The sequence below is a fragment of the Streptomyces sp. NPDC058001 genome, from assembly GCF_042886315.1.
In the GTDB taxonomy this organism is placed as follows: domain Bacteria; phylum Actinomycetota; class Actinomycetes; order Streptomycetales; family Streptomycetaceae; genus Streptomyces.
The window spans coordinates 1-56,098 of sequence record NZ_JBHVQT010000009.1 but is presented as its reverse complement, the minus strand read 5'-3'; the positions used below and the strand labels follow the sequence as shown (position 1 = coordinate 56,098).

Genomic DNA, 56,098 nt, shown 5'->3' with positions numbered 1-56,098 from the left:
GCAGCGAACAGCCACCACTGGACCGCGTACGCCATGTGCGGGCCGATACCGCTGTGGTCGGGGTCGCCGATCAGCTCCGGGGTGCCGTCGCGCGGCTCGGGCGCCGTCTGCTCGATGAAGCCGCCGAGCACCGGCTTGCCGAGGGTCGTCGCCATCTGGGCGCTGCCGATCAGCATGATCTGCCGGTCCGGCAGCCCCTTGAGGTCCTTGATGCCGCTCGCCGCGGTCGTCTCGTCCGCCATCAGCCGCCCGGTCACCGTGACCTCACCGGGCGCGGGCGCGGGGATCTTCGGGAACGCGGTCTGCGCGCCGTCCGCCGGGATCCAGCCCCGGTTGACCAGCAGCACCTTGCCGTCCGTGAGCACCAGCGGGGTCAGGACGTGGAAGCCGACCTCGTCGGCCGCGTTGGTGCGGCGCCGCACGACGACCTCGTGCGCGGTGTCGTACGTGCCCTTCGCGGTCACCCGGCGGTAGCGCTCGGAGTCGGACACGCTGTGCCCCGGGGACGTCAGCTCCTCGGCCGGGACCGGCGGGGCGGCCAGCGCGTCGGAGACCAGCTTGTTGTGCGCGACGCGGTGCTCGTGCCGGTGCAGCTGCCAGAAGCCCAGTTCGACCATCACCGGGATGAGGACGAGGGTGAGGAGGGTGAGGATCACCCACTGCCGGGACAACAGGAAGCGGTACACCCCACGACGGTACAACCGGCACATCGGGAGCCGTCCGCCAGGGGTGACCTCCGGACCTCCGGTCCCTGATGTCCGGTCCCTCACCTCCGGACCTGGTCCCTGACCTCCGGTTCCGTCACACCTGGTCGACGATGCCCACCCGCCCCTCTGCGCGGGAGCAGTGCGCCCCGCAGTACCAGTGCCCCGCCACCTCGACGCCCTGGCCGATGATGCGGCACCGGCAGTGCTCGCAGATGGGCGCCATGCGGTGGATGGCGCAGGAGAAGCAGTCGAAGACATGCACGGCGCCCTGCGCGTGCACTTCGAAGGACATCCCGTAATCGTTTCCGCAGACCTCGCAACGTGCCATGCGCCACAGGGTGGGACGTCAGGACCCGTCAGGCGAGCGGGCAGGCTGAGGCCCGCCCGACAATCACCCGTCCGCCGGGGCGACGTCCCGCAACAGCTGTCCGAAGGCCGCCTCGTCGATCACCGGCGTGCCGTACTCCTTGGCCTTCGCGGTCTTGGAGGTGCCCGAGTCCGGGTCGTTCGTGACGAGGAGGCTGGTCCGCCGGGACAGGCTCGTCGCGATGTGCAGTCCCGCCTCGGTCGCCCGGTCCTCCAGGAGGTCCCGCTCGACGGAGGTGTCCCCGGAGAACGCGACCCGCATGCCCTGCCGCAACGGCTTGCCCGCCTCGTACAGCCCCGGGTTCGGATACGGGCACGGGGGGCGCTTGCGCGACGGGCGCCAACTGCCGGGCCGGTACGACGACTGGCGGCCGATCCTCGGGGTCGCCGGGCTGTCCGACCACTCCGTCAGCGGCCGGCACTCCAGGAGCGGCAGCCGCACCCCGCTCCGGGCCGCCGCCCGCAGGCTGGGCCGGAACGCCTCGGCGAGCACGCGCGCGTCGTCCAGCGCGTGGTGCGCGCGCTGCTGGACGACCCCGAAGTGCGCGGCCAGGGTCTCCAGCTTGTGGTTGGGCAGCGGCAACCCCAGCTCCTTGGAGAGGGCGATGGTGCACAGCCGCTGACGGACCGGCGGGGTACGGCTCGCGCGCGCGTACTCACGGGCGATCATCGACCAGTCGAAGACCGCGTTGTGCGCGACCAGGACGCGGTCCGCGAGCCGGGCGGCGAACTCCTCGGCGATGTCCGCGAAGAGGGGCGCACCCGACAGCACGTCACGTGTGAGGCCGTGGATCCACACGGGACCCGGGTCACGCTCCGGGTCGACCAGCGTGTACCAGTGGTCCTCGACCTCGCCGCGCGCGTCCAGCCGATACACCGCCGCGGACACGATCCGGTCGTCCCGGGCCAGCCCTGTCGTCTCGACGTCGACAACCGCGTACCCCTGGGGATACGCGGTCGGCCACTCGGCCGGGGAAGCTGCGGTCGTACGGTCGTCGAGCATGGTCACTGAGGATACGGCCCGGCACTGACACTCCGTCCGCCACCACCCTCACGCGCGGGCTCGCGCGGAGTGACCTCCCCCGGCGCTCAGTTGACGGTGCCTCGGCCGGGCGGTGCCGGGCCGTCCCCGGGCAGCAGCGAATCCACGAGCGCCCGGACCGACGTCAGGAACAGCCGCTCCGGGTCGATCGGGCGGCCCAGGGCGCGGGCCAGCGCGGGGTCGTCGTCCGCCGTGCCGGCGGTCCACAGGTCCTCGTCGGCGGGGCGCTGTACGGGAGCGCGCTCGCGGTTGCGTTCGACCAGCACGAAGCCGACGACCTGGACCTGCACGGCCCGCACCACATCGGCGGCCCGCGCGCCCCGCAGCCCCGCCGCGTGCACCTCATGGATGAGCGCGCGGCGGGCGGGCAGGAACATGCGCTCCGTCAGGCCGCGTTCGTGGACCATCGCGATCAGGTGCGGATGGTCGCGCAGCCGGCGGCGCAGCGCGCGGGCGACGGAGACCACCCGCGCGGCCGGGGTGCGGCCCCGGGGGCGGATCTCGCCCAGCTCGGCGACCGTGCGCTCGACCAGGGCGTCGAGCAGGGACTCACGGTTGCCGACGTGCCAGTAGATCGAGGTGACCGCCGTGCCCAGTTCGGCGGCGAGCTTCCGCATCGTCAGCGCCTGCGGTCCGTGCTGCTTCACCAGGGCCGTGGCGGCGTCCAGGACCTCGTCACGGGTGAGCGCCGCTCTTGTCATGCCCGCACTTCCTCCGTGCCTCGCCGCTGCCGTCGGTCCCGAACTCTCCTCCGTGCACGCCTCTTTACCCTTCATCGCCCTCGGTGTAACTGTGTTACAGACGCTTCGACCTATGAAGGGCGGTACGTCATGGCACGCGTACGGTACGGCGCGCGCGGTGCGGCGGAGATCGCGGCGGCGCGCACCACGAGCGGCACCCTTCCCGACATCTGGTCCACCGGTGTCGTCGCGGTGTGGGAGAGCGACCCGGACGTGGTCGCCGCGGTCCTTCCGCCGCCACTGAAGCCCGCGCCGCGCCCCCTGGTGCGGGTCACCATCAGCAAGGTCGACCTGCCCGGGTACCCGCTGGGCGCGGGCTCGTTCGCGGTCGCCGCGGCGCACGGCGGGGTCGAGGGCTGGTATCCGCTGGTGATGCCGATGACGCACGAACGGGCCCTGACCGGCGGCCGGGAGGTGTTCGGTGAGCCGAAGAAGCTCGGCGAGGTGACCGTCGAGCGGGACGGTCTGGTCGTCCGGGCGTCGCTGGCCCGGCACGGCATCGCGTTCGTGGAGGTGCGCGGCGCCGTGAGCGGACCGCTGCCGCTGCCGGAGCCGGAGCGCAGGACGGACTTCTACTTCAAGTTCCTGCCCGCCGTGGACGGTTCGGGCTTCGACGGGGACCCCGTCCTCGTGCACTGCGAGCGCCGGGAGCGGGTGCGCGCACTGGAGCGGATCACCGGGGACGTGGTGCTGCGCGAGTCGATGTACGACCCGGTCGCCGATCTGCCGGTGCGCAGGCTGGTCGGGATCACGTTCGGCGAGAAGACCACCGACCAGCGGGGCAGGGTGGTCGAGCGGGTCAGCGCCGAGGCCCTGCTGCCGTACGCGCACCAGCGTTACGACGATCCCCTCCAGATCCACGACGGGCCGCCCGGGACCGCGCGGGGGAGTGCCTGATGGAGCTGCGGCAGGGACAGGTCGCCGTGGTCACCGGCGCGGCGAGCGGTATCGGGCTCGCCCTGGCCCGGCGGTTCGCCGCCGACGGCCTCAAGGTGGTGCTCGCCGATGTCGAGGAGGCCGCCCTGGAGAAGGCGGCGGAAGGGCTGCGCGCGGACGGGACGCAGGTCCTCGCGCGCGTGGTCGACGTCGGGGAACGCGCCGAGGTGCTCGCCCTGGCCGACGCGGCGTACGACGCGTTCGGCGCCGTCCATGTGCTGTGCAACAACGCGGGCGTCGGCTCCGGCGCCGAGGGCCGGATGTGGGAGCACGACCCGAACGACTGGAAGTGGGCCTTCGCGGTCAACGTGTGGGGCGTCTTCCACGGCATCCAGGCGTTCGCCCCCCGCATGATCGCCTCCGGCGCGCCCGGCCATGTCGTCAACACCTCGTCCGGCGACGGCGGTATCGCCCCGCTGCCCACGGCGTCCGTGTACGCCGTCACCAAGGCCGCCGTCGTCACACTCACCGAGTCCCTGTACGCGCATCTGAGGGCGGAGCACGCGCGCGTGGGCGCCTCCGTACTCTTCCCCGGACCCCACATGCTGCGCACCGGACTGTGGGAGTCCCATCGCAACCGGCCCGAGAAGTACGCCAAGTCCCGCCCCCGTAAGACCCCTTACCGCAGCCTCGGCCAGTGGGAGGCGGCGATGCGCGACGCGGGGCAGGAGGTCGCGTTCACGCCCGTCGAGGACGTCGCGGACCTTGTCGCGGACGGGATCGCCGCCGACCGTTTCTGGCTGCTGCCCGAGAGCGAGCACAGCGACCGGCAGATCCGCGCCAGGTCCCGATCGATGCTGGAGCGCGCCAACCCGTCGTATCTGGAGAGCTTCATCCTGGACTGACCGAGGGAGCCGGCATGACAGCCGACGAACAGCCCGAGCGGCCCGAACAGCCCGACCGGCCCGACCGGTTCGAAGAGCCTGAACAGCCTTATCTGATCGTCTCGTCCGACTGCCACGCCGGGCTGCCCACCGAGGAGTACCGGCCCTATCTGGACCGCCGTTTCCACCGCGCCTTCGACGAGTTCCTCGGACAGCGCGACGCCCGCCGCGCGGAGGCGACCCGGCTCGGTATCCGTAACGACGCCTTCGCCGAGCGGTGGTTCCAGGAGCACGAGGAGGGCCTGCGCGGCGGCTGGGACAGCGCGCAGCGCGTCAAGGAACTCGACGGCGACGGGGTGGCCGCCGAGGTCGTCTTCCCCGACGCGGACGCCGTCGACAGCCGTACGGCGGCGCCCTTCGGGGTCGGGCTCGGACTCTCGGGGGACCAGGACCCCGATCTCGGCATGGCGGGCGCGCAGGCGCACAACCGGTGGCTCGCCGAATTCGTCGGCGAGCACCCCGAACGCCACTGCGGGGTCGCGCTGCTGCCCGTCACCGCCGACACCGCACGGGTCGTCGCCGAGATCCGCCGCGCGAAGGAGTCCGGGCTCGGCGCCCTGATGATCCCGTCGATGTGGGTCGACAAGGAGCCCTACCACGACCGGCGTTACGACCCCGTATGGGCCGCCGCGGCCGAGTGCGGGATGCCCGTCGTCACCCACTCGGGGGCCGCACCGCGCCACGAGTACGGCGACCACCTCGGGATCTATGTCTCCGAGGTCATCTGGTGGCCCGCGCGCCCGCTCTGGTTCCTGCTCTGGTCCGGTGTCTTCGAACGGCACCCCGGGCTGCGGTTCGGGATCGCCGAGTCGGGCTGCTGGTGGCTGCCGAACCTGCTGTGGTTCATGGACCGGCTCTACCTGGGCGCCCACGGCGGCAAGAAACTCTCCCCGTTCGCCGAACTGAAGCGGCCCCCGCACGCGTACCTGGACCGGCAGGTGTTCATCTGCGCCACCAACACCAAGCGCCGTGAACTCGCCCAGCGTTACGAGATCGGCGTCGACAACATCCTCTGGGGCAGCGACTTCCCGCACCCGGAGGGGACCTGGCCCGACACGCGCGCGTGGCTGCGGAAGACCTTCCACGACATCCCCGTCACGGAGACCCGCCGGATGCTCGGCCTGGCCGCCGCCGAGGTGTTCGGCTTCGACACCGGGCGACTAGCGCCGCTGGCCGCCCGTATCGGCCCCACCCCGGCCGAACTCGGCCAGAGCGCCGACCAGTCGGCCGTCGAGGCGTCCTGGGCGCGCTCACGCGAGGTGGGCCGCCACTGGCTGACGGACCACGACTTCCCCGCCCTGGGGGTGACCCCGTGACCGACAGCGCGACCGACTCGCCCAACACGTCCGACTCACCCAACACGTCGGACACATCCGACCGCTACACGGTGATCTCCGCCGACTGTCACGCCGGCGCCGATCTCCTCGACTACCGGCCCTACCTGGAGCGGCGCCACCACGACGCCTTCGACGTGTGGGCGGCCGACTACGTCAATCCGTACGCGGATCTCCTCGCGGACACCGCCGACCGCAACTGGAACTCCGCCCGCCGGATCGCCGAGTTGGAGGCCGACGGCATCGTCGCCGAGGTCGTCTTCCCGAACACCGTGCCGCCGTTCTTCCCGTCCGCGTCCCTGATGGCACCGGCGCCCACGCGCGCGGAGTTCGACCGGCGCTGGGCCGGGTTGCGCGCGCACAACCGCTGGCTCGCCGACTTCTGCGCCGAGGCTCCAGGGCGCCGCGCGGGCGTCTTCCAGATCTTCCTCAACGACGTCGAGGAGGCCGTCCGGGAGATCCGGTGGGCCGTCGGCGCGGGCCTCACGGGCGGTCTGCTGCTGCCGGGCACCCCACCGGGCTCAGGGCTGCCCGAGCTGTACTCCACCGTCTACGACCCGATCTGGTCGGTCTGCGCCGAACTGGGCGTCCCGGTGAACCACCACGCGGGATCGGCATCCCCGCCCCTCGGTGACGAGCCCGCCGCGCGCGCGGTGTTCATGGTCGAGACGACCTGGTTCTCGCACCGCGCCTTGTGGCACCTCGTCTTCGGCGGGGCCTTCCGGCGCCATCCCGGGCTGCGTCTCGTCCTCACCGAACAGGGCTCCGGCTGGATCCCGGGCGTGCTCGACATGCTGGACTACTACCACGGCAGGTTGGTCGCGGCGGCGACAAAGGCGTCCACGTCCACGGAGACGTCGGGGCAGGGAAAGGCGTCCGCAGAGGCGAAGTTCGGTGTGGGGCTCGCCGACGCGATGGGCAAGGGCCCGTCCGCCGTCTGGCGCGACCACTGTTTCGTCGGCGCCAGCTTCATGCGCCCGCACGAGGTGCCGCTGCGCGACCGCATCGGCCTCGACAAGATCATGTGGGGCAGCGACTACCCGCACGACGAGGGAACGTACCCCTACACGCGCGAGGGCCTGCGGATCTCCTACGCGGGCCTCCCGCGCGCGGAGATCGCCGCCATGGTCGGCGGCAACGCGGCCCGCGTGTACGGCTTCGACCTCGACCGCCTGGGCCGGCTGGCCGCCCGTGTCGGCCCGACCGTCCGGGAACTGGACGAACCCCTCACCGCGCCCCCACCGGACGCGACGAGCCCGGTGTTCGCGAAGGGAGGCTCGGTACGCGTCTGGTGACAGCACCGCACACCGGACACGAGCACCGCCCCCGCCCAGGCCGCCCCCGCCGTACTCCCCCCCTTCCCGTTCCCTCCCCTTCCCGTTCCCTCCTCGAACTCCGGAACCGCAGAGGCCCGTTGTGCCATCCTGACCTGCACCGGAGGACACCCATGGGGAGCACAGGGGGAGGCGGTCGGCGTTGGGCGCGAGCAGGCGTGCGCTGTTGGTGGCGGTTCCGCAGTACGAACTGTCCGACCGGTTCCCCGATCTGACGCGGGTCGTCCAGCGGGACGTCGAAGTGCTGGGCGACGCCCTGCGCTCCTCCGGGTACGCGGTCGAGGTGATCGGCACCTCACCGGACGCGCCCGCGCTGCGCTCCCGTATCCGCAGCGCCGTCGGCCGGGTCTGCGCCACGGCACCCGAGGACGGCACCGTCCTGGTCCACTTCACCGGACACGGCATGTCCGTCGACGGCAGTGACCATCTCGTGCCCGCCGACGCCCAGTTGAGCTGGGCCAGCGACCCGCCCGACGTCGACCTCGGCAGCCTGATCGACCTCGACCTGAGCACCCTCCTCAAGGGCTGCCGCGCGGGCACCGTCCTGCTGACGGTCGACGCCTGCCGCGGGACGGACGAGTCCGGCACCGGCTCGCACGGCGGACCCGCGACCAACTTCCCGTCCCGGCCGGAGCGTGTCGCCGTCCTGTTCGGCTGCGGAGCCGGGCAGGTCTGCGGATCCGACGACGAGTCGGGCAGCCACTTCACGCGCGCGCTCGCGGACGCCCTGCACGCCGACACCTCACCGCGTTCCGTGGCCGACGTCATCGCGCACACCGCCCGCAGGACCGCCGAGTTCGCCCGCGCGGCCGGCGCGGAACAGAACCCGCGCACGCACTACGCGCCCGGCGCTTCCGACGCCGCCGTCGGACGGGTCGACCTGTGCGCCGGACGCACCCTCCAGGAGGACTGGACGCTCGCCGTCCGCGACCCCGACCTGTGGGCGGCCGTCCCCTGCGACGACGAGCGCCGCGCCGGGCTCCAGAAGGCCCTGGTGCGGCTGGCCGAGGAGTGCGCGCAGTGGCGTACCGCGGGCCTGGCGGGGGTCACCGACCCCTGGGCCGACGACGGCTGCCCGGTGCGGGTCCTCACCCGGGGGCTGCGCCCCCTCCTCGCGCCGTCCCTCACGCGCGGGGGACCCCTTCTGGACGCGGCCGAGTTCGCGATCCTCGCGGCGGCGCCGTTCGTCCGCGAGGCCGTGCACGCCATGGGGGTCAAGGAGACCGGCGCCGCCCGCCCCTTCGCACTCGACCAGGCGACCGACGCCCTGGCCCGCGACCCCGAACGCGTCGACCTGGAGCACACCTTCGCCGCGCACTCGCTGCTCTGGCGCAAGGGCCGCGAACTCGCGGGCCGGACCCGGGCGGGCGCCGAGGACGACGCCCGCGCGGTCGCCGCCTGGCTGCTGCACCGCCATGCCGGGGCCAAGGAGGAACTCTGGGACGTGTACGCGCCGCAGCTCCTCACCCCGCTCGCCCAGGCGATGATCGGCGCGGACGCGGCACCGGCCCGTATCGGCGAACTCACCGACGAACTCGTCCGGATCTGCCGCCAGACCGGCGTGGTCCCCGCCCGGCGCCACGCCGGCGACCAGGAGAGCGCGGGCGCCGGATGGCGCCTGGACGAGATCGTGTACGCGGCCGACCGGGCACCCGAGCGATGGCGCCCACGCGACCTGTCCTGGCTGATCGGTGTCGCCGGGCTCCTCGGCGGCGACCTGCGGGAACTCCCCGGGGTCCTCGTCGACAACATCGGCGTCACCGACGGTCTGGTCCCCGCCCAGGCGGTCGCCGGCATCCGCGAGGTGCGCTGGGCCCTGGACCCGTACAGCAGGACCCTCGACCTCGATCTGCCGTGCCCGCACCCCGCCGTGCACGCGGCTCTGGAGGTGCTGACCGGCTGGGCCGACGACGCCGTGCAGCGGATCCGCGAACACACCGGACCCACCGGGCCGACCGGGCTGCTCGCCCACCTCCCCGACCGCGTCACCTGCCGCAAACTGCGCCCCCAGTACGACCCCGCGACCAAAGGCGACATGTACGGGGTGCCGCTGATGCGTTTCGGTCTCGCCGAGGACGAGATGCGCGAACTCCTCATGGGCACCCAGCTCTACGGCGACCGGACCCTCGCCCTGCGCGAGCTGTACCAGAACGCCCTCGACGCCTGCCGCTACCGCCAGGCACGGCTGCGCTACGGCAAGGCGGACAAGGACATCCCGTACCGCTGGGACGGCGAGATCGTCTTCCGGCAGGGCGTCGACGGCTCCGGGCGCCGCTATGTCGAGTGCGAGGACAACGGCGTCGGGATGGGCCGCGAGACCCTGCGGGGCACCTTCGCGCGCGCGGGACGACGTTTCGAGCAGTCGAGGGAGTACCGCAGGGAGCAGGCCCGCTGGCGGCGCGCGGACCCCGAGCTGCGGATCTTCCCCAACAGCCGGTTCGGCGTAGGGGTGTTCAGCTACTTCATGCTGGCCGACGAGATCAGCATCTGGACCCGCGGCACCGACGAGTACGGACGCGCGGAGTCGGGGCAGGGGCTGCGCGTCGACATCGCCTCCAGCGGCAGCCTGTTCCGTATCAAGCCGAGCGAGGAGTCCCAGCCCACGGGCGGTACCCGGGTCCGCCTGTACCTCCAGTCCGACGACGACTTCGACACCGCGGGCGAACTCGGCAAGCGGATCTGGCGTACGGACTTCGCGATGCGCGTCGAGGACGGCGGACGAACGGTCCGCACCTGGGAGGCGGAGGCGCTGTACTACCGGGGCGACGCCACGACACCCGTACGGGCCGCGGACGACCTGTGGTGGGTGCCGGGCGGGGGACACGTACTGGCGGACGGGGTGCTGGTGGAGGAGACGGAGACGGAGGACCGGTACGGGCCCGTTCCCGGGACCGATGACGTGCCGCGGGACGCGGACGACGTCCCGTACGGATGCGTGGTGGACCTCCGCGCGTCGCACGCCCCCGAGATCTCCACCAGCAGGAACGCGATCCTGTCCTACGACCGTGCCTATGTGAAGCGGCAGGTCCTCGACGCCTGCGCGGAGTTCCGGAGCCCGGACTGGTTCACTCTGGAGTGGCTGTGGTTCTTCGCTCTGGTGATGCCGGAAGCTGCCGAGCGGATCGCGGAACGCCTCCTCGCGGCGGACGCGCGGATCAGCAGCGAACTGTGCTGGGAGGGGCCAGGCGCCGTCGAGTTCCGCCGGATCGGCTTCTATCCGGACGACCGGGGGCTCGTCGGCTGGCGCGGCGGGCGGTTCTTCATTTCCGCCAGCTTCGGTTACACCTCCACGGACGAACGGGTACTGGCCTGGCGGGCGGGTGTCCTTGCCGCCGCCCGGATCGAGCTGGACCGGGACCGGGTGGACTTCGCGGTCCCGGACACCGTCGAGGGATATCCGGAACCCGCCCTGTGGGAGTCCCGCGACACCGATGGCTACACGAATACCTTCGACAAGCTGTTCCAGGCGCTGCTTTCCAGGGCGCGGGACGAGCCGTGCACCGTCGGCGTCCTGTTGAGACGGCTGCGACGGTACGCGATCATGGGCATGGTGGTGCCCGCCGTACCCGATCCGGACCTCACGCACCGGTGGGAACTCGACGCGACGGACTGCGGTCTGATCCTGGGGAACCGCTTTCCCTCTCTCTGGCTGGACCAGTGGAGAGAAGGCATGGAACCGTTGGAGACGACCACCGCCTGGTCCGTGCTGAGCGTCCTCGGCAACTTCGCCGTGGGCCAGCGGCTCCCGGTGCGGGAAGCCCTGGACCGGGCGCGGCGGTTCGCGTCCGTCGGATTCGCGATCCGCATCCCCGACACCGTCTCGCAGCCGCCGGACGACCTCGTCGTGACCGAAGAGGAGCTGTCCGCGCTCTACTGGCATCCCGAATTCTCCGGGCCGCACCGCCAGTTCATGCACGAGTTGCACCGGCCGTCCGACGCCGAGTTCACCGCCGTGCTGCGGCGCCACTCCTGGCTCGGTCTGTCCGAGACGCCCGCCGCGCGCGGAACGCAGACGGCGACCGGCCCGGCGACACGGAACATGACACCCGAGGAGGACACGGAGTTCGAGCGGGTATTCGGAGGGCGCGCGTACAGCTGGCTCACGCGTGTGACGATCCGTCAACTGGTGCACGCGTCCGGGGTGCTGTCGCTGTCCCTGACCGAGGTCGTCGAGAAGTACGCCCACGCCCTGCGGGGCACGGACCTGCGGCTGCCGGACCCCGGTGAGCTGGGGGTGAGGGTCTTCAGCCGCCTCGACAGTGAACTGCTGACCGCCGCCCGCGCGGACAGGATCGGATACGGAGAAGACGACGGGGAGATCCCCGCGCCTCTGCTCGACACCGCCGTCGCCGTGCGCAGGGTGCAGGCGGACGCGGACCAGGTGACGCGGGCCCTCGCAGGACTCGCCGACGCGGGCCTTGTCGATCCACGCGCGGTCGGCCTGGTCGAACAGTGGCGTGCCCTGCCGTCGGTCGACATGAAGCTGCTCCCGGAACACGGTGGCGCCAAGGGCCGGATCGACCTCAGATTCCGCAGCGACGAGGTGGAACTGCCCGCCGATCCCGCCGGCCTCACCACGCCGTACGCGGTCGCCGCCGCGGCGGCTGCCCGCGCGACTCTGGGCACCGCGTTCGCCCGGCTGCCCGAACTCGCGGCCCTGACCGGACTGACCGTCGCCGACCTGCCGTCGGACCTACCGGCCGGTCTCGCGGGCCTCCGCCCCAGTTCCTCCGACGTCCTGGCCTGCTGCACCGTGGACGACCGCACGGTCCGGTGGCGTGCCGCGACCCCCACGGCGCTCATCGAACACGCCCGCCACAACGAATGCACCCTGGGCGAGAGCATCACCGCCCTCAGCCGCTACGCACCACTGGGCGGCTCCTGGCGCTTGCCCGCGGACGGTGACGCGACCGACGGCTGGAGCGACCACCGGCCGACCGCGCACGACACCGCCGCCTTTGCCGACGACCTCATCGGTGACCGGCCCGCCCACGCCATGGATCTGCTGCGGGTCGCCGCCCGGTTCGGTTGGCGGCTCGACCGGACCTGGGACCAACTCGCGTACTACCGGCCCTTCGGGCTCGATCTGCGGGTGGCGCGGCCCGATGTGGACGTGATTCCCACCTGGCGCGACCTGATCCTGCTGAGCGAGCACTACACGGGCCGCGCCCCGGCGATCACCGGCGAGGTGGCCCCCGAGCGGATCGGCGTCAGTGCCCGGGAACTGGAGCGGTCGACCCGCTGGGTGGGCGACCGACTCGCCCTCTACAAAGGCGTGTTCGGCCTCACCCTGCCTCGCGCGTACCCGGCGAACCCCGCGCCGACCCCGCCGCCGGAGCCGTACCGGCCCACCGTCGCCACCGCCCGAACCTCACCGGATGTCCGAAAGGGGCCCGATGCCCGCGCATGAGCACACTTCCTTCCGGGAGGCGGAGGTCCCGCCCACGGACCCGTTCACCGTGGAGCGGTCCGAGGACGGCCGCTGGTACACCGTCACGGGGCCCTGCCCGACCTGCCGGGCCACATCCGTGTTCCGGGTCGCGTACGGCGTCCTGGGGCCCACCAAGGGCCGTACACGCCGCAAGCCGCCGCCGCTCACCGGAGAGGTCGTCGTCTTCTGCCAGTGCGGCTACCCGCATCCGGACAAGCCGGCGGAGTCGCCCGACGCCGGATGCGGCGCGTTCTGGGTGGTGCCGGTGCCCCCGGGGACCGGCGGGCCCACACCGTGACGGACCTGCTCAGGAAGCGGTACGCGCAACTGGGGCAGCAGGTGCAGCTCGACCAGCTCGGCACCGTACGGCGGCAGGCCGAGGGCTGGCGGAACGGGCTCGCCGGGCTCACCGGACTGGTCGGCGCCGTCTTCGTGCTCAAGGGGCGCGAGAGCGTCGCGGGCATGCCGGACGGCTGGCGCTGGACCACGGCGGGCCTGCTCGTGCTCGCCTTCGCGCTGCTGCTCGCCGGGGCCATGTACGCGGTACGGGCCGCGCACGGACAGGTCGGGCACGGGACCTGGCTCACCGGCGACCGGCTGTTCGCTGCCGTGCTCGACGAGGTCGAGCGGACCCAGGACGCGCTGGCCGCCGCGCGCCGGTGTTCCGTGGCGGGACTGTGCGCGGTCGTCGCGGCGGTCGCCGTGTCCTGGGTGGTTCCCGTGGAGGACACCGCGGAGCCGTCCGGCACGGCGCCCCCGTATGTGCTCGTGGTCACCGAACAGGGCGCTTCCTGCGGCGAGTTGATCGCCGGGGACGCGCGGGGCGTCACCCTCAGGGAGGCGGCGGGGAAGACCGCGGCCAAGGGGGCGTCCGGGGGAGCGGCCGGTCCGCTGCGGATCGTGGCGACCGAGGAGATCCGGTCCCTGACGCCGGTGCGCCGGTGCTGAGGCGGCGGACCCGGGGATGAGACCCTTCCCCGCGTGAGCGAACAGGGACCGCAACAGGGGCCGCGGGGCGTGCCGACCCACGACGAAGCGCACGGCGGCGGCCTCGGCGGGCGCCTCAACTGGCTGCGCGCCGCCGTGCTCGGCGCCAACGACGGCGTCGTGTCCACCGCCGGACTCGTCGTCGGCGTCGCGGGCGCCACCAGCGACCGGTCCACCCTCCTGACGGCGGGGCTCGCGGGGCTGCTCGCGGGCTCCATGTCCATGGCGGCCGGTGAGTATGTGTCCGTGTCCACGCAGCGCGACTCCGAGAAGGCCGCCATCGCCCTGGAGAAGTGGGAGTTGCGGGAGCAGCCCGAGGCCGAACTCGTGGAGCTGACCGGGCTTCTGGAGGAGCGGGGCCTCAGCCACGAGGTCGCCCGCGAGGCCGCCGTACAGCTCACCGAACGGGACGCGCTGCGGGCCCACGCCAGCGAGGAGTTGGGGATCAACCCCGACGAACTCGCCAATCCCTGGCACGCCGCCTGGGCCAGCTTCCTCGCCTTCACGGCGGGCGCGCTGCTGCCCCTGCTCGCGATCGTCCTGCCGCCCGACGGGTGGCGGCTCCCGGTCACCGTCCTGTCGGTACTCGCCGCCCTCACCTTCACCGGATTCGCCAGCGCACGGCTCGGCGCCGCGTCCCCGCGCCGCGCGATCGTACGGAACGTGGCGGGCGGGGCGCTCGCCATGGCCGTCACCTACGCGGCGGGCGCCCTGCTCGGGGCTGTGGGGGCCTGACGGGGCCTGATGCGGGCCTGGCAGGTTCCTGACGGGGGCCGACTTGGCGGGGGTCCACAGAACACGCGCGCTACCGCCGGTAATACTTGTCGGTAACAACGTCTGGCGGTGACCCCGTCGGCGCCTCTACGGTGCACGCATGCCGAACCTGCCCGATGCCGTGCTGTGGTCCGTACCGGCCTTCGTCCTGCTCACCGTCATCGAGATCGTGAGCTACCGACTGCGTCCCGACGAGGACGCGGCGGGCTACGAGACGAAGGATGCCGCCACCAGCATCACCATGGGGCTCGGCAGTCTCGGCTTCGACCTTCTGTGGAAGATACCGATCGTCGCGATCTACACCGCCCTGTACGAACTCACCCCGCTGCGCGTGCCCGTCCTGTGGTGGACGATCCCGCTGATGCTCCTCGCGCAGGACTTCTTCTACTACTGGTCGCACCGGGGCCACCACGTCATCCGCATCCTGTGGGCCTGCCATGTCGTGCACCACTCCAGCCGCAAGTTCAACCTGAGTACGGCGCTGCGCCAGCCCTGGACGACCCTCACGGTGTGGCCGTTCTACCTGCCGCTGATCGCGTGCGGGGTGCATCCGGCGGCGCTCGCGTTCTGCTCGTCGGTGAACCTCGTCTACCAGTTCTGGATCCACACCGAGCGCATCGACAAGCTGCCCCGCCCCGTCGAGTTCGTCCTCAACACGCCCTCGCACCACCGCGTCCACCACGCGTCCCAGGGCGGCTATCTGGACCGTAACTTCGGCGGGATCCTCATCCTCTGGGACCGGCTCTTCGGCTCGTTCGTGCCCGAGACGGCGCCGCCCGTGTTCGGCCTCACCAAGAACATCACCACGTACAACCCGCTGCGCGTCGCCACCCATGAGTACGCGGCCATCGCCAAGGACGTGCGGGGGGCGGCCAGTTGGGGTGAGCGCGCCGGACGTGTGTTCCGCGGACCGGGCTGGCGGCCGGAGCCTCGCGAGACCGCCACCGGTGCCGCCACCGCCGTCACGGAGGGCACCGCGTGACCCGCCCGCTCACCACTACCGGCGTCGTCCCGCGCGCGGTACGCCGGGACACACTCGCCCGTGCGCTGCTGACCGCGTACGGCGCCGTCGCCCTCGCCGACCTCGTCGCCCTGCTCGCCGCAGCCGACCTCGGGCACACCCTGCTCAAGCCCCTCCTGCTGCCGCTCCTCGCCGCCTGGGCGGCCACCCGTGGCGGACCGCCGCTGCTGACCGCCGCGCTGCTCTTCGGCTGGGGCGGCGACGTCCTGTTGCTCGCCGACCGGGACCCCCTCTTCCTCGCCGGAATGGGCTCCTTCGCCGTCGGACACGTCTGCTATCTCGCCCTCTTCCAGCGGTACGGGCCATCCGCCGGGCCACCCCGCGCGCGTACCGCATCGCTCGCCGCCGTCTACGCCGTGGCCCTCGTCGCCACCGTCGCGCTCCTGTGGCCCGATCTGCCGGCGGACATGCGGGTGCCCGTGGCGGGCTACAGCCTGCTGCTTGCCGCGATGGCCTTCCGCGCCACCCGGCTGGGACCGGCCGCGGCGGTCGGTGGCGCGCTCTTCCTGCTGTCCGACACCCTCATCGCCACCGGAATCGCCGACTGGCCGCAGCTCCCGCGCCCCGACTTCTGGATCATGCTCACCTACCTCACCGCCCAGGCGCTCCTCGCCCGGGGTGTGCTCTCCCGCGCCGCCGCCCCGGGCGCGCGACGGCAGCAGGGCCCGGCGTACCGTGAGGAGCCCTGAGGAGCGCACCGCTCCCGGAACGAGCCGAAGGAACCCATGCGCGCCACCACCGTCCACGCCCCCTTCGACCTGCGCGTGGAGGACGTGCCGGAACCCTTCGTGCGGCTGCCCACGGACGCCGTCGTCCGAGTCGTACGGGCCTGTGTCTGCGGCAGCGACCTGTGGGCGTACCGAGGGGTGGCCGCGCGGGAGCCGGGGCAGCGCATCGGGCACGAGTTCCTGGGGATTGTCGAGGACACCGGCTCCGAGGTGAGAGGGGTACGGCGCGGGGACCTCGTCGTGGCGCCGTTCATGTGGTCGGACGGTGTCTGCGACTTCTGCCGCGAGGGCCTCACCACGTCGTGCGTGCACGGCGGCATCTGGGGCGCGGTCGGCTACGACGGCGGCCAGGGCGAGGCCGTGCGCGTGCCCTACGCCGACACCACCCTCGTCAGGCTGCCCGCCGACGCGCTGTCCGACGACCGTCTGCTGTCCGCGCTGCTCGCCCTCTCGGACGTCCTGGGCACCGGCCACCACGCGGCGCTCGGCGCCGGAGTGCGGCCCGGTGCCACGGTCGCCGTCGTCGGGGACGGCGCGGTGGGCCTGTGCGCCGTGCTCGCGGCCCGCCGGCTCGGCGCCGAGCGGATCATCGCCCTCGGGCGCCACGAGGCCCGTACGGACATCGCGCGGCGCTTCGGCGCGACAGACGTGGTCGCCGAGCGCGGTGCGGCGGCCGTCGCGGCGGTACGGGAACTCACCGGCGGCCAGGGCGCGCACGCCGTCGTGGAGGCGGTCGGTACCGAGCAGTCGATGCGGACGGCCGTGGGCATCACCCGCGACGGCGGTGCGATCGGCTTCGTCGGCGTCCCGCACGGCAGCGGCACCGGCCTCGACCTGAGCGTCATGTTCGACCGGAACATCGCCCTGCGCGGCGGGGTCGCGCCGGTACGGACGTACATCCCCGAGCTGCTGCCCGACGTACTCGACGGCACTGTCGACCCGTCACCCGTGTTCGACCTCACCGTCGACCTGGAGGACGTGCCGGCCGGGTACAAGGCGATGGACGAGCGCACGGCCCTGAAGGTCCTCGTCACCGTGTGAACACCGAACACGGACCTCCGCGTACCCCGTCACCACCGGATCGGTATCGGCACCGCCGTCAGCAGTGCCGAAGCGGCGACCACCACCCCCAGGACGGCCACCTCCGCGCGCGCGGGCGCGTACGCGGTGAGCGGGTCCGCCGCGCCCCGCAGCCGGCGCCGCGCGACCAGGGCCAGCAGCGCGACCACGGCGACGAGCAGCACCTTGGCGACCAGGGTGCGCCCGTACGCCGTCGTCAGAAGCTGGTCGACGACCGTGTCCTGCGGCATCCGGCGCAGCGTGCTCACCACCCCCGTCGCGGTGACGGCGGCGAGCAGAACGGCCGCCACGCGCGCGTAGAGACCGAGCAGCGCGGCGCCCGCGCGCGGGGCCGTGCCGCGCCACCGCCACACCGTGCGCAGCACGTACAGCAGGCCGCCCACCCACAGCGACGCGCACACCACATGGACCAGGGTGAGCGCGGAGCCGATCAGGGGGGTGCTCTCCGTCGTGGGGTGGGCGCGCAGGGCCTCAGCGACGACGATCGCGGCCAGCGGCAGGAGCTGCGTCGCCGGACGCCGTGAGCGGGCCAGCACGGCGGTGAGCAGGAACGCGTTCACCTCGATCAGGGCCAGCGCGCCGTCCCGGGTCTGGTAGAGGCCGCCGATGTCCATGTCGGCGAGCCGGCGCGGCACGAGATTGCCGGTGGCGACGACGGAGGCCAGGCCCAGCGCGGCCAGACATCCCGCGCCCGACGCGAGCGCCGCCCAACTCCTCGGCGGCGCGGCCGATTCGGGCCCCTCGGACATCCCCCGCACCCGCCGCGCCAGCCACCCGGCGAACACCTCGCCCGCCGGTACGCACACCGCCGCGAACAGCACCGTCCGCAGCAGCGCGATCCCGCCCGCACCCGGCGCCGCCGCCTCACCCGTGCCGTTCAACGCGACCGAGGGACCGAGCAGCGGCACCAGGGCGGCGACGGCCACCAGGACGAGGACGGCCACGGCCCGTCCGAGGGACGGACGGTGTACGGATCGTGCCGGGAGCGGCGGGGGTATCGGGCTCGTGCTCATCACCAGATCTTCACACGCGTCAACGGCCGGTGGCCGCCCGGGAACGCACCCGGACGGCCACCGCATCACCTCGGTTGGGAGCGCCGACCGCGCCCCTTCCCCTCCGTACTACGTGCTACTTGGTCACGGCGTTCAACGCGTTCGCGATGCCCGCGCCGTAGAAGCCGTTGTTGTTCTTGTTGCCCACGCAGACGGCGTCGATCGTGCCGTCGTTGTTGATGTCGTACGGGTCGGTGCACGGCGTGGCGTCGGCGCCCTTGTACAGCAGCGCCTTCACCTGGGCGGCGGAGGCATTCGGGTGCGTCGACTTGATGAGCGCGGCGACACCGGCGACATGCGGGGACGCCATCGACGTACCGGCCATGTAGCCCCACCGGTTGCCCGGCAGCGGGCCGAGGATCAGACCGCTCGTCGCGGGCGGCGCGGGCGTCTGGTAGGCGGTCGAGTCGCCACCGGGCGCGGCGATGTCGATGACACCCTTGCCGTAGTTCGAGAACGACGACTTGATGCCCTTGGCGCCCGTCGCGGCCGTGGTGACGACACCCGGCAACTGGGTCGGGATGTCAAGGCACTTGGACGGGTCGATGACGCGGTCGCTCGGCGTCCCGTCGTTGGGGCTGACCGGGTCGGTGATCGACTTCGACGCGAGGTCGTAGTTCTCGTTGCCCGCCGCCGCGACGTTGACGGTGCCCTTCTTCTCCGCGTACCGCGACGCCCGCGAGACGGCCTCGACCAGTGCCTTCTGGTCGGGGTCGTTCTTGCAGTTGAAGTACCACGGGTCGGTGTAGTAGCTGTTGTTGGTGACGTCCACGTCGTGCTCGGCGGCCCACATGAAGCCGCAGACGACGGCCTCCGTGTAGAAGTAGCCGTCCGGGTTGGACACCTTGATGCCGGACACCTTCACACCGGGCGCGACACCGGTCATGCCGACGCCGTTCTTCGCACCGGCGATCTCACCCGCGACATGCGTGCCGTGCGGGCTCTCGGCCGCGCTCGGACGCCAGGCGCCGTCCGCCGTGTTCGGCGCGCCCGACACACAGTTCACGGACGCCTCACGGTCGAAGTTCGGCGCGATGTCGGGGTGCGTGTCGTCGACACCCGTGTCGATGACGGCGACGGTGACCTTGCTGCTGCCGAGGGTCTTCTCGTGCGCCTTGTCCGCCTTGATCGCGGGAAGGTCCCACTGCAACGGCTCCAGCGGGTCCTGCCCGGCGGCAGCGGCGGCGGTCGCCTCCTTGACCTCGTCCGCCGAGAGCACCTTCGGGGCGCCCATGTCACCGGTGGACTGCGCGGGCAGCGGCGCGTTGCGGGTGGCGCCCGCCGACTCGACGCCGTGGCTCTTGCGGATCAGCTTGGCGAAGTCCGGGTTCGACGAGTGGACGACGACCACGCCGATCTTGTCGTACGACGCGACGACGGTGCCGCCCGCCTTACCTATCTCCTTGCGTACGGACGAGGAAAGGCCGTGCGAGGAACGGAGGTTGACGACATAGCTCAGCGCGGTGGCGTCGGCGTTCGTCGCGCCCTGCGCGGCGGGGGCCTGGGACGCCGTGTCCGCGGCCGACGCGGCGTTCGGCAGGAACGCCAGCGCGGAGGCGACGGCCATGCCGAGCGGAACGGCGACGGTGCGCCGGGTACGCGCGAAACGAGCGCTCATGTGATCTCCAGTTCGGTGAACCCCTGCGGTCGGAAGCAGGGCGGAAAAAGCGGCGGAACGTGCGGCGGAAGGTGCGTCGGGGGAGCGGTGAAGGACCGTGCGGGGACGGTCACTTGACCGCGGCGAGCGCGTTGACGACTCCGAAGCCGTAGAAGCCGTTCACCCGCTTCCCGCCCTTGCAGAAGGAGTCGACGGTGCCGTTCCCGTCCGGGTCGTACGGCTCCGTCGGGCAGCCCGGGTTGTCCGCCTGCGCCTTCATGAGGGCCTGCAACTGCGCGGGCGACGCCCACGGGTGCGTCGACTTCAGCAGCGCGGCGACACCCGCGGCGTGCGGCGACGCCATCGACGTGCCCTGGAGGAAGCCGTACTGGCCGCCCGGCATGGTCGACAAGATGCGGCCGTTCTTCGACGGCGTGTCCGGGATCTGGTACTTGTCGCCGCCCGGCGCCGCGATGTCGATGACACCCTCGCCGTAGCTGGAGTAGTACGACTTGATGCCCTGGACACCCGTCGCGCTGACCGTCACGACACCCGGCAACTGGGTCGGCAGGTCGAAGCACTTGCGCGGGTCGATGGTGCGGTCCACCGGCGTCGTGTCATTGGGGCTGGACTTGTCGAGGATCGACTTGGCGTCCAGGTCGTGGTTCGAGTTGCCCGCGGACGCCAGGCTCAGGGTGCCCTTGCGCTGGGCGTACTGCTGGGCCCGGTCGACCGCGTCGACGATGGCCCGCTGGTCGGGGTCGTCCATGCAGTTGTACATCCACGGGTCCACGTAATAGCTGTTGTTGGTGATCTCGACGCCATGGTCCGCGGCGAACACGAAGGCGCACACCACGGCCTCCGGGTAGAACAGCTCGCTGACCGGGTCGGCCACCTTGATGCCCGAGACCTTCACACCCGGCGCGACACCCGCGACACCTGTCCCGTTGCGGGCGGCGGCTATCTCACCGGCGACATGCGTGCCGTGGTAGTGGTCCGGGTTCGCGGGACGCCAGGCGCCCGGCGAGGTGTCCGGCTTGCCGCCGACGCAGTTGGCGGACTGCTCGGCGGAGAAGTTCGGGGCCAGATCGGGGTGCGTGTCGTCGACGCCGGTGTCGATCACGGCGACGGTCACCTTGCGGCTGCCCGGATTGATCGCGGCGGCCTTGTCGGCGCCGATGGCCCGCAGGTCCCACTGGTCCGCTTCGAGAGGCTCGGCGGGCACCGTCCCGGGCTTCCCCGGCTTGGCGCTCTTCGCGGACGCCTGGCCGGCCTTGGCGACCTCGGCGGCCGACAGATACTCGGGGGCGCCTTCGTCGGTGGTCCCGGCGGCGCTCAGCGGTGCGGTGCGGGTGGCGCCCGCGGACTGGACACCGCGCACGGCACGCATGTGCTGACCGAAGTCCGGGTTCGACGAGCGCGCGACGATGACGCCGATCTTCTCGTACGCGATGACGACGGTGCCGTCGGCCCTGGCGATGGCCTGCCGTACGGACTCCACCGTGCGGTGGTCGGTCCGTGTGTTGACGACGTAGGCCAGACTCGGTCCTTCGGCGGTCACGGCGGCGGGTGCGGCGGCCGGAGCCGCCGACGCGGTGCCCGGCAGCACGCCGAGCGCCGCCGTGAGTGCCAGTCCGAGCGGCACGGTCAGGACCGACCGCCGTCTGGAGCGCAGATGAAGCATGGGATCTCCACATCATCCGGATAACGGAACTGCCCGAACACAAGGGTGCTGCTCGGGCAGGTACATGACGGGGTAACTCAAGGGGTGAAGCTATCCCCGGTCCTCCGTGATCAGCAATGATTTCCTGAAAGAAAGACCGGCTCCCGCCGCTTCGAGGCGAGGAGTTGGCCCTCACCGGGTCCGGGGACGGATGGGGGAGTTCGCGGTGACTTGAACCGCTTCTTCGTACGGCTCACCGACGTTGAGCCCATGGCAAGACCAACTACCCCCTGTTCGGATCACGCACCGGGCTCTAGCATCGCCATCCGACCCGCGTGATCCACGTCACTGTGAGGTCAGCACACCATGTCCGTTCCCCAGCCCCCGCCGGCCCCGACATCCCCGGCGTCCACCCCGTCAGCCGTCGTCAGCGCACCCCCATCGCGAGGAGACTCCGTGGCTACCGATGGACCACCACCCGAAGGCGCCACCGACCGCAGGCCGGACCTCCCCTCGACCGAGGCGTTCGTCGAGGTCCAGGAGAGCGCGGAGTTCGGTGAACTACGCCACTCCTACCGCTCCTTCGCCTTCCCCCTGACCCTCGCGTTCATCGCGTGGTACCTGCTCTACGTCCTGCTGTCGAACTACGCCGGCGGCTTCATGGGCACCAAGCTCTTCGGCAACATCAACGTCGCCCTGGTGTTCGGCCTCGCCCAGTTCCTCACCACCTTCCTCATCGCCTGGTGGTACTCCCGTCACGCCGCGGCCAAGCTCGACCCCAAGGCCCAGGCCATCAAGTCCCGGATGGAGGGCGGCGCATGAGCCCCGCAGTCACGACGCCCGCGCTGTCGCAGCGCGTCCTCGCCGCCGGAGAGGCCAGTGAGCACCGGCCGCTGATCATCGCCCTGTTCGCCGCCTTTGTCGTCGCCACCCTCGTCATCACCGTCTGGGCGGGCCGGCAGACCAAAAGCGCCTCCGACTTCTACGCCGGCGGGCGCCAGTTCACCGGCTTCCAGAACGGACTCGCCGTCTCCGGCGACTACATGTCCGCCGCGTCGTTCCTCGGTATCGCCGGCGCCATCGCCCTGTTCGGCTACGACGGCTTCCTCTACTCGATCGGCTTCCTCGTCGCCTGGCTGGTCGCCCTGCTCCTGGTCGCCGAACCGCTGCGCAACTCCGGCCGCTACACGATGGGTGACGTCCTCGCGTACCGGATGCGGCAACGGCCCGTACGGACCGCGGCCGGCACCTCGACCATCGTGGTGTCGATCTTCTATCTGCTCGCGCAGATGGCCGGCGCCGGTGTCCTCGTCTCGCTGCTGCTCGGCATCACCAGCGACAGCGGCAAGGTCGCGATCGTCGCCCTGGTCGGCATCCTGATGATCGTGTACGTCACCATCGGTGGCATGAAGGGCACCACCTGGGTGCAGATGGTCAAGGCCGTCCTGCTGATCAGCGGCACCCTGCTCATCACCTTCCTGGTCCTGCTGAAGTTCAACTTCAACATCTCCGACCTGCTCGGCAAGGCCGCCGAGAACAGCGGCAAGGGCGCCCCCTTCCTGGAACCCGGACTGAAGTACGGCGCCACGTCCACATCGAAGCTGGACTTCATCTCCCTCGGCATCGCCCTTGTCCTCGGCACCGCCGGACTGCCGCACATCCTCATCCGCTTCTACACCGTGCCCACCGCCAAGGCCGCACGGAAGTCCGTGAACTGGGCGATCGGCATCATCGGCGCGTTCTACCTGATGACCATCGCGCTCGGCTTCGGCGCGGCGGCACTCATCAAACCCGACGAGATCATCGCCTCCAACAAGGCGGGCAACACGGCCGCGCCTTTGCTCGCGCTCCATATCGGCGGCGTCGACTCGGCCTGGGGCGCGATCCTCCTGGCGACCATCTCGGCCGTCGCCTTCGCGACGATCCTCGCCGTGGTCGCGGGCCTCACCCTCGCCTCGTCCTCGTCGTTCGCGCACGACATCTACGCGAACGTCATCAGGAAGGGCCAGGCCACCGAGAAGGAGGAGGTACGGGCCGCCCGCTGGGCCACCGTCGCCATCGGCATCGTCTCCATCGGCCTCGGCGCGCTCGCCCGTGACCTCAATGTCGCAGGACTGGTCGCCCTGGCCTTCGCCGTCGCCGCCTCAGCGAACCTGCCGACGATCCTCTACAGCCTCTTCTGGAAGCGGTTCACCACCCAGGGCGCGCTCTGGTCGATCTACGGCGGTCTGACCACGGCGGTCGTCCTGGTGCTGTTCTCGCCGGTCGTCTCCGGCAAGCCCACGTCGATGTTCCCCGACGCCGACTTCCACTGGTTCGCGCTGGAGAACCCCGGCCTCGTCTCGATCCCCGTGGGCTTCCTGCTCGGCTGGCTCGGCACCGTCCTGTCCAAGGAGAAGGCCGACGCCGGCAAGTACGCGGAACTGGAGGTCAGGTCCCTCACCGGCACCGGCGCCCACTGATCCCGGCACCCGCGAGCCCCGCGGCGCGGCCGTACCGTACGCATCCTGGTAGATCCGTACGACACGGCCGCGCCGCTCCTCGTGGGATCGGGCCCCCTACCGATGTCAGTGCTGTCACGTAGGCTCGCACGTAGCAGGCAACAACGATCAGCACGACCAGGGAGGGGGCCCACGTGCTCATCGACACCTATGGCCGAGTGGCCACCGACCTCCGTGTGTCGCTGACGGACCGGTGCAATCTGCGCTGCACCTACTGCATGCCCGAAGAGGGCCTCCAGTGGCTGGCCAAGCCCGATCTGCTCACCGACGACGAGATCGTCCGCCTCATCGAGATCGCCGTCACCCGCCTCGGCATCACCGAGGTCCGCTTCACCGGCGGAGAGCCCCTGCTGCGCCCCGGCATCGTCGGCATCGTCGACCGGGTCGCGCGCCTCACGCCCCGCCCCCAGATGTCCCTCACCACCAATGGCATCGGCCTCAAGCGCACCGCCGCCTCGCTGAAGGCGGCCGGCCTTGACCGCGTCAATGTCTCCCTGGACACCCTGCGCCCCGACGTCTTCAAGGCCCTCACCCGCCGCGACCGGCTCGCCGACGTCCTGGCCGGCCTGACGGCCGCCCACGCGGCGGACCTCACCCCGGTCAAGGTCAACACGGTGCTGATGCCGGGGCTGAACGGCGACGAGGCCCCCGACCTGCTCGCCTGGGCGATCGACGGCGGCTATGAACTGCGGTTCATCGAGCAGATGCCGCTGGACGCCCAGCACGGCTGGAAGCGGGACGGCATGATCACCGCCGGTGACATCCTGGCCTCGCTGCGCACCCGCTTCACGCTCACGCCCGAGGACTCCGCGGCCCGTGGCTCGGCGCCCGCCGAGCGCTGGATCGTGGACGGCGGACCGCACCGGGTCGGCGTCATCGCCTCCGTCACGCGTCCGTTCTGCGCGGCCTGCGACCGCACCCGGCTCACCGCCGACGGGCAGGTGCGCACCTGTCTGTTCGCCCGCGAGGAGACCGATCTGCGGGCCGCCCTGCGCGAGGGCGCGGGGGACGAGGCGATAGCGAGGATCTGGAAGCTCGCGATGTGGGGCAAGAAGGCCGGCTCGGGCCTGGACGACCCGTCGTTCCTCCAGCCCGACCGCCCGATGTCGGCGATCGGCGGCTGACAGCCCGGCCCCGCACGTCCAGGTCGGCGGCTGCGTTCAGGGCGCGGTGGGCTCACCGTCCCACTCGTCGAACTTCACGACGTCCTTGAGGAAGCCCCGCATCCCGAGGAACTGCGACAGATGCTCACGGTGTTCGTCGCACGCGAGCCAGGTCTTGCGCCGCTCCGGTGTGTGCAGCTTCGGGTTGTTCCAGGCAAGCACCCAGACGGCGCCCGCGCGGCAGCCCTTGGCCGAACAGACGGGAGACGACGGGCCGTCGGATGAGAAGTGCGAGAGGTCCACGACCCCCAGCCTAGGACGTGTCCATGAGGCGGGAAAAGGCGACGCCGAGCAGCCACGGGGGGAGCTGCCCGGCGTCGGTCCGTCGCTCCGACGGGGGATGCGGAGCGCGTTACGAAGTATGTCACGCGCGACCCGCTGCCCGGCACCGGAACAACATGATTGATCTGAGGTTTTCTTGAGCTTGGCGGAATGGCTCCGGTCAGTTCTGCTCGCCGTGCACCCCGCCCGTCCGGTCACCCGGCGTGCCCGCCGGAGCGTCCTTCGGGGCGGGAGCCGGCTCTTCCGGCGCAGGTCCGGACAGCGTCGGCCGGAACGGCATCGGCACGAATGTCGTGGGCATTGAACGCACGTTCTCCCGGCCCGCGTTGGCGATCACGACGGCGATGTAGGGGAGGACGAGACCCAGGACGAGCGCCACGATGGCCACATATCGCTCCACGTTCCACAGGGTCACGCCGAGGATCACCGCGAGTGTCCGGATGAACATCGAGATCACATAGCGCCGCTGCCTGCCCCGTACGTCGTCCGCGAGTCCCTGTCTGGCTCCCGTGATCCGGAAGACCTGGCCGCCGCTCCGCTTCCGCGTCATGTTCCGCCACCACCCTGCGTCGTCGGACGCTCCCAGTCCGAACACCTTCACCGTACGCCGTGCCCGCGCCGTCCACGAGACCGGGGCCGGGCCCCGCGCCGGTCCTGCGGGGGCGTAGCGCCCGCACCCCGTACCGCGTATGGCCCCGGTCGACATGCGCCGTATGGAGGACCACCCGAGACTGAGGTGACTGCTCGGCGTCCAGCCGGTCATCGAGCGCTTTCAGGAGGCGAGCCATGGGCTGGTTGTGGGCGATCATTGTCGGATTCGTGCTGGGCATCATCGCCAAGATGATCCTGCCCGGCAAGCAGCACAGCCCGCTGTGGCTGACGACGATCTTCGGCATGATCGGCGCCGTCATCGGCAACTCGCTCGCCGCGTCCTTCGGTATCGCCGACACCAAGGGCATCGACTGGGGCCGCCACGTCCTCCAGCTCATCGCCGCCGTCATCGTCGTCGGCCTCGGCGACATGGCCTACATGGCGCTGCGCGGCAGGAAACGCGAGCGGGCCTGACCGACCCGCACGGCTGACCGACCTGGAAAAAGGGGCGGCGCCACGGTGACCACCGTGCCGCCGCCCCTTTTTCGTACGGCTTCCCTGTGCGGGTGCCTCAGGCCCCGGCAACCTCGATCGCCGCCAGGTTCCGCTTGCCGCGCCGCAGCACCAGCCACCGTCCGTGCAGCAGATCGCCCTCGGCGGGAACGGCGTCCTCGGCGGTGACCTTGGCGTTGTTCACATACGCCCCGCCCTCCTTGACGGTGCGCCGGGCGGCCGACTTGCTCGCCACCAGACCCACCTCGGCGAACAGGTCCACGACCGGGCCCAGCTCCGTGACCCGGGCGTGCGGTACCTCCGAGAGCGCCGCCGCGAGAGTCGCCTCGTCCAGCTCCGCCAGCTCGCCCTGCCCGAACAGAGCCTTCGACGCGGCGACGACCGCGGCGCACTGCTCGGCGCCGTGCACCAGCGTCGTCAGCTCCTCGGCCAGCGCACGCTGCCCGGCACGGGCCTGAGGCCGCTCCTCGGTCTGCCGCTCCAGCTCCTCGATCTCCGCACGGGACCGGAAGCTGAAGATCCGCAGGAACTTGGACACGTCCCGGTCGTCCGCGTTCAACCAGAACTGGTAGAAGGCGTACGGCGTCGTCATCTCCGGGTCCAGCCAGATCGTGCCGGACTCCGTCTTGCCGAACTTGGTGCCGTCGGCCTTGGTGATCAGCGGCGTACCCAGCGCGTGGACCTGCGCCTCCGGCTCGACCCGGTGAATCAGATCGGTGCCCGAGGTGAGGTTGCCCCACTGGTCGCTGCCGCCGGTCTGGAGCGTGCAGCCGTACCGCCGGTACAGCTCCAGGTAGTCCATGCCCTGGAGGATCTGGTAGCTGAACTCGGTGTAGCTGATGCCCGCGTCGGAGTTCAGGCGCCGCGCGACGGCCTCCTTGGCGACCATCTTGTTCACCCGGAAGTGCTTGCCCATGTCGCGCAGGAACTCGATGGCGGACATGCCCTGGGTCCAGTCCAGGTTGTTCACCATCACCGCGGCGTGCGGTCCCTCGAAGTCGAGCAGCGGCTGGATCTGCCCGCGCAGCCGCTCGACCCAGGCCGCGACGGTCTCCGGCGCGTTCAGGGTGCGCTCCGAGTTCGGCTTCGGGTCGCCGATCAGGCCCGTGGCGCCGCCGACGAGCCCCAGCGGACGGTTGCCCGCCCGCTGGATCCGCCGCATCGTGAGGATCTGCACCAGGTTGCCGAGGTGCAGGCTCGGCGCGGTCGGGTCGAAGCCGCAATAGAACGTGACAGGACCGTCCGCGAACGCTTTGCGCAAGGCGTCCTCGTCAGTGGACAGGGCGATCAGCCCACGCCACTTCAGCTCGTCGACGATGTCCGTCACGGTCTCGTATCTCCTTCGGGAACGGGCCGGTACCGACACGTACCGGTACCGGCCAGTGTATGGGGGTCATACTCCGGGGCTGACCGAACTCATGTTGAAGTCCGGCACCCGCAGCGCGGGCATCGCGGTCCGGGTGAAGTAGTCGCTCCACTCGCGCGGCAACGTCTTCCCGGTCCGCCCGGCCTCCACCGCGCGGCCCAGCAGATCCACCGGCGACTCGTTGAAGCGGAAGTTGTTCACCTCGCCGACGACCTCGCCGTGCTCCACGAGATAGACGCCGTCCCGGGTCAGCCCTGTCATGAGCAGGGTCGCCGGATCGACCTCCCGGATGTACCACAGGCAGGTCAGCAGCAGACCCCGCTCGGTGCCCGCGACCATCTCGTCCAGGGACCGGTCACCGCCACCGTCCAGGATCAGGTTCCCGACCGGCGGGGCCACCGGAAGCCCGGTCAGATCCGCGGTGTGCCTGCTGGTCGGCAGCCGCGTCAGCTCACCGGCCCTGATCCAGTCGGTCGCCGTCAACGGCAACCCGTTGTCGAACACCGACTCGTCGTCCCCCGAGCTGCGCGCCAGTACGTACGGCGCGCACTCCAGACCGGGCTCGTGCGGATCGCCGCGCAGCGTCAGCGGCAGTTCCGCCACCTTCTCGCCGACCAGGGTGCCGCCGCCCGGCTTCGAGAACACCGTGCGGCCCTCCGCCGCGTCCCGGGCGCCCGACGCCCAGAACTGGTAGATCAGCAGATCGGCCACGGCGGTCGGCGGCAGCAGCGTCTCGTACCGCCCGGCCGGCAGCTCGATCCGCCGCTCGGCCCAGCCGAGGCGCCGCGCCAACTCCGCGTCCAGGGCACCGGGGTCGACGTCCCGGAAGTCCCGCGTCGCCCGGCCCGCCCACGCCGAGCGCGTACGGTCCGGGGACTTGGCGTTCAGCTCCAGCGTTCCGTTCGGCTGGTCGTGCCGCAGCCGCAGCCCCGTCGACGTACCGAGATAGCTCGACACCAACTCGTGGTTGGCGAATCCGTACAGTTCCCGGCCGCCCGCGCGCGCCGCCGCGAACGCCTCGCCGAGCGCCGGGGCGAAGTCCGCGAACACCGCCGACGAGGTCTCCGCCGGCGCGTCCGTGAAGTCCCGCGACGCGGCGACGCCCTTGACGAGCGGCTGCGCGTCCTCGGCGGGCCCCGCGGTCCGCGCCGCCGCCTCGGCGGCCCGCACCAGCGGCTCCAGGTCGTCCGCGGTGACCGCGGAGCGCGACACCACACCGGACGCCGTGCCCTGCGCGCCGTCGACCGTCGCGATGACGGTGAGGGTGCGCCCGCGGGTGACGCCGTTCGTCGTCAGGGAGTTGCCGGCCCAGCGCAGATTCGCCGTCGAGTGCTCGTCGGCGATCACCACACAGCCGTCGGCCCGGGACAGGTCCAGGGCCCGCTCGACGATCTCGTGCGGCTGCTGCGTACCCGGCGTACGGGAAGTCTGCGCGGTCATCGCCCGGCCTCCTGCGTGGTGTTGAGGATGTTGACGCCCCGGAACAGGGCGGAGGGACAGCCGTGCGAGACGGCCGCGATCTGGCCCGGCTGGGCCTTGCCGCAGTTGAAGGCGCCCCCGAGCACATACGTCTGCGGGCCGCCGACGGCCGTCATCGAACCCCAGAAGTCGGTCGTCGTCGCCTGGTACGCGACATCCCGCAACTGCCCGGCGAGACGCCCGTTCTCGATCCGGAAGAACCGCTGTCCGGTGAACTGGAAGTTGTACCGCTGCATGTCGATCGACCAGGACCGGTCGCCCACCACATAGATACCGCGCTCGACCCCGCCGATCAGATCCTCCGTCGACATGCCCCCCGGATCGGGCAGCAGCGACACATTCGCCATCCGCTGCACCGGCACATGCCCTGGGGAGTCCGCGTACGCGCATCCGTTGGACCGCTCGAAGCCGGTCAGCTTCGCGATCCGCCGGTCCAGCTGATAGCCCACCAGGGTGCCGTCCCTGACCAGGTCCCAGGACTGCCCGGCCACGCCCTCGTCGTCGTACCCGATGGTCGCCAGGCCGTGTTCGGCGGTGCGGTCACCGGTCACGTTCATGATCTCGGAGCCGTACTTCAGCTTCCCGAGCCGGTCGAACGTCGCGAAGGAGGTGCCCGCGTACGCCGCCTCGTAGCCCAGCGCGCGGTCCAGCTCCGTGGCGTGCCCGATCGACTCGTGGATCGTCAGCCACAGATTGGACGGGTCGACCACCAGGTCGTACAGGCCGGCCTCGACACTCGGCGCCCGCATCTTCTCGGCGAGCAGCTCCGGGATCCGCTCCAACTCCCCGGCCCAGTCCCAGCCCGTCCCCGTCAGATACTCCCAGCCGCGCCCTGCCGGGGGCGCCAGGGTCCGCATCGAGTCGAACTCGCCGGTCGACTCGTCCACCGCGACCGCCGTCAACTGCGGGTGCACCCGCACCCGCTGCTGGGTGGTGACCGTGCCCGCCGTGTCCGCGTAGAACTTGTTCTCGTGCACCGTCATCAGCGAGGCGTCCGCGTGCGACACGCCGTCGGCGGCGAGCAGCCGCGCGCTCCACTCGGCGAGCAGCCCCGTCTTCTCCTCGTCGGGCACCGAGAACGGGTCGATCCCGTACGACGACACCCAGGTCCGGTCCGCGTGCACCGGCTCGTCCGCCAGCTCCACCCTCCCCCACTGCCCGAAAGGCGTGGGAGGTGCCCCCATGTCCGAACCGGCCGCCTTGATCACCCGCGCCGACAGCTTCGCCATCGCCACCGCCTGCGCCGCGACCTTCGCCGCCGCGTCCATCGTCAGGTCCACACCCGACGCGAAGCCCCAGGTGCCGCCGTGCACCACCCGTACCGCGTAGCCCAGATCGGTGGTGTCCGACGAGCCCGACAGCCTGGCGTCCCGTAGCCTCCGGGTCGCGCTGCGCACCCGCTCAAGACGGAAGTCGGCGTGGTCGGCGCCCAGCGCGCGGGCCCTGGCGAGCGCCGCGTCGGCGAGCGCCCGCAAGGGCAACGCCGTGAAGGCTTCGTCGATCGAATGAGGCACGGGAGGTCTCCCTGATCTCGGGGTTGACGGGACGGTGACGGAGGTCCGGCACGGCCGGTGGTACGGATGGCCACGGTGACGGCGCCGGACGACGGCACGGTCGGTTCCGATCATGTCGCGCGACGCGGCCCCAGGGCCACACCTTTCTGTAGGGATCCGACAGCGAGTCCGTTACGCCACTGTCGGTGGCCGATTCTCCGCAGGGGGGACGGTACCGATAGGTTTTCGAGGTACCAGACCGCTATCGAAAGGGTGATCCGTTGAGCCGCTCGGTTCTCGTCACCGGAGGAAACCGGGGCATCGGCCTCGCCATCGCCCGCGCCTTCGCCGACGCCGGCGACAAGGTCGCGATCACATACCGCTCGGGCGACCCCGCCGACCTCACCGCGCAGGGCTTCCTCGCCGTCAAGTGCGACATCACCGACGGCGAACAGGTGGAGCAGGCGTACAAGGAGATCGAGGCCGAGCACGGCCCGGTCGAGGTGCTCGTCGCCAACGCCGGGGTGACCCGCGACCAGTTGCTGATCAGGATGACCGAGGAGGACTTCACCTCCGTCCTGGACACCAACCTCACCGGCACCTTCCGCGTCGTCAAGCGGGCCAACCGGGCCATGCTCCGCGCCAAGAAGGGCCGCGTCGTCCTGATCTCGTCGGTCGTCGGCCTGCTCGGCTCGCCGGGTCAGGCGAACTACGCCGCGTCGAAGGCGGGCCTGGTCGGCTTCGCCCGCTCGCTCGCCCGTGAGCTCGGCTCGCGGAACATCACGTTCAACGTCGTCGCGCCCGGTTTCGTCCAGACCGACATGACGGACGCGCTCACCGACGAGCAGCGCGAGAACATCATGCGGCAGGTGCCGCTCGGGCGGTACGCGCAGCCCGACGAGATCGCCGCCGCGGTGCGGTTCCTCGCCTCGGACAGCGCTTCGTACATCACTGGAGCCGTCATCCCGGTTGACGGCGGACTGGGAATGGGTCACTGATCACCATGAGCGGAATCCTCGAAGGCAAGCGCGTCCTGATCACCGGTGTGCTGCTGGAGACCTCCATCGCCTTCCACGTCGCCAAGCTCGCGCAGGAGCAGGGCGCCGAGATCATCCTCACGGCCTTCCCGCGCCCCACGCTCACCGAGCGCATCGCCAAGAAGCTGCCCAAGCCCACCAAGGTCATCGAGCTGGACGTGACCAACGACGAGCACCTCGGGCGTCTCGCCGACATCGTCGGCCAGGAACTCGGCGGCCTCGACGGCGTCGTGCACTCCATCGGCTTCGCCCCGCAGGACGCCATGGGCGGCAACTTCCTGAACACGCCCTTCGAGTCCGTCGCCACCGCGATGCATGTCTCCGCGTACTCGCTGAAGTCCCTCACCATGGCCTGCCTGCCGCTGATGCAGAACGGCGGCTCGGTCGTCGGCCTCACCTTCGACGCGCAGTACGCCTGGCCGCAGTACGACTGGATGGGCCCGGCGAAGGCCGCCCTGGAGGCCACCAGCCGCTACATGGCGCGTGACCTCGGCAAGCAGAACATCCGCTGCAACCTGGTCTCGGCCGGCCCGCTCCGCTCCATGGCCGCCAAGTCCATCCCGGGCTTCAGCGACCTGGCCGGCGTCTGGGACTCCCGCTCCCCGCTGGAGTGGGACCTCAACGACTTCGATCCCGCCGGGCGCGGCGTCGTGGCGCTGCTCAGCGACTGGTTCCCGAAGACCACCGGCGAGATCGTCCACGTCGACGGCGGGCTGCACGCGATCGGCGCCTGATTCTCGTACGCAGGCATGTGTGTACGTACGCAGGGATGTATGTACGTGTTCACGGGCGATGCCCCGTCCCCTGCCGCGTGCGGGAGGCGGGGCATCGCCCGTTCGGGTCATCACCGCGTGCGGCCGGGGCCAGGACCCGGTCATTCTGAAGGGCAAGTTCCTACCTTGTGGTGCAGCCGCGGCGGCACGTCACCGTCCGTCGTGGTACAGCCGAGGAGGTCTCCCTTGTGCGTCTGTCACACGGCTTCGTCCCGATGCTCGCCGTCCTGGTCCTGCTCACCGCGCTGCCGTACGAATCCTCACGGCACGAGAGCGACAACGATCCCGAGACCGCCCGCCCCGCGCGCGTGAGGGACGCCGCGGCGTCCAGCGCCGCGACCGCCGAGTGCCGTACCACCGTCACCGGCTCGGAGGCGGTGACCTACTGCCACAACCCGTACCCCCAGACCGACCGGGTCGCCCTGCACATCGACTGCGCCCAGTGGTGGGACGTCGACAGCGACGGCGCACCCGTCGACGCCGGACCCGCGACGACCGTCCGGCTGGCGGGTCGGTGCTGGAAGGAGATCCGCTCGGTGTGGATCAGCCACGAGAAGGTGTAGCGGTACCTGGATCTGTACCCGGCGCCGTATCCGGTTCCGTGCCCGGTGCGGCCGGGCCCAGGCGTCCCGGCAGGCACCGGAACGCGTAGCCGCCCGCCTCGGTCGCCGCCGCCTCCGCGTCCCCGACCCGGATCGCGTCGACCAGGCGGGCGTGGTCCATGTGGTTCTCGGGCGTCAGCTCCCGGCCCACGCCCTCGCGCAGCCAGTCCCGTAGGACCTCGCCCAGGTCGGCGTACATCGCCGTCATCACGTCGTTGTGCGAGGCCGCGACGACCGCCAGGTGGAAGGTCGCGTCCGCCGTCACGAACGCCTCCGCCTCGCCCGTCTCCCACGCCTCCTCGCGGCGCAGCAGCAGTGTGTCCAGCTGCTTGAGGTCCCGCTCGGAACGCCGCTCGGCGGCCAGCTTCGCCGCGCTCGCCTCCAGCGTCGAACGCAGCTCCGCGATGTGCCGGGGATCCGCGCCCGCGAACCTGCGCTGCATCACACCGGCCAGCTCACTCGTCGCCACGACATACGTGCCGGAGCCCTGGCGGATGTCCAGGAGACCGTTGTGCGCGAGCGCCCGGACCGCCTCACGGACCGTGTTGCGGGCGACCCCCAGCTGCTCGACCAGCTCGGGTTCCGTCGGGATACGCGAGCCGACCGGCCACTCACCCGTGGAGATCTGGGCCCGCAGCGCGGCGATGACCTGCTCGGACAGTGCGGAACGGCGGGGATGGCTCAACGGCATGAGAGTCCTTCACGCACAGGGGTTGGACAACCAATCATCCCATCATTCTATGATGCGAGGCATGGCCAGCGAGGAAAACCGCACGACGACACGCACCACGACACGTACGACCACGCCGAAGCCACCCGTAGACACGCGGGACGGGACCACCGGCCCGGAACGGAACCCGCGCGCGTGGGCGGTCCGTCTCGTCGTCGTCGGCATCATCCTCGCCGCCCTCAACCTCCGCCCCGCCATCACCAGCCTCGGCGCCCTCCTCGAAGAGGTACGCGACAGCCTCGGCATGAGCGGCACCCTCGCCGGACTGCTCACCTCGGTGCCCCCGCTCTGCTTCGCGATCTTCGGCGTCACCGCGCCCCGCCTCGCCCGCCGCTTCGGACCCGCCGCCGTGGTGTGCGCGGGCATGGTCGCCATCACCGCGGGCCTCGCCCTGAGGCCGCTCGCGGGCGGCCCCGCCCTGTTCCTCGCCGCCAGCGCACTCGCCCTCATGGGCATCGCCGTCAGCAACGTCCTGATGCCGGTGATCGTCAAGCGCTGGTTCCCCGACCGGGTCGGCTCGATGACCGGCCTGTACTCGATGGCCCTGGCCCTCGGCACCTCCGCCGCGGCGGCCGTCACCGTCCCGATGACCGGAGCGCTCGGCGGCAGTTGGCGCGCGGGACTCGCGGTATGGGCCGTCCTCGCGGCGCTGGCCGTCCTGCCGTGGCTGCTCCTCGCACGGGACCGCGACCGGGGGCGTGACCGGGACCGGGACCGGGACCGCGCCCGCACGGGAACCACCGCCGCCCCGGCCGGACCGGAACCCGACGGGCTGCGCATCACCCGCAGCCGGACCGCCTGGGCGCTCGCCCTGTTCTTCGGACTCCAGGCCACCGCCGCGTACATCACGATGGGCTGGATGCCGCAGATCTTCCGGGACGCGGGCGTCCCCGCCGGCACCGCGGGGGTGCTGCTCGCCGTCACGATGGTCATGGGCGTACCGCTCGCCTTCGTCATCCCGCGCCTCGCCACCCGCCTGCCCCAGCAGGGCCCCATCGTGATCGCCCTCGGCGTCTGCGGGCTCGTCGGCTACGCGGGCCTGTACGCGGCACCGGCCGCCGGCGCGTGGGTCTGGGCGCTGCTCCTCGGCATCTCCAACTGCTCGTTCCCGCTTGCTTTGACGATGGTCGGCATGCGGGCCCGTACCGGCGCCGGAGTCGTCAAGCTGTCCGCGTTCGCGCAGAGCACCGGCTATCTGCTGTCGATCCCCGGACCGCTCCTGGTGGGCGTGCTCTACCAGCACAGCGGCGGCTGGGGCCTGCCGATCGCGCTGATGGCCGGACTGATGGTGCCGCAGATCGCGGTGGGCGTCCTCGCGGGCCGCAACCGGACCGTCGAGTCCGAGTGCGGCGCCCCCGCCCCGGCCCCCGCGCCCGCCACGAACTGACCGGGACTCGGGCCCACCGGCATGCCCCCACCCGACGGGTCCCCGGCCACGGGTGCGAGACTGGGCGCATGCCTGTGCTCGACCCGAATCCCCAGAACGGTCAGAAGAAACTGCTCATCGTGTTCGGCGCGATGCTGGCCATCACCGTGATCATCGGCGTGATCGCCACGATCGCCTCGCCGTGATCGGCCCGTCGTGAGCCGCCTGTCGTGACGTGATCGGCCCGTCGTGACCAGGGCTTCCGGAGCCGATGGTGGGGCTGGCCCCACCATCCCTTAGGGGGTCAGTGTCAGGGTCAAGTGGGTGGATCACCGGATGGGTTGAGGCCGCCCGTTTCCGTACCTTCGAGATGTGGCCGCGATGACGCGGCACGGAGCATCGAAGACTCGCGGAGGCGTCATGTCGGCCCGTACGCACACCCGGCCCCACCCGGCCCCCACGGGCGGCGGCGTCGAGATCCGGTTGCCCTGGTGGGCGCTGGTCCTGCCCGCGATCGCCTTCGTCATCCTGCTGACCCTGATCCTCAACCCCTCCGACGCGCACGCCGCGACCTCGGACCCGGGCGTCGGGCGCCTCCTGGAGCGCGCCCAGGACCTGGTCCTCAGGTAAAGACGGCACACGGGGCAGCGGGGTGTCACCCGTGGTGGCGGAGCGTGTCAACTCCCTGCGCCCCATGGCACGTTTCGTGCGAAGCTGGAACGCATGAGCGTCGCAGAACCCCGCAGGATTGTCCTTTTCCGGCATGCCAAGGCCGACTGGCCCCAGGTGTCCGACCATGAGCGTCCCCTCGCCGACCGGGGCCGCATGGACGCCCCCGTCGCCGGACGCAAGCTGGCGGACACGGGTCTCGCACTCGACCTGGCCGTCTGCTCGACGGCGACCAGGACCCGCGAAACGTGGAAGCTCGCCGTCCAGGAACTGCCGCACCGACCGAAAACGGTGTACGAGGAGCGGCTCTACGAGGCATCGCCCGGCGAGCTGATCGCCGTACTGAACGACATCCCGGACGACGCGCGGAATGTCGTACTGATCGGCCACAACCCCGGCATCCAGGGCCTCACCGAGATCCTCGCGGGCTCGTCCGACGCGGACGCCCAGCGCAGGATGAGCCGCCGCGGCTTCCCGACCTCCGCCTTCGCGGTCCTGACCTTCACGGGGCCCTGGAAGGGCCTGGAGCCGGGGGCTGGAACGCTGGCGGATTATTGGGCCCCGTAGCCCGTCCGGGCGGGGCGACCCTCCGGGCGGGTGACCGGCCGGGCTCGTGAAGCGCCGTAGCGGCGGAGATTCCTTCCGTCGCTACGGCGCTTCGTCGCTACGGTGCTCTGTCGCTACGGTGCTCTGCCACGACGGCGTGACTCAGTCGTCGTGCGTGTCCGCCGCCTCGACCTCTTCGCGGGTGATGCCCAGGAGGTACAGGACGGTGTCCAGGAAGGGCACGTTCACGGCGGTGTGCGCGGCCTCGCGGACCACCGGCTTCGCGTTGAAGGCGACACCGAGCCCGGCCGCGTTCAACATGTCGAGGTCATTGGCGCCGTCGCCGATCGCCACCGTCTGCGCCAGCGGCACCCCCGCCTCGGCGGCGAACCGGCGCAGCAGCCGCGCCTTGCCCGCCCGGTCGACTATCTCGCCCGTGACCCTGCCGGTGAGCCTGCCGTCCACGATCTCCAACGTGTTGGCCTGCGCGAAGTCGAGCCCGAGGCGGTCCTTCAGATCGTCGGTGACCTGGGTGAACCCCCCGGAGACGACGCCCACTTGGAAGCCGAGCCGCTTGAGCGTACGGATCAGGGTGCGCGCGCCCGGCGTCAGCCGCACCTCGCTGCGGACCTTCTCCACGACCGACGCGTCCAGGCCCGCGAGCAGCGCCACCCGCGCGTGCAGGGACTGTTCGAAGTCCAACTCGCCCCGCATCGCCGCCGCCGTCACCCCGGCGACTTCCTCCTCGCACCCGGCGTGCGCGGCGAACAGCTCGATCACCTCGTCCTGGATGAGCGTCGAGTCGACGTCCATCACGACCAGGCGCTGCGCCCTGCGGTGCAGCCCCGCCGCGACGACGGCGACATCCACGCCGAGCCCGGCGGACGCGGTGGCAAGGGCCGTCCGCAAGGTCTCGGTCCCGGTGCCGGACACCGCGAACTCGACCGCTGTCACGGGGTACTTGGCGAGCCGGAAGATCCGGTCGATGTTGCCGCCGGTCTCGGTGATACGGGCCGCTATGGCCGCTGTCGACTCGGCCGTCAGCGGGTGGCCAAGGACGGTGACCAGGGAACGTCCGAGACCGCGCGGCTGGTTGTCGCCGTGCCCCGAGATGATCTCGGCCTGCATCTTCATGGACTCGGCCCAGCTGTGCACGGTGGCCCGCAGATCGCCCGCCAGGCCGGTGGGCGGCTCGGTCACGAGCGCGCACAGGACGATACGGCCACGGGTGACGACCTGCTCGATGTCGACGACATCGACGGAGTAGGCGGCGAGGGTGTCGAACAGCCCGGCGGTGATCCCGGGCCGGTCCTTGCCGAAGATCTTGACCAGGAGAGTGGGAACGTCAGTGGGAACGTCTGAGGTCTGCGATGCGCTCATGGTGCTTCCACCGTATCCGGCACCGGGTGTCACGCGCCCTACGGGTCCGCCCGTCGGACACCCCGCCGCCCGTCTCTGATCGGCTCCCTGATCAGCTCTCTGACCAGCTCTCCGATCAGCGGCGGCGCCCCGGCCCGGCGGGCGGTGGTCCGTCCTTCGGCCGGCGGGGTGGTGCGGGCGGCGGGGGCGCGGGCGGAGGTGTCGGCGGGGGCGGTGTCGACGGGGCTGCTCCGGCCGGCGGTGTGGGCGGTGGCGGTGGCGGTGGCGGTGGCGGTGTCATGGGGCCCACCATGGTCGGCGCGCTGGAGACATCGCCGGGAAGCCGCAGGTAGGGGTTGGTGTCGGGGTTGGGTGGCCGGTACGGGGTGGCGGGGGAGTAGGGGCCGTCCGAGCCCTCGTGGCCGCGCACACCGGGGGAACCCTGGGCGTCCCCGGACTGCCCGGCGTCGCCCGAACCCCCTGCGTCGCGGGAACCCCGGCCCCGGTGTCCGCCCGGCCCGCCCCGGCCGTCGTCGGAACCCGCGCGTCCCCGCCCGCCGAGAGCGAGCGGCGCCGCCCTGCTCCCGGCCGCTCCGGTCGCCCACGCCAGCAGCGCCCCGACCGCTCCGGCACCCGCACCCCACGCGGCCCCCAGGACCAGGGCAGCGCCACGGTGCCCGCGCAGATCGATCCCGGCGCCGAACGCGTCGAAGCCGAGGACCGAGAGCGAGGCGTCGACCGACAGATCCGTGAGCCATGCGAGCAGCGGCAGCGCCGGCGCCGTCACGACGCCGAGCCGCAGCGCGCACCGTCCCGCGAAACCGAGGGCGCCCGGCCCCCGGGTGCCACCGCCGTCGGGGCCTCGTACCGCCGCCCGGACGACCGGTGTACGGGCCGCCGTGAGGACGCCGGCGAGCAGCATCATCACCGCGACCGCGACGCCCAACAGCCATACCCTGTTGTCGAGTTCGGCCAATCGGCCCAGCGTGACCGGTTCGTCGGCGCCGACCCGGAGCAGCTCGTCGAGCGGGTCGGGCAGCAGCTTGGCCAGCTCGCCGGTCGCCTTGCCGTCCCAGGGGACGAACAGTCCGATGGGGACGCCGAGCCACACGCCGTTGGGTGCCCCGAGCAGCGCGGCGCCCGCGATCCGCTTCGGATGGTCGTCGCCGATCATCGCGTACGCCGCCGCCGCGAACCCGGCGGCGACCGCCGTCAGCAGGACGGTGACCAGCGCGGACACGACCGGGCGCACCATCCGGTGCACACCGCCCCAGGCGCGCGGCAGCGGCGTACGGCGCGATGCGAGCAGCGCGATCAGCAGGACACCGACGACCCAGAGCGCGCCGCCGACGAGCGTGGCGCCGGTGTCGACGGTGAAGCCGACCGCCGCCTTCGCACCGGCCAGATCACCGAGCCGGTCCGGCAACAGCGCCCCGATGTCCGGCAGTTGGTCCCCGATGCCGCCGGGTAGCGCGTCACCGGGCACCTGGTCGAGACCGAGCGCGGCGCCGTCGAGCGTGATGACGTCGTGCCCAGCCCACGCGAGGCCGCCGAGCGTCGCCAGGAACAGCGCGACCACAGTGCCCGCGCGCGCGGCGAGTTCACCGGACGACACCGTCGCGCCCAGCGCGCGCAGCGACCGCAGGAAGAAGAAGGACAGGAGCAGCGCGCCCACCAGGGAGACGCCGAGTGGCGTGATGTCGATGGCCGTGGTCGCCTGCGCGCCGTCCAGTCCGAACGCGGAGACGTCACCGGACGGTGTGACCGAGCCGCCCACGCCGAGCGCGACCGCCGCCGCCGTCATAGGCCCCAGCGATCCCGCCGCGTCCGCGCCGAGCAGATGCAGTCCGAGCGCGGCGACCCCCGCCATCCCGATCAGTGCCCAGCCGACCGAGGCCACCGCGGACAGCAGGACGTCCCCCCACCGCAGCCCTCCGCCGGCACCCCGCGCGCCGGCACCCCCCGTGCCGCCCCGGCCGCCGTTCCCGTAATCGCCGCTCTCCATCAGGCCCCCCCGATCAGAACCGCCGAAAACCACCCCACCGAAACGGCGTCCGCTCCGGTCGTGCGCTCCGTGCCCGATCCGCAAGACCCCTGAGCGTCATGGGCGGTTCCCACTCTCGGGGCGGGTTTCCCGACCGTCAACGGGCCGGGCGTTACGGCCCGTACGCAGTCTTCACAAGGCCCGACTTTCGGTCGGGTGCCTGAGCCTGAAATAGTTCCCCACGATGTTCGACATCCCTAGACTCCCCATGACGGGGCTACTTCGGGGGACAAATCACGTGGGGCATGGAGTGCCGGAACTCGTACTGGAATTGAACGGAAGAACCTGGACGCTTGATCCATCCAGGCCATACACCATCGGACGTGATCCGCAGGGTGACATCGTGCTCGACGACGCCCGGGTGTCCTGGCGTCACGCCACGGTCAGCTGGAGTGGCCGGAGTTGGGTCATCGAGGACCACGGCAGCACCAACGGCACCTTCGTGCAGGGCCAGCGCATCCACCAGTTGGAGATAGGCCCCGGCCTGTCGGTGCACCTGGGCAACGCGACGGACGGTCCCCGGGTCACCGCGCAGGGCACCGCCGCCGCCGTGGCCGCGCCGCAGCACCAGCAGGCGCCGCAGCATCAGCAGGCCGCGCCGCCCCAGCAGGGCTGGGCCGGTCAGCAGCAGCACGGTCAGCAGGCACCGCAGCACGGTCAGCAGCAGCAGGCCCCGCAGGTGCCGCACCAGCAGGGGCCGGGACCGGGACAGGGACCGGGCGGTGTCGCGGGGGCGCCGCCCGTCTATGGAGACCGCAGCCCCACGACGTTCCACCAGTTCTCGCTCGGCCGGGTGATGCGGATCGGCCGCGCCCTGGAGAACGAGCTGGTCGTCTCCGACCTCCAGGTCTCCCGCCACCACGCCGAGTTCCACGCGACGCCCGACGGCCGCTTCGAGATCCGCGACCTCGGATCGCACAACGGCACCTACGTCAACGGTATGCCGATGGCCAAGGGCGGCTCCGCGCTGCTCGGCCCGAACGACATCGTCGGCGTCGGCCACTCGACGTTCCGCCTGGTCGGGGACCGTCTCGAAGAGTTCGTCGACACCGGTGAGGTATCCTTCTCGGCCCGCCACCTCACGGTCACCGTGGACGGCGGCAAGCAGATCCTCAAGGACGTCTCCTTCGGTGTCCCGGAGAAGTCCCTCGTCGCGGTCATCGGCCCCTCGGGCTCCGGCAAGTCGACCCTGCTCAAGGCGCTCACGGGCTACCGCCCCGCCAACCAGGGCGATGTCCTCTACGACAACCGGAACCTGTACAAGCAGTTCGCCGAGCTGCGGCAGCGCATCGGTCTGGTCCCGCAGGACGACATCCTGCACAAGGAACTGACCGTCAAGAAGGCCCTCAAGTACGCGGCCAAGCTGCGGTTCCCCGCAGACACCAGCGAGCAGGAGCGCGAGCAGCGCATCGGCGAGGTGCTGCGCGAGTTGAAGCTGGACATCCACAAGGAGAAGCGGGTCACCTCGCTCTCCGGTGGTCAGCGCAAGCGGGTCTCGGTCGCCCTGGAGCTGCTGACGAAGCCGTCGCTGATCTTCCTGGACGAGCCGACCTCCGGCCTCGACCCGGGCATGGACCGCGATGTCATGCAGCTGCTGCGCGGCCTCGCCGACGACGGCCGTACGGTCCTCGTCGTCACGCACTCCGTGGCCGAACTGGCGATCTGCGACAAGCTCCTCGTGATGGCGCCTGGCGGATCCGTCGCGTACTTCGGCCCGCCGGAGGAGGCGCTGAACTTCTTCGGCTACAGCACATGGGCCGATGTGTTCTCCGCCTTCGAGAACTACCGCGACTACGACTGGGCGGGCCGCTGGAAGGGCTCGCAGCACTACCAGATGTACGCCGCGGACATCGACGCCGTGGCCGCCCAGTCGGTGCAGATGCCACCCCCGCAGGCGGTGCGTCCACCCAAGCCGCAGGGCTGGGGCTCGCAGTTGTTCACGTTGGTCCGCCGCTATGTGTCGGTCATCGCGTCCGACAAGGGCTTCATGGCGCTGATGCTGATCCTGCCGGCGGTGCTCGGCGTGGTGAGCATGCTGATCGATCCCGACCAGGGCCTGACGGCCAACCCGCCGCGGGCCAACGGCACCCTGGTCCCGAACGGCACCGCCCCCACCGTGCTGCTGATCCTCGCGGTGGGCGCCTGTTTCTCGGGCGCCGCCAACTCGGTCCGTGAGCTGATCAAGGAACGGGTGATCTATGAACGGGAGCGGGCCACCGGCCTGTCCCGCTCGGCGTATCTCATGTCCAAGGTCATCGTCCTCGGCGTGATCACCGTGGTCCAGGGCGCGATCATCGGCGGTATCGGTTTCTCGCTGCGGGAGATCCCCAAGGAGGGCGTTGTCCTCGGCGGTCTCACGCTCCTGGAGCTGTCGCTGCCGATCATGGCGCTCGGCTTCGCCTCGATGATGTTCGGCCTGGTCATCTCCTCGCTGGTGAAGACCGCCGAGAAGACCATGCCGCTCCTGGTGATGTTCGCGATCGTCCAGGTCGTCTTCACCGGCTGCCTCTTCATGCTGAACGGCAGCGTCGGAGTCAACGAGTTCTCGTATCTGATGCCGTCGCGCTGGGCGGTCGCCGCCGCGGGCGCCTCGCTGGACTTCAACCGGGTCAACCCCAACACGGACGACCCGACCAACACGGACCCGCTGTGGGACCACGAGGCGTCGACCTGGCTGATGGACATGGGCGCGCTGCTGGTGCTCGGCGCGCTCTGCGGGGTCCTTGTGGCCCGCTTCCTGCGCCGCCATGAGCCCGAGGTGATGCGCAAGTAACGCACGGTCACCGCGGAGCGTCGCGGTGACCGGCCATGCCGAAGGGCGGCACCCCGTGCGGGTGCCGCCCTTCGGCGCTGCTGCGGCGCTGAGCCCCGGGAGGTCCGGAGAAGGGCTCAGTAGGCGCTGAAGACGTTGTCGATCGAGCCGTAGCGGTCGGCGGCGTAGTTGGCCGCGGCCGTGATGTTGGCGACCGGGTCGTAGATGTCGTTCGGCGTGCCGGGGACGTGGTACGTCTTGAACGTCGGCGGGATCACCTGGAGCAGGCCCTTCGAGGGGATGCCGTTCTGGGCGTTGATGTCCCAGTTGTTGATGGCGCGCGGGTTACCGCTCGACTCCCGCATGATGTTGCGGTGCAGGCCGTCGTACGAGCCCGGGATGCCCTGCTGCTTCATGATGTCGAGGGACTCGCGGATCCAGCCGTCGAGGTTGTTCGTGTACGACACCGCGCGGGCGGAGACCGAGCGGCTGGCGTCGTTCGTCTGCTGCCGCGACGCGTTCGCGTCGGCCTTGGCCTGCTCGGCCTTGGCGGCGACGTCGGCCTCCTTCTTGGCGGCCTCGTCGCTCTGCGTCTTCAGATCGGCGGCGACCTTGACCTTCTGGTCGGCGCCGGCCAGCTGGTCGGTGACGCCGGCGTGGACGTCCTTGACCTGCTGCGAGCTCTGCAGCAGTGAGAACGCGACCGGAGCGGCGGACACGTCCTGGGAGTCGGCGCTTGCGGAGGCCGGAACGAGCGAGAACGCGAGAGCCGCGGCACCGAGCGTCGCCACACCGGCGATCGAGAGCTTGTGGGTCTTGGTCAGCGTCAGCGTCGAGCGACTATGACCAGGAATGGCGGTGTTCTTGGACATGGTGGGGACCTCTTCGAATAGCGGAGGTCGCTCGCGGTCCGGTGGGGACAGATGTTTCCGACACAAGCGCCGGGGGTAAGACCCCGCAGCGCCGAGCGACGTTGGCCATTCTTAGCGGTCGCAAAATTCGCTGGCAATCATGTGACGTACGAAGCCGGATAGTGGATCAGGGTGCCGGAGTTCACCCGGAATTCGGGCTTCCGCCCCGCTGACAAGACCTTTATCCCGATACTAGGGACCTTCGTACGTGACCTGCGTCCTATGCTCGGCGTCACATCGGGCGCGTAACAGTCTCACCAATGGTTGCCTTGGCAATGCGGAACGTAATAATCCATCTGCCCGGTTATGTCCGGAATTACGGAAATAGGAGGTGTAGGTCTCCGAATTCATGCCACAGATACAGGCCCCTCAGGGCCTCGTCATAACTCCGGGCCAGCGCCGCCCGCCCCGCGATCGCCCGGAGCATCAGCAGATGTGACGCCTCCGGCTCGTGCAACCCGGTCAGCAGCCCGTCCACCACCCGCACGCCCCGCTCCGGCGTCACCACCAGATCCGTCCACCCCGCCGCACCCCGCACCACCCCGTCCATGCCCGCCGCCGACTCCACCGCCCGCACCGCCGTCGTCCCCACCGCGATCACCCGCCCGTCGCCCGCGCGGGCGACGTTGATCAGCCGCGCCGACGGCTCCGGCACCTCGAAACGCTCCGGATACGGCGGCTCGTGCGCCTCCACGGACGCCACCCCCGTATGCAGCGTCACCGGCGCGAACCGCACCCCCCGGATCACCAGGTCCGTGACCATCCGCGCCGTGAAGGGCCGCGACGCGCTCGGCATCTCCGCACTGCCCGCACCGTCCGGCGTGTCCAGCGCGAACACCGACTGGTACACGGACAACGGCTGATCCCGCTCCGTGTACGCGTACCGGATCGGCCGCCCGTAGCCGCGCAGCAGCCCCGGCACGTCCCGCGGCGACACCCGCGCCCACCACAGCCGCGCTCCCGCCGCGGACCCCGCTCCCGCCCCTGTGAAGGCCCCCAAGGGCTCCTCCAGGACCAGCCGCGCACCGCCCGGCAGGCACACCACCGTCCCCGCGGGTCCGCCCGCCCGCGCGCGCGTGGTGCCCCGCCCGTCGGGATCCCGCACCTCGACGGCCCACCTCCCGTCGTCCCCGCGCGTCGAGAAATGCACCACCACGCGCGCGTGGGCGATCCGGCCGTCCACCGCCGCCGCCAGCGTCGGCGAGGTGTTGACCACCAGGAGGTCACCCGCCCGCAACAGCGCCGGCAGCTCCCCGAACGCGTGATGCGTCACCTCCGTACCGTGCGACACGAGGAGCCGCACCGCGTCCCGGTCCAACCCCGGCCCCCGCTGCTCCGCCGGCACCCGCGCGGACAGCTCGTCCGGCACCCGGATCCGCAGTCCCGCCGCGTCCCCCACCGTCATCGCGCGTCCCCGGCGACCGACGGCTCACCCGACGGCTCTCCCGGCGCCGGGAGAGCCGGCTCCAGCAGGGCGGGCGCCGCGTACCGGCCGCTCGCCGGACGCCGGTCAAGCAGCCGCAGGAACGCCGGCACCACCGCCCGGGGCAGCGGACGCCCCGAGTCGTCGTCCACCGGCACAGCGGCCCGGTACAGATCCGTCCGCATGTCACCCGGGTCGACCGCCCACACCCGCAGCCCCGGCTCCTCCACCGCGAGCACCGCCGACAGATGATCCAGCGCCGCCTTCGACGCCCCGTACCCGCCCCACGTCTCGTACGGCTCCGCCGCCGCGTCCGAACTGACCGTGATCACCGTCCCCGCGCGCGAGGCCCGCAACAACGGCAACCCCTCCTGCACCAGACCGAGCGCCGCCACCACATTCGTCTCCAGCGCCGCCCGCAACCCCGCCGGCGGCAACGCGTCCAGCCGCACCAGCGGCTCCGCGCCCAGCGCGCTCGCATTGCTCACCAGCAGATCAAGACCGCCCAGATCCCGGGCCACGGCCACCAGCCGCGCCCGCAGCGCCGCGTCCCCGACATCCCCGGCCACCGCCTCCACGCGCGTGCCGTACACCCGCAGCGCACCGGCCGTCGCCTCCAGCACAGCCGCGGTCCGCGCGTTCAGGACCAGGTCCCAGCCACGCTCCGCGAGCGCCGCGCCGAGCGCACGCCCCAGCCCCTTCGACGCCCCCGTGATGATCGCCACCGGCATGACAGTCCATCCCCTCTTCCGTCCCCGCCGGCGCACCCGACCGGCCCGCCGGCGACTGACCCCAACGTAGGAATGAGCAGGTCCCGGGCGCCTCGGACAAGCGCCGCAAACCCAGGGGTCCCTTCGTCCTAGGGCCGGCCCGCCGCGCCCTAGGCCCAGCGTCCCAGCCGACCGCGGCCACAGGTCCGATACGCACTGTCACAGCCCGCCGGTACGGTGAAACCATGAGTCACGCCCCACGCTCCGGCCTCTACGCGGTGAGTTCCGCGCTGCTGGCCATGAGCAGACACCTGGAGGTCCGCGACGTCCTCAAGACGATCGTCGCCTCCGCCCGCGAACTGCTCGACGCGCAGTACGCGGCGCTGGGCGTGCCCGACGACCACGGCGGCTTCGCCCAGTTCGTCGTCGACGGCGTCAGCGACGAACAATGGCGCGCCATCGGCCCGCTGCCCCGCCAGCACGGCATCCTCGCCGCCATGCTCCACGGCGAGAAGACCGAACGCCTCGCCGATGTCCGCAAGGACCCCCGCTTCGAGGGCTGGCCCTCCGCCCACCCCGACATGTCCGACTTCCTGGGCCTGCCCATCCGCGACGGCGACGAGACCATCGGCACCCTCTTCCTCGCCAACAAGAACCGCTCCAAGCCCGACGGGACCTGCGGCTTCACCGAGGACGACGAGGAACTCCTGTCGATCCTCGCCCAGCACGCCGCCATCGCCCTCACCAACGCCCGCCTCTACGAGCGCAGCCGCGAGCTGACCATCGCCGAGGAACGCTCCCGCCTCGCCCACGAACTGCACGACGCCGTCAGCCAGAAACTCTTCTCGCTGCGCCTCACCGCCCAGGCCGCCGCCGCCCTCGTCGACCGCGACCCCACGCGCGCGAAGGGCGAACTGCACCAGGTCGCCGCACTCGCCGCCGAGGCCGCCGACGAGCTGCGCGCCGCCGTCGTCGAACTACGCCCCGCGGGACTCGACGAGGACGGCCTCGTCGCCACCCTGCGCACCCACGCGCAGGTACTCGACCGCGCCCACTCCGCGCGCGTCACCTTCACCAGCGGCGCCCTGCGCGCCCTGCCCGCCGCGCAGGAGGAAGCCATGCTCCGCGTCGCCCAGGAAGCCCTGCACAACGCGCTGCGGCACTCCGGCGCCGACCGGATCGACATCCGCCTGGAGCGCCGCGGCCAGGGCGCCGTGCTGCGCGTCACCGACGACGGCACCGGCTTCGAACCCCGCACCGTGCGCCGCGCGGGACGCCATCTCGGGCTCGTCTCCATGCGCGACCGCGCCGGCGGCGTCGGCGGCACACTGACCGTCACTTCGGAGCCCGGAAAGGGCACCACGATCGAGATGGAGGTCCCCGGTGGCTGACAAGAGGATTCGCGTGCTCCTGGTGGACGATCATCAGGTGGTCCGCCGCGGACTGCGCACCTTCCTGGAGGTCCAGGACGACATCGAGGTCGTGGGCGAGGCGTCGGACGGCACGGAAGGCGTCGACCAGGCCCAGCAACTCACACCGGACGTCGTCCTCATGGACATCAAGATGCCCGGCATGGACGGCGTCGAGGCCCTGCGCCGCCTGCGCGAACTGGACAACCCCGCGCGCGTGCTCATCGTCACCAGCTTCACCGAACAGCGCACCGTGGTCCCCGCCCTGCGCGCCGGAGCCGCCGGGTACGTGTACAAGGACGTGGACCCCGAAGCCCTCGCCGGAGCCATCCGTTCCGTGCACGCCGGGCATGTCCTGCTCCAGTCCGAGGTGGCTGGCGCCCTCCTCTCCCAGGAGGACACCCACACCGGGCACGGCAGGGCGGGCACCCTCACCGAGCGGGAGCGGCAGGTTCTCGCCCTGATCGCCGACGGACGCTCCAACCGCGAGATCGCCCGCGCCCTCGTCCTCTCCGAGAAGACCGTCAAGACCCATGTGTCGAACATCCTCATGAAACTCGACCTCGCCGACCGCACCCAGGCCGCCCTGTGGGCCGTACGACACGGTGTGACCGGCTGAGCTGTGGTGTGACCGGCTGATCCGCGCTCCGGCGCGCACCACCCGGAGCGAAAGCGGATAGTTCCCCTCCGGGATGAGATTCATACCGTCGTGTGGATGTCCCCCGAATGGCGCATCCTCCGGGGCCCCGGGCCGTTCTCCATGACGTGCCGCGACGAACGGTCGCGGCCACCACGAGGAGGACCCAGAAGTGAAGAACCTGAAGAAGGCCGCTGCCGTCACGATGATCGCGGGCGGTCTGGTCGTCGCCGGCGCCGGTCTCGCCTCCGCCACGGACGGCGCGCACGCGGGCGGCAAGACCGTGCACTCCCCGGGCGTCGGCTCGGGCAACCTGGTCCAGGCTCCGATCCACATCCCGGTGAACGCGGTGGGCAACACCATCAACGTCATCGGTGTGCTCAACCCGGCCTTCGGCAACCTCGGCCTGAACCACTGACGAAGCCCCTGGTCCGCCAGTGACCACCGGCCCCCCGGCATGACCAGGGGGCCGGTCGCGTTCTCCCGGGTGCGGGGTGCGGGGTGCGGGGTGCGGGGTGCGGGGTGCGGGGTGCGAGGTACGTGGGCCTTCCATCGTTTCGTCGGCCTATTGCTCCGATCGGGCCGAACGAGGGGGCGCCCCGTGTCGTCCGCGGGGGGCGCACGGTTCTCACCGTGCGACCCGCGGCTGGGTCGCAACGCATACCCAGGAGGAGCAGTCCCCATGAACATCGCCAAGAAGGCCGCCCTGGCCGTCGCCGTCGCCGGTATCGCCGCGGGCGCCTCCGCCGGAGCGGCAGTCGCCGACGCGGGCGCCGAAGGCGCGGCCATCGGGTCGCCCGGTGTCGCCTCGGGCAACAACATCCAGATGCCCGTCCACATCCCCGTGAACGTGGTGGGCAACTCCGTCAACGTCATCGGCCTCCTGAACCCGGCCTTCGGCAACGCGGGCGCCAACCACTGACGCAGCCCCACCCCCAGGAACCGGCCCCACGGACGCGATCCGCGGGGCCGCTCCCATGCCCACCCGAACCCGCCGGACGCCGCCCCACCTCGCGTCGCCCCACCTCGCGTCACCGCACCTCGCGCTGCTCCACATACGCGTTGTACGCCGCCACCTGCGCACGCCGTGCCGTCCGCTCCACCGGACGCAAAGCCCCCGACCGCGCCGCCATCTCCGAAGCGCTCACCGCACCCCCGTGCCCGTGTTCGTACTCGTACGCCACCGACACCAGCAGCCCCACCCGCTGCGCCAGCTCCAACACCCGTACCGCACGCGGCGGATACCCGGGAGCCAGCACCTCGCGGCCCCGCTCCGCCCGCGCCCGGTACGCCTCCACCGCCGCCTCGGCGACCGGACCCGAACCCGCCACGTCCAGCCGGGACAGCGCCTCGGTCGCGTCACGCAGCGCCTCCGCCAACTCCCGCTCCGCCTCACCCAGCGACGGCACATCCGCGGGCGGCGCCTCCCGCACCGGCAGACAGTGCCACACGACCTCCACGTGCACATCGCCCGCCGGACCCACCTCGGACACCTCCGGTACGAGACCGAGCGCGGCGCCCTGACAGACCACCGCCTCCTCCGCCTCCAGAGCGCGCGCGTTGAACTCGGGCGGCCCGCTGAGCCCCAGCGGGTGCCCCGGCACGGGCAGCGCCACCCGCAGCCCGGTCACCCCGAGGGCCCGCAGCCGCCCGAGGGCGAGCGTCAGACCGACCGGCCCGGATTCGCCGGGCAGCCCCTCGACCCGATGCACCGCGTCCTCGCCCACCATGGCGAGCACCGCGTCATCCGGTGAGACAAAACCGGCCAACAGGGCATTTCCCCAAGCCGCCAACCGTCCAGAGCGTGGTTCCGAGAGCATGGAACCCACCCTAAGGACCGACCGATGGAACAGTCCGCCCAACCGGTGGCGTAGGTTTTCCCTGGGGACTGCGTCCACCGACGCACACGAACCCGCCCGGCCGACACTGCAAGGGGAGACAACGCGCTCATGAGCGATGTACTGGAGCTGGTGGACGTATCAGTGGTCCGCGAGGGCCGGGCTCTGGTGGACCAGGTCTCCTGGTCGGTCAAGGAAGGCGAGCGCTGGGTCATCCTCGGCCCCAACGGCGCCGGAAAGACCACCCTCCTCAACGTCGCCTCCAGCTACCTCTTCCCGAGCACCGGCACCGCCACCATCCTCGGCGAACAACTCGGCCGCGTCGACGTCTTCGAACTCCGCCCCCGCATCGGCATCGCCGGCATCGCCATGGCCGAAAAGCTACCCAAGCAACAGACCGTCCTCCAGACCGTCCTCACCGCCGCGTACGGCATGACCGCCGGCTGGCACGAGGACTACGAGGACATCGACGAACAGCGCGCCCGCGCCTTCCTCGACCGCCTCGGCATGAGCGACTACCTGGACCGCAAGTTCGGCACCCTCTCCGAAGGCGAACGCAAGCGCACCCTCATCGCGCGCGCGCTCATGACCGACCCCGAACTCCTCCTCCTCGACGAACCCGCCGCAGGACTCGACCTCGGCGGCAGGGAAGACCTGGTCCGACGCCTGGGACGCCTCGCCCGCGACCCCATCGCACCCTCCATGATCATGGTCACGCACCACGTCGAGGAGATCGCCCCCGGCTTCACCCACGTCCTCATGATCCGCCAGGGCAAAGTCCTCGCCGCGGGCCCCCTCGAACTCGAACTCACCTCACGCAACCTCTCCCTCTGCTTCGGACTGCCCCTCCTCGTCGAACAGCGCGGCGAACGCTGGTCCGCCCAGGGCCTCCCGATGACCTGACCCACACCCCCCGAACCACCCCCGCGCCACTGACCTGATCGGAGCCCTGTCCGCGAACCGACTCCCGGACCTACCATGACCACGTGGACATCGAAGCGTGGGTGTGGTGGCTGATCGGAGCGGTCGGGCTGGGCATTCCGCTGGTGGTGACCGCGATGCCCGAATTCGGCATGCTCGCCGCCGGCGCAGTCGCCGGCGCCGTGACCGCGGGACTCGGAGGCGACATCGTCCTCCAAGTCCTCGTCTTCGTCGCCGTATCCGTCGCACTCATCGCCGTAGTCCGCCCCATCGCGGGCCGACACCGCTCCCAACGCCCCGAACTCGCCTCAGGAATCGACGCGTTGAAAGGCAGACAAGCCGTCGTACTGGAACGCGTCGACGGCACCGGCGGACGCATCAAACTCGCCGGAGAAGTCTGGTCCGCCCGCGCACTCGACAGCGACCAGGTCTACGAAGCGGGACAACAGGTCGACGTCGTCGACATCGAAGGAGCCACCGCCATCGTGGTGTAACTCCCCACCGCCGCACGGCCCTTCGGACCCCCGGGCCGCCAACGCCAGGTCAACCGAACGTCGTACGCACCACGCGACCGTCTGACAGACTCGACCAGCAAGATCTTCAAGCAGAACCGCGGCAGAGAAGGGTACGGGGAGCCACGATGCAACCGATCATCATCGTCCTGATCATTCTGGTGGTGCTGGTCTTCATCGCCCTGATCAAGACCATCCAGGTGATCCCACAGGCCAGCGCCGCCATCGTCGAACGCTTCGGCCGCTACACCCGCACCCTCAACGCGGGCCTCAACATCGTCGTGCCCTTCATCGACTCGATCCGCAACCGCATCGACCTGCGCGAACAAGTCGTCCCCTTCCCGCCCCAACCGGTGATCACCCAGGACAACCTGGTCGTCAACATCGACACCGTCATCTATTACCAGGTCACCGACGCCCGCGCCGCGACCTACGAAGTCGCCAGCTACATCCAGGCCATCGAACAGCTCACCGTCACCACCCTCCGCAACATCATCGGCGGCATGGACCTCGAACGCACCCTCACCTCACGCGAGGAGATCAACGCGGCCCTGCGCGGCGTCCTCGACGAAGCCACCGGCAAATGGGGAATCCGCGTCAACCGCGTCGAACTCAAGGCCATCGAACCGCCCACCTCCATCCAGGACTCGATGGAGAAGCAGATGCGCGCCGACCGCGACAAGCGCGCCGCGATCCTCACCGCCGAAGGCATCCGCCAGTCCCAAATCCTCACCGCCGAAGGCGAGAAGCAGTCCGCCATCCTGCGCGCCGAAGGCGAGGCCAAGGCCGCCGCCCTCCGTGCCGAAGGCGAAGCCCAGGCCATCCGCACCGTCTTCGAATCCATCCACGCCGGAGACGCGGACCAGAAACTCCTCGCCTACCAGTACCTCCAGATGCTCCCCAAGATCGCCGAAGGCGACGCCAACAAACTCTGGATCGTCCCCAGCGAAATCGGCGACGCCCTCAAGGGCCTGTCCGGCGCCATGGGCAACTTCGGCCCCCTGGGCGGCCCTTCCGGCGGCCAACAGCCCACCGCGAAGGGCACCGAGCGCCGCGAATCGCCCCCCCTCGACTGACGACCGGACTCCCGCACCACCGGACTTGCGCACGACCGGACGACTGGGTACGCCAAGGCGCCCGCCTCCCCAAGGAAGCGGGCGCCTCACGCACGTAACAACACGACACACCACAAGGACGACGCCTACGCGGCCACCCGGCCCGACGCCAACCACTCCGGCAGCGCCTCCCGACCGTCCTGCCCCAACGCCAACAGCATCGCGTCCGCCGGCGTCGGCTCGAACGGCGCCCGCAGCAACGGCATCCCCGCCTGCTCCGGCGTACGGTCCGCCTTACGGTGATTGTCCTCCGCACACGACGCCACCGTGTTCAACCACGCATCCGCACCACCCTGCGCCCGCGGCACCACATGGTCCACCGTCGTCGCCCGCCGCCCGCAGTACGCGCACCGGTGCAGGTCCCGGATCAGCACACCCCGCCGCGACCACGGAGCCTGTCTTCGAAACGGCACCCGCACATACCGGCACAACCTGATCACCCGAGGCACCGGAAGATCCACCGCAGCCGCACGCACACGAAGCCCGGGGTGAGCCTGCTCCACAACAGCCTTGTCCTGAAGCACCAGCACGACAGCACGGTTCAACGACACCGTCGACAACGGTTCAAAGCTCGCATTCAGCACCAGCGTCCCACGCATCTCGCCCACCTCCCGTACGCACCGGCCCACCCCTTGGCGGGCTGGAACACAACTCTGGCCGCGCACGCCGAGATGGACAACGCAATATCGCGCTCACCGGGAGCCACCCCCCAGCCCCCCACACAAAAAAATGCCCGCCCCCGATCACTTCCATGACCAGAGGCGGGCAAACACTCAGTGAACGTCAGCCCTCCGCCGAAGCCGCATACACCCCGACCAACTGCGCACGCCCCAACGTATGGAACCGCAGATTGAAACCGACCACAGCGGGCGACGCCTCCGCGTCCGGACCCAACCTCTCCTGGTCCACCGCGTACACCGTGAACACATACCGGTGCGCCGGATCCCCGGGCGGCGGCGCCGCCCCACCGAAGTCCCTCGTCCCGTAATCGTTCCGCACCTGCACGGCACCCTCGGGAAGCCCCTCGAACTTCCCACTGCCCGCACCCGCCGGCAACTCCGTCACCGACACCGGAATATCGAACACCGACCAGTGCCAGAACCCACTGCCCGTCGGCGCGTCCGGATCGAAACACGACACCGCGAAACTCTTCGACCCCGCCGGGAAACCCTCCCACCGCAACTGCGGCGACGTGTTCCCACCAGCGTAGACCTGAGCGTCCTTCAGCACCGCACCCGCCTCGACATCCTCACTCACCACCGTGAACGAGGGCACCCGCGGATGGAAGTCATGGGGAAGCGGCGGCCTCTTGGGCTCGGTCACCTCGGCACCTCCTGGATCTGGAACGGAAACACCCTGCCGGAACGGCATCACCGCGACCGGCGACACCGCACCGCCCGAGCCTAGAACCAGTTACGCCGACTACCGACCTCCGACAGCCACTGGTTCAGATATCCCGCCCAATCCGTGCCCTGGAAGTCCTGCAACCCCACCGTGAACGACCGGAACGAGTCACTGCCCTCACTGAAAAGCCCCGGCTTCTTGTCCATCTCCAGAACGACATCCATCTCACGGTCGTCCGCCACGAACGTCAACTCAACCTGGTTCAACCCCCGGTACTGCTGCGGCGAGAAGAACTCGATCTCCTGATAGAACGGCAACCGCTGCCGCGTCCCCCGGATGTGCCCCCGCTCCATGTCCGCACTCTTGAACCGGAAACCCAACTGCCCGAACGCGTCCAGAATCGCCTGCTGCGCCGGCAGCGGATGCACATTGATCGGGTCCAGATCACCCGAATCCAGCGCCCGCGCGATCTCCAGCTCCGTCGTCACCCCGATGTTCATCCCGTGCAGCCGCTGCCCCGCGAAGCTCGTGATCGGCGTCTCCCACGGAATCTCCAACCCGAACGGCATCGCGTGCACCGCACCCGCCTGAAGCTCGAAAGCACCCCCCAACCGCACCTTCGTGAACTCGACGTCCTGCTTCAGCTCCTGATCATTGCCCTCGACCTCGACCCGCGCCTGCAACCCGACCGACAGACCCTGGATCTCCTGGTTCACGGAGCCGCCCTGGATCCGCACCTCACCCTGCACGACCCCACCCGGGACCACATTCTCCTCGGTGAGCACCGTCTCCACCGAAGCACCGCCGGCCCCCAGGCTCGCCAGCAACCGCTTGAACCCCATGACTCTCCTCCCCAGGCTGCGCGCCTGTGGTCTGGTGTGAAACCTCGATCCCTACCAACGCGAACCGGGCCCAACCGGTTCCGCGCCCACACCCTCGCGCGCCGGACCGTTACCTGACCACCCCGGCGCGCGTACCAGGTGCACTACGCTCGTACAGCATGATCGCGGCCCCCGACCACCTCCCCCTCGCCCGAGAGTTCTTCGACCGACCCGTCCTCGACGTCGCCAAGGACCTCCTCGGCCGCACCCTGATACGCACCACCCCCGACGGCCCGATCGCCCTCCGCCTCACCGAGGTCGAGGCATACGCCGGCGAAGCCGACCCCGGCTCACACGCCTACCGAGGCCGCACCGCCCGCAACGGCGTGATGTTCGGCCCACCCGGACACGCGTACGTCTACTTCACCTACGGCATGTGGCACTGCCTCAACCTCGTCTGCGGACCCGAAGGCCGACCCAACGGTGTCCTGCTCCGCGCCGGCGAGATCACCGAGGGCGCCGAACTCGCCCGCAAACGTCGACTCTCGGCCCGAAACGACAAGGAACTGGCCAAAGGACCCGCACGCCTCGCCACCGCCCTCGACGTGGACCGCGCCCTCGACGGCACCGACGTCTGCGCCGGCCACGGCTCCCCGCTCACCATGCTGCACGGCACCCCGGTACCGCCCGACCAGGTACGCAACGGTCCACGCACCGGAGTCAGCGGCGAAGGCGGCGTCCACCCATGGCGCTTCTGGATCGCCAACGACCCTACGGTGAGCCCTTATCGGGCCCATACGCCCCGACGCCCCCGAACTTGACTCGTCCCGGACAGGTCCGTAAGGTAGCCCGAGCCGCTTGACCCGGGTACGGCGTTTCGCCAGCAGCCGGAAGCGGCCAAACCACTACCTACGACCACACCTCAGCGGGTGCTTATTTCGCATGCCGAAATTCGAATCCGCGACACTCAATTATGAGTTGCCGAGGGAATCGGTTAGCGTAGTGAATGTCGAAAGGCCGCAAGGCCAAAGACAATGCAGGTCCCGCCGACCGGGAATCGGAGCCGAAAGGGTCTGATAGAGTCGGAAACACCGAAGGGAAGCCCGGAGGAAAGCCCGAGAGGGTGAGTACAAAGGAAGCGTCCGTTCCTTGAGAACTCAACAGCGTGCTAAAAGTCAACGCCAGATATGTTGATACCCCGTCCATCCAACGGTGACTGTTCTGTTGCCGGTGGTGGTCGAGGTTCCTTTGAAGAAAAAACACAGCGAGGACGTTGTGGACGGTCGGATTATTCCTCCGACGGTCCCGCTCTCGTGCGTGTCGAACCGGATTACCGGTAAGCATTCACGGAGAGTTTGATCCTGGCTCAGGACGAACGCTGGCGGCGTGCTTAACACATGCAAGTCGAACGATGAAGCCTTTCGGGGTGGATTAGTGGCGAACGGGTGAGTAACACGTGGGCAATCTGCCCTTCACTCTGGGACAAGCCCTGGAAACGGGGTCTAATACCGGATA

53 protein-coding genes and 1 rRNA gene (1 of these 54 cut by a window edge) are annotated in these 56,098 nt (G+C 70.8%); 32 read left to right on the top strand and 22 right to left on the bottom strand.

The genetic code is table 11. From position 1 onward, the window contains the following. The 4 genes from ACFVT5_RS22975 to ACFVT5_RS22960 all read right to left on the bottom strand — a co-directional run. Window positions 1-686, bottom strand: partial view of an SURF1 family protein gene (locus tag ACFVT5_RS22975; protein ID WP_389890940.1) — the 5' portion only. 103 nt of this gene lie to the left of the window's left edge; 686 of the gene's 789 nt are visible here — the first part of the coding sequence; it begins with the start codon at window positions 684-686; its stop codon lies off the left edge, out of view. Window positions 687-801: 115 nt separating this feature from the next. Then, on the bottom strand, window positions 802-1,035 hold the full coding sequence (locus ACFVT5_RS22970; protein ID WP_389890937.1) for a hypothetical protein: 234 nt from the start codon (window positions 1,033-1,035) through the stop codon (window positions 802-804). Window positions 1,036-1,098: 63 nt separating this feature from the next. Further along, window positions 1,099-2,076, bottom strand: coding sequence for a DEDDh family exonuclease (locus ACFVT5_RS22965; RefSeq protein ID WP_389890935.1), 978 nt, complete (start codon window positions 2,074-2,076; stop codon window positions 1,099-1,101). An 86-nt stretch (window positions 2,077-2,162) separates the two neighbouring features. Beyond that, complete coding sequence (locus ACFVT5_RS22960; RefSeq protein WP_389890932.1) at window positions 2,163-2,816, bottom strand: TetR/AcrR family transcriptional regulator; 654 nt, start codon at window positions 2,814-2,816, stop codon at window positions 2,163-2,165. Between the two features lie 129 nt (window positions 2,817-2,945). On the opposite strand from ACFVT5_RS22960, the gene ACFVT5_RS22955 reads away from it, so the two are divergent. The 11 genes from ACFVT5_RS22955 to ACFVT5_RS22905 all read left to right on the top strand — a co-directional run bounded on the left by ACFVT5_RS22955 (window position 2,946) and on the right by ACFVT5_RS22905 (window position 17,325). After that, a complete protein-coding gene (locus ACFVT5_RS22955) occupies window positions 2,946-3,752 on the top strand; it encodes an acetoacetate decarboxylase family protein (protein ID WP_389890929.1) in 807 nt (268 codons plus the stop codon). Further along, window positions 3,752-4,636: an SDR family NAD(P)-dependent oxidoreductase gene (locus ACFVT5_RS22950; RefSeq protein ID WP_389890926.1), complete on the top strand. Its 885-nt coding sequence runs from the start codon at window positions 3,752-3,754 to the stop codon at window positions 4,634-4,636. The genes ACFVT5_RS22955 and ACFVT5_RS22950 overlap by 1 nt, the downstream gene beginning before the upstream one ends. Before the next feature lie 14 nt (window positions 4,637-4,650). Beyond that, entirely contained in the window at window positions 4,651-5,991 is a 1,341-nt protein-coding gene (locus ACFVT5_RS22945) for an amidohydrolase family protein (RefSeq protein ID WP_389890923.1), read from the top strand. A 71-nt stretch (window positions 5,992-6,062) separates the two neighbouring features. After that, window positions 6,063-7,304, top strand: a complete 1,242-nt coding sequence (locus tag ACFVT5_RS22940; protein WP_389891918.1) for an amidohydrolase family protein — start codon at window positions 6,063-6,065, stop codon at window positions 7,302-7,304. A gap of 181 nt (window positions 7,305-7,485) precedes the next feature. Continuing rightward, window positions 7,486-12,753, top strand: a complete 5,268-nt coding sequence (locus ACFVT5_RS22935; RefSeq protein WP_389890920.1) for a caspase family protein — start codon at window positions 7,486-7,488, stop codon at window positions 12,751-12,753. Continuing rightward, on the top strand, window positions 12,740-13,072 hold the full coding sequence (locus ACFVT5_RS22930; protein ID WP_389890918.1) for a hypothetical protein: 333 nt from the start codon (window positions 12,740-12,742) through the stop codon (window positions 13,070-13,072). The genes ACFVT5_RS22935 and ACFVT5_RS22930 overlap by 14 nt, the downstream gene beginning before the upstream one ends. Then, on the top strand, window positions 13,069-13,722 hold the full coding sequence (locus ACFVT5_RS22925; protein ID WP_389890915.1) for a hypothetical protein: 654 nt from the start codon (window positions 13,069-13,071) through the stop codon (window positions 13,720-13,722). The genes ACFVT5_RS22930 and ACFVT5_RS22925 overlap by 4 nt, the downstream gene beginning before the upstream one ends. 33 nt (window positions 13,723-13,755) lie before the next feature. Further along, a complete protein-coding gene (locus tag ACFVT5_RS22920) occupies window positions 13,756-14,496 on the top strand; it encodes a VIT family protein (RefSeq protein WP_389890912.1) in 741 nt (246 codons plus the stop codon). Between the two features lie 139 nt (window positions 14,497-14,635). Beyond that, window positions 14,636-15,517: a sterol desaturase family protein gene (locus tag ACFVT5_RS22915; RefSeq protein WP_389890909.1), complete on the top strand. Its 882-nt coding sequence runs from the start codon at window positions 14,636-14,638 to the stop codon at window positions 15,515-15,517. Continuing rightward, complete coding sequence (locus tag ACFVT5_RS22910) at window positions 15,514-16,245, top strand: lysoplasmalogenase (RefSeq protein ID WP_389890906.1); 732 nt, start codon at window positions 15,514-15,516, stop codon at window positions 16,243-16,245. The genes ACFVT5_RS22915 and ACFVT5_RS22910 overlap by 4 nt, the downstream gene beginning before the upstream one ends. A 36-nt stretch (window positions 16,246-16,281) precedes the next feature. Next, window positions 16,282-17,325, top strand: coding sequence for a zinc-binding dehydrogenase (locus ACFVT5_RS22905; RefSeq protein WP_389890903.1), 1,044 nt, complete (start codon window positions 16,282-16,284; stop codon window positions 17,323-17,325). A gap of 29 nt (window positions 17,326-17,354) precedes the next feature. On the opposite strand, the gene ACFVT5_RS22900 is transcribed toward ACFVT5_RS22905, so the two are convergent. The 3 genes from ACFVT5_RS22900 to ACFVT5_RS22890 all read right to left on the bottom strand — a co-directional run bounded on the left by ACFVT5_RS22900 (window position 17,355) and on the right by ACFVT5_RS22890 (window position 21,697). Next, window positions 17,355-18,377, bottom strand: coding sequence for a CopD family protein (locus ACFVT5_RS22900; protein WP_389890900.1), 1,023 nt, complete (start codon window positions 18,375-18,377; stop codon window positions 17,355-17,357). A gap of 115 nt (window positions 18,378-18,492) precedes the next feature. Further along, a complete protein-coding gene (locus ACFVT5_RS22895; RefSeq protein ID WP_389890897.1) occupies window positions 18,493-20,034 on the bottom strand; it encodes a S8 family serine peptidase in 1,542 nt (513 codons plus the stop codon). 109 nt (window positions 20,035-20,143) lie between these two features. Further along, window positions 20,144-21,697 (bottom strand): S8 family serine peptidase, encoded by a 1,554-nt coding sequence (locus ACFVT5_RS22890; RefSeq protein ID WP_389890894.1) that lies wholly within the window; start codon window positions 21,695-21,697, stop codon window positions 20,144-20,146. A gap of 435 nt (window positions 21,698-22,132) precedes the next feature. On the opposite strand from ACFVT5_RS22890, the gene ACFVT5_RS22885 reads away from it, so the two are divergent. The 3 genes from ACFVT5_RS22885 (at window position 22,133) to moaA (ending at window position 25,301) form a co-directional block, all read left to right on the top strand. Continuing rightward, window positions 22,133-22,498 carry a DUF485 domain-containing protein gene (locus ACFVT5_RS22885; protein WP_389890891.1) on the top strand — a complete coding sequence of 122 codons (366 nt, stop codon included), beginning with the start codon at window positions 22,133-22,135 and terminating at the stop codon, window positions 22,496-22,498. Further along, complete coding sequence (locus tag ACFVT5_RS22880; RefSeq protein WP_389890888.1) at window positions 22,495-24,138, top strand: cation acetate symporter; 1,644 nt, start codon at window positions 22,495-22,497, stop codon at window positions 24,136-24,138. Before ACFVT5_RS22885 ends, ACFVT5_RS22880 begins: the two co-directional genes overlap by 4 nt. A 173-nt stretch (window positions 24,139-24,311) precedes the next feature. Next, the gene (gene moaA, locus ACFVT5_RS22875) at window positions 24,312-25,301 is read left to right on the top strand and encodes a GTP 3',8-cyclase MoaA (protein ID WP_389890886.1); all 990 of its coding nucleotides are present in this window, start codon (window positions 24,312-24,314) and stop codon (window positions 25,299-25,301) included. 36 nt (window positions 25,302-25,337) lie between these two features. On the opposite strand, the gene ACFVT5_RS22870 is transcribed toward moaA, so the two are convergent. Together ACFVT5_RS22870 and ACFVT5_RS22865 are read right to left on the bottom strand one after the other, a co-directional pair. Next, complete coding sequence (locus tag ACFVT5_RS22870) at window positions 25,338-25,583, bottom strand: hypothetical protein (protein WP_389890883.1); 246 nt, start codon at window positions 25,581-25,583, stop codon at window positions 25,338-25,340. Between the two features lie 199 nt (window positions 25,584-25,782). After that, a complete protein-coding gene (locus ACFVT5_RS22865) occupies window positions 25,783-26,172 on the bottom strand; it encodes a DUF3099 domain-containing protein (RefSeq protein ID WP_389890880.1) in 390 nt (129 codons plus the stop codon). A 236-nt stretch (window positions 26,173-26,408) separates the two neighbouring features. On the opposite strand from ACFVT5_RS22865, the gene ACFVT5_RS22860 reads away from it, so the two are divergent. Then, window positions 26,409-26,687, top strand: a complete 279-nt coding sequence (locus ACFVT5_RS22860) for a GlsB/YeaQ/YmgE family stress response membrane protein (protein WP_389890877.1) — start codon at window positions 26,409-26,411, stop codon at window positions 26,685-26,687. Window positions 26,688-26,784: 97 nt separating this feature from the next. Here ACFVT5_RS22860 and tyrS read toward each other — a convergent pair whose 3' ends face one another. The 3 genes from tyrS to ACFVT5_RS22845 form a co-directional block, all read right to left on the bottom strand. Next, on the bottom strand, window positions 26,785-28,053 hold the full coding sequence (gene tyrS, locus ACFVT5_RS22855; RefSeq protein ID WP_389890874.1) for a tyrosine--tRNA ligase: 1,269 nt from the start codon (window positions 28,051-28,053) through the stop codon (window positions 26,785-26,787). A 66-nt stretch (window positions 28,054-28,119) separates the two neighbouring features. Continuing rightward, window positions 28,120-29,532, bottom strand: coding sequence for a metallopeptidase TldD-related protein (locus tag ACFVT5_RS22850; protein WP_389890871.1), 1,413 nt, complete (start codon window positions 29,530-29,532; stop codon window positions 28,120-28,122). Then, window positions 29,529-31,085 (bottom strand): TldD/PmbA family protein, encoded by a 1,557-nt coding sequence (locus tag ACFVT5_RS22845; protein ID WP_389890868.1) that lies wholly within the window; start codon window positions 31,083-31,085, stop codon window positions 29,529-29,531. Before ACFVT5_RS22845 ends, ACFVT5_RS22850 begins: the two co-directional genes overlap by 4 nt. Window positions 31,086-31,345: 260 nt before the next feature. Here ACFVT5_RS22845 and fabG point away from each other — a divergent pair, with 260 nt between their 5' ends. The 3 genes from fabG to ACFVT5_RS22830 all read left to right on the top strand — a co-directional run bounded on the left by fabG (window position 31,346) and on the right by ACFVT5_RS22830 (window position 33,437). Beyond that, window positions 31,346-32,062: a 3-oxoacyl-[acyl-carrier-protein] reductase gene (gene fabG / locus ACFVT5_RS22840; RefSeq protein WP_389890865.1), complete on the top strand. Its 717-nt coding sequence runs from the start codon at window positions 31,346-31,348 to the stop codon at window positions 32,060-32,062. Between the two features lie 5 nt (window positions 32,063-32,067). Further along, complete coding sequence (gene fabI, locus ACFVT5_RS22835) at window positions 32,068-32,835, top strand: enoyl-ACP reductase FabI (RefSeq protein ID WP_389890862.1); 768 nt, start codon at window positions 32,068-32,070, stop codon at window positions 32,833-32,835. Between the two features lie 227 nt (window positions 32,836-33,062). Further along, entirely contained in the window at window positions 33,063-33,437 is a 375-nt protein-coding gene (locus tag ACFVT5_RS22830) for a hypothetical protein (RefSeq protein ID WP_389890859.1), read from the top strand. On the opposite strand, the gene ACFVT5_RS22825 is transcribed toward ACFVT5_RS22830, so the two are convergent. After that, complete coding sequence (locus ACFVT5_RS22825; RefSeq protein ID WP_389890857.1) at window positions 33,418-34,167, bottom strand: FadR/GntR family transcriptional regulator; 750 nt, start codon at window positions 34,165-34,167, stop codon at window positions 33,418-33,420. The two genes, ACFVT5_RS22830 and ACFVT5_RS22825, sit on opposite strands and share 20 nt — an antisense overlap. Window positions 34,168-34,219: 52 nt before the next feature. Between ACFVT5_RS22825 and ACFVT5_RS22820 the strand changes: the two genes are divergently transcribed. From ACFVT5_RS22820 to ACFVT5_RS22805, 4 genes are all read left to right on the top strand, one after another. Next, window positions 34,220-35,593 (top strand): CynX/NimT family MFS transporter, encoded by a 1,374-nt coding sequence (locus tag ACFVT5_RS22820; RefSeq protein WP_389891915.1) that lies wholly within the window; start codon window positions 34,220-34,222, stop codon window positions 35,591-35,593. A gap of 68 nt (window positions 35,594-35,661) precedes the next feature. Next, window positions 35,662-35,778 (top strand): SGM_5486 family transporter-associated protein, encoded by a 117-nt coding sequence (locus ACFVT5_RS22815; protein WP_389890854.1) that lies wholly within the window; start codon window positions 35,662-35,664, stop codon window positions 35,776-35,778. 214 nt (window positions 35,779-35,992) lie between these two features. Further along, the gene (locus tag ACFVT5_RS22810) at window positions 35,993-36,202 is read left to right on the top strand and encodes a hypothetical protein (RefSeq protein ID WP_389890851.1); all 210 of its coding nucleotides are present in this window, start codon (window positions 35,993-35,995) and stop codon (window positions 36,200-36,202) included. 93 nt (window positions 36,203-36,295) lie between these two features. Continuing rightward, complete coding sequence (locus tag ACFVT5_RS22805; RefSeq protein WP_389890848.1) at window positions 36,296-36,808, top strand: SixA phosphatase family protein; 513 nt, start codon at window positions 36,296-36,298, stop codon at window positions 36,806-36,808. Window positions 36,809-36,949: 141 nt separating this feature from the next. Here the strand turns inward: ACFVT5_RS22805 and serB are convergent, their stop codons facing one another. Together serB and ACFVT5_RS22795 are read right to left on the bottom strand one after the other, a co-directional pair. Continuing rightward, the gene (serB, locus tag ACFVT5_RS22800) at window positions 36,950-38,167 is read right to left on the bottom strand and encodes a phosphoserine phosphatase SerB (RefSeq protein ID WP_389890845.1); all 1,218 of its coding nucleotides are present in this window, start codon (window positions 38,165-38,167) and stop codon (window positions 36,950-36,952) included. 115 nt (window positions 38,168-38,282) lie between these two features. Next, window positions 38,283-40,151, bottom strand: a complete 1,869-nt coding sequence (locus ACFVT5_RS22795; RefSeq protein ID WP_389890842.1) for a streptophobe family protein — start codon at window positions 40,149-40,151, stop codon at window positions 38,283-38,285. 247 nt (window positions 40,152-40,398) lie between these two features. Here ACFVT5_RS22795 and ACFVT5_RS22790 point away from each other — a divergent pair, with 247 nt between their 5' ends. Further along, a complete protein-coding gene (locus ACFVT5_RS22790) occupies window positions 40,399-42,963 on the top strand; it encodes an FHA domain-containing protein (RefSeq protein ID WP_389890839.1) in 2,565 nt (854 codons plus the stop codon). Window positions 42,964-43,079: 116 nt separating this feature from the next. Here the strand turns inward: ACFVT5_RS22790 and ACFVT5_RS22785 are convergent, their stop codons facing one another. The 3 genes from ACFVT5_RS22785 to ACFVT5_RS22775 form a co-directional block, all read right to left on the bottom strand. Then, complete coding sequence (locus ACFVT5_RS22785; protein ID WP_389890836.1) at window positions 43,080-43,814, bottom strand: transglycosylase SLT domain-containing protein; 735 nt, start codon at window positions 43,812-43,814, stop codon at window positions 43,080-43,082. A 355-nt stretch (window positions 43,815-44,169) separates the two neighbouring features. Further along, on the bottom strand, window positions 44,170-45,258 hold the full coding sequence (locus ACFVT5_RS22780; RefSeq protein WP_389890833.1) for an S-adenosylmethionine:tRNA ribosyltransferase-isomerase: 1,089 nt from the start codon (window positions 45,256-45,258) through the stop codon (window positions 44,170-44,172). Next, the gene (locus tag ACFVT5_RS22775) at window positions 45,255-46,007 is read right to left on the bottom strand and encodes an SDR family NAD(P)-dependent oxidoreductase (RefSeq protein ID WP_389890830.1); all 753 of its coding nucleotides are present in this window, start codon (window positions 46,005-46,007) and stop codon (window positions 45,255-45,257) included. Before ACFVT5_RS22775 ends, ACFVT5_RS22780 begins: the two co-directional genes overlap by 4 nt. A 224-nt stretch (window positions 46,008-46,231) precedes the next feature. Between ACFVT5_RS22775 and ACFVT5_RS22770 the strand changes: the two genes are divergently transcribed. From ACFVT5_RS22770 to ACFVT5_RS22755, 4 genes are all read left to right on the top strand, one after another. Next, window positions 46,232-47,377: a GAF domain-containing sensor histidine kinase gene (locus ACFVT5_RS22770; RefSeq protein WP_389890827.1), complete on the top strand. Its 1,146-nt coding sequence runs from the start codon at window positions 46,232-46,234 to the stop codon at window positions 47,375-47,377. Beyond that, window positions 47,370-48,014, top strand: a complete 645-nt coding sequence (locus ACFVT5_RS22765; protein WP_389890824.1) for a response regulator — start codon at window positions 47,370-47,372, stop codon at window positions 48,012-48,014. The genes ACFVT5_RS22770 and ACFVT5_RS22765 overlap by 8 nt, the downstream gene beginning before the upstream one ends. Before the next feature lie 190 nt (window positions 48,015-48,204). Continuing rightward, window positions 48,205-48,450, top strand: a complete 246-nt coding sequence (gene chpE, locus ACFVT5_RS22760; protein ID WP_389890821.1) for a chaplin ChpE — start codon at window positions 48,205-48,207, stop codon at window positions 48,448-48,450. Between the two features lie 264 nt (window positions 48,451-48,714). After that, window positions 48,715-48,954 (top strand): chaplin, encoded by a 240-nt coding sequence (locus tag ACFVT5_RS22755; RefSeq protein WP_389890818.1) that lies wholly within the window; start codon window positions 48,715-48,717, stop codon window positions 48,952-48,954. 109 nt (window positions 48,955-49,063) lie between these two features. Here the strand turns inward: ACFVT5_RS22755 and ACFVT5_RS22750 are convergent, their stop codons facing one another. Then, window positions 49,064-49,852, bottom strand: a complete 789-nt coding sequence (locus ACFVT5_RS22750) for a hypothetical protein (RefSeq protein ID WP_389890815.1) — start codon at window positions 49,850-49,852, stop codon at window positions 49,064-49,066. Window positions 49,853-49,981: 129 nt separating this feature from the next. Between ACFVT5_RS22750 and ACFVT5_RS22745 the strand changes: the two genes are divergently transcribed. The 3 genes from ACFVT5_RS22745 (at window position 49,982) to ACFVT5_RS22735 (ending at window position 52,379) form a co-directional block, all read left to right on the top strand. After that, a complete protein-coding gene (locus ACFVT5_RS22745) occupies window positions 49,982-50,773 on the top strand; it encodes an ABC transporter ATP-binding protein (RefSeq protein WP_389890812.1) in 792 nt (263 codons plus the stop codon). A gap of 83 nt (window positions 50,774-50,856) precedes the next feature. After that, window positions 50,857-51,285: an NfeD family protein gene (locus ACFVT5_RS22740; RefSeq protein WP_389890809.1), complete on the top strand. Its 429-nt coding sequence runs from the start codon at window positions 50,857-50,859 to the stop codon at window positions 51,283-51,285. A 146-nt stretch (window positions 51,286-51,431) separates the two neighbouring features. Then, window positions 51,432-52,379 carry an SPFH domain-containing protein gene (locus tag ACFVT5_RS22735; protein ID WP_389890805.1) on the top strand — a complete coding sequence of 316 codons (948 nt, stop codon included), beginning with the start codon at window positions 51,432-51,434 and terminating at the stop codon, window positions 52,377-52,379. A gap of 125 nt (window positions 52,380-52,504) precedes the next feature. Here the strand turns inward: ACFVT5_RS22735 and ACFVT5_RS22730 are convergent, their stop codons facing one another. The 3 genes from ACFVT5_RS22730 to ACFVT5_RS22720 all read right to left on the bottom strand — a co-directional run bounded on the left by ACFVT5_RS22730 (window position 52,505) and on the right by ACFVT5_RS22720 (window position 54,604). Further along, on the bottom strand, window positions 52,505-53,017 hold the full coding sequence (locus tag ACFVT5_RS22730) for an HNH endonuclease (RefSeq protein ID WP_389890802.1): 513 nt from the start codon (window positions 53,015-53,017) through the stop codon (window positions 52,505-52,507). Between the two features lie 184 nt (window positions 53,018-53,201). Further along, entirely contained in the window at window positions 53,202-53,741 is a 540-nt protein-coding gene (locus ACFVT5_RS22725; protein WP_389890799.1) for a YbhB/YbcL family Raf kinase inhibitor-like protein, read from the bottom strand. An 80-nt stretch (window positions 53,742-53,821) separates the two neighbouring features. Beyond that, the gene (locus ACFVT5_RS22720) at window positions 53,822-54,604 is read right to left on the bottom strand and encodes a sporulation protein (RefSeq protein WP_389890796.1); all 783 of its coding nucleotides are present in this window, start codon (window positions 54,602-54,604) and stop codon (window positions 53,822-53,824) included. 158 nt (window positions 54,605-54,762) lie between these two features. Between ACFVT5_RS22720 and ACFVT5_RS22715 the strand changes: the two genes are divergently transcribed. After that, window positions 54,763-55,404, top strand: a complete 642-nt coding sequence (locus tag ACFVT5_RS22715) for a DNA-3-methyladenine glycosylase (RefSeq protein WP_389890794.1) — start codon at window positions 54,763-54,765, stop codon at window positions 55,402-55,404. A gap of 522 nt (window positions 55,405-55,926) precedes the next feature. Then, window positions 55,927-56,098, top strand: a 16S ribosomal RNA gene (locus ACFVT5_RS22710); the annotation flags it as partial.

Bases quoted from the DNA above. Each gene is read 5' to 3' on its own strand.
- ACFVT5_RS22970 (WP_389890937.1), bottom strand. From the start codon at position 1,035: ATGGCACGTTGCGAGGTCTGCGGAAACGATTACGGGATGTCCTTCGAA.
- ACFVT5_RS22965 (WP_389890935.1), bottom strand. From the start codon at position 2,076: ATGCTCGACGACCGTACGACCGCAGCTTCCCCGGCCGAGTGGCCGACC.
- ACFVT5_RS22960 (WP_389890932.1), bottom strand. From the start codon at position 2,816: ATGACAAGAGCGGCGCTCACCCGTGACGAGGTCCTGGACGCCGCCACG.
- ACFVT5_RS22955 (WP_389890929.1), top strand. From the start codon at position 2,946: ATGGCACGCGTACGGTACGGCGCGCGCGGTGCGGCGGAGATCGCGGCG.
- ACFVT5_RS22950 (WP_389890926.1), top strand. From the start codon at position 3,752: ATGGAGCTGCGGCAGGGACAGGTCGCCGTGGTCACCGGCGCGGCGAGC.
- ACFVT5_RS22945 (WP_389890923.1), top strand. From the start codon at position 4,651: ATGACAGCCGACGAACAGCCCGAGCGGCCCGAACAGCCCGACCGGCCC.
- ACFVT5_RS22930 (WP_389890918.1), top strand. From the start codon at position 12,740: ATGCCCGCGCATGAGCACACTTCCTTCCGGGAGGCGGAGGTCCCGCCC.
- ACFVT5_RS22915 (WP_389890909.1), top strand. From the start codon at position 14,636: ATGCCGAACCTGCCCGATGCCGTGCTGTGGTCCGTACCGGCCTTCGTC.
- ACFVT5_RS22905 (WP_389890903.1), top strand. From the start codon at position 16,282: ATGCGCGCCACCACCGTCCACGCCCCCTTCGACCTGCGCGTGGAGGAC.
- ACFVT5_RS22900 (WP_389890900.1), bottom strand. From the start codon at position 18,377: ATGAGCACGAGCCCGATACCCCCGCCGCTCCCGGCACGATCCGTACAC.
- ACFVT5_RS22895 (WP_389890897.1), bottom strand. From the start codon at position 20,034: ATGAGCGCTCGTTTCGCGCGTACCCGGCGCACCGTCGCCGTTCCGCTC.
- ACFVT5_RS22890 (WP_389890894.1), bottom strand. From the start codon at position 21,697: ATGCTTCATCTGCGCTCCAGACGGCGGTCGGTCCTGACCGTGCCGCTC.
- ACFVT5_RS22880 (WP_389890888.1), top strand. From the start codon at position 22,495: ATGAGCCCCGCAGTCACGACGCCCGCGCTGTCGCAGCGCGTCCTCGCC.
- ACFVT5_RS22865 (WP_389890880.1), bottom strand. From the start codon at position 26,172: ATGACGCGGAAGCGGAGCGGCGGCCAGGTCTTCCGGATCACGGGAGCC.
- ACFVT5_RS22860 (WP_389890877.1), top strand. From the start codon at position 26,409: ATGGGCTGGTTGTGGGCGATCATTGTCGGATTCGTGCTGGGCATCATC.
- ACFVT5_RS22850 (WP_389890871.1), bottom strand. From the start codon at position 29,532: ATGACCGCGCAGACTTCCCGTACGCCGGGTACGCAGCAGCCGCACGAG.
- fabI (WP_389890862.1), top strand. From the start codon at position 32,068: ATGAGCGGAATCCTCGAAGGCAAGCGCGTCCTGATCACCGGTGTGCTG.
- ACFVT5_RS22825 (WP_389890857.1), bottom strand. From the start codon at position 34,167: ATGCCGTTGAGCCATCCCCGCCGTTCCGCACTGTCCGAGCAGGTCATC.
- ACFVT5_RS22820 (WP_389891915.1), top strand. From the start codon at position 34,220: ATGCGAGGCATGGCCAGCGAGGAAAACCGCACGACGACACGCACCACG.
- ACFVT5_RS22815 (WP_389890854.1), top strand. From the start codon at position 35,662: ATGCCTGTGCTCGACCCGAATCCCCAGAACGGTCAGAAGAAACTGCTC.
- ACFVT5_RS22810 (WP_389890851.1), top strand. From the start codon at position 35,993: ATGTCGGCCCGTACGCACACCCGGCCCCACCCGGCCCCCACGGGCGGC.
- ACFVT5_RS22805 (WP_389890848.1), top strand. From the start codon at position 36,296: ATGAGCGTCGCAGAACCCCGCAGGATTGTCCTTTTCCGGCATGCCAAG.
- serB (WP_389890845.1), bottom strand. From the start codon at position 38,167: ATGAGCGCATCGCAGACCTCAGACGTTCCCACTGACGTTCCCACTCTC.
- ACFVT5_RS22795 (WP_389890842.1), bottom strand. From the start codon at position 40,151: ATGGAGAGCGGCGATTACGGGAACGGCGGCCGGGGCGGCACGGGGGGT.
- ACFVT5_RS22790 (WP_389890839.1), top strand. From the start codon at position 40,399: ATGACGGGGCTACTTCGGGGGACAAATCACGTGGGGCATGGAGTGCCG.
- ACFVT5_RS22785 (WP_389890836.1), bottom strand. From the start codon at position 43,814: ATGTCCAAGAACACCGCCATTCCTGGTCATAGTCGCTCGACGCTGACG.
- ACFVT5_RS22780 (WP_389890833.1), bottom strand. From the start codon at position 45,258: ATGACGGTGGGGGACGCGGCGGGACTGCGGATCCGGGTGCCGGACGAG.
- ACFVT5_RS22775 (WP_389890830.1), bottom strand. From the start codon at position 46,007: ATGCCGGTGGCGATCATCACGGGGGCGTCGAAGGGGCTGGGGCGTGCG.
- ACFVT5_RS22770 (WP_389890827.1), top strand. From the start codon at position 46,232: ATGAGTCACGCCCCACGCTCCGGCCTCTACGCGGTGAGTTCCGCGCTG.
- ACFVT5_RS22755 (WP_389890818.1), top strand. From the start codon at position 48,715: ATGAACATCGCCAAGAAGGCCGCCCTGGCCGTCGCCGTCGCCGGTATC.
- ACFVT5_RS22750 (WP_389890815.1), bottom strand. From the start codon at position 49,852: ATGCTCTCGGAACCACGCTCTGGACGGTTGGCGGCTTGGGGAAATGCC.
- ACFVT5_RS22745 (WP_389890812.1), top strand. From the start codon at position 49,982: ATGAGCGATGTACTGGAGCTGGTGGACGTATCAGTGGTCCGCGAGGGC.
- ACFVT5_RS22735 (WP_389890805.1), top strand. From the start codon at position 51,432: ATGCAACCGATCATCATCGTCCTGATCATTCTGGTGGTGCTGGTCTTC.
- ACFVT5_RS22730 (WP_389890802.1), bottom strand. From the start codon at position 53,017: ATGCGTGGGACGCTGGTGCTGAATGCGAGCTTTGAACCGTTGTCGACG.
- ACFVT5_RS22720 (WP_389890796.1), bottom strand. From the start codon at position 54,604: ATGGGGTTCAAGCGGTTGCTGGCGAGCCTGGGGGCCGGCGGTGCTTCG.
- ACFVT5_RS22715 (WP_389890794.1), top strand. From the start codon at position 54,763: ATGATCGCGGCCCCCGACCACCTCCCCCTCGCCCGAGAGTTCTTCGAC.